The organism is Pseudomonas sp. GM18, from assembly GCF_000282195.1.
GTDB lineage: Bacteria > Pseudomonadota > Gammaproteobacteria > Pseudomonadales > Pseudomonadaceae > Aquipseudomonas.
Genome location: NZ_AKJT01000127.1, coordinates 56,993 through 108,025, shown reverse-complemented (window position 1 = coordinate 108,025; position 51,033 = coordinate 56,993). Strand labels below are relative to the sequence as shown.

Annotated in this window: 74 protein-coding genes and 1 tRNA gene (1 of these 75 running past the window's edge); 47 read left to right on the top strand and 28 right to left on the bottom strand. The window is 57.7% G+C overall.

From position 1 onward, the window contains the following. Together PMI21_RS01285 and PMI21_RS01290 are read right to left on the bottom strand one after the other, a co-directional pair. On the bottom strand, positions 1-734 hold the 5' portion of the coding sequence (locus tag PMI21_RS01285) for a tyrosine-type recombinase/integrase (protein ID WP_007941895.1). It extends 316 nt beyond the left edge of the window; only the first 734 of its 1,050 coding nucleotides appear in the window; the start codon lies at positions 732-734; its stop codon lies beyond the left edge, outside the window. A gap of 1 nt (position 735) precedes the next feature. After that, on the bottom strand, positions 736-978 hold the full coding sequence (locus PMI21_RS01290) for a DUF4224 domain-containing protein (protein WP_007941894.1): 243 nt from the start codon (positions 976-978) through the stop codon (positions 736-738). Between the two features lie 74 nt (positions 979-1,052). On the opposite strand from PMI21_RS01290, the gene PMI21_RS0128370 reads away from it, so the two are divergent. Continuing rightward, positions 1,053-1,142 (top strand) — tRNA-Ile (locus PMI21_RS0128370). 395 nt (positions 1,143-1,537) lie between these two features. On the opposite strand, the gene PMI21_RS29600 is transcribed toward PMI21_RS0128370, so the two are convergent. Genes PMI21_RS29600 through PMI21_RS01305 form a run of 3 tightly spaced genes read right to left on the bottom strand, consistent with a single transcriptional unit; the run spans position 1,538 to position 3,016 of the window. Further along, complete coding sequence (locus tag PMI21_RS29600; RefSeq protein ID WP_007941892.1) at positions 1,538-1,690, bottom strand: hypothetical protein; 153 nt, start codon at positions 1,688-1,690, stop codon at positions 1,538-1,540. Positions 1,691-1,739: 49 nt separating this feature from the next. Continuing rightward, positions 1,740-2,687 (bottom strand): hypothetical protein, encoded by a 948-nt coding sequence (locus tag PMI21_RS01300; protein WP_033064258.1) that lies wholly within the window; start codon positions 2,685-2,687, stop codon positions 1,740-1,742. Then, complete coding sequence (locus tag PMI21_RS01305) at positions 2,684-3,016, bottom strand: hypothetical protein (protein WP_007941890.1); 333 nt, start codon at positions 3,014-3,016, stop codon at positions 2,684-2,686. The genes PMI21_RS01300 and PMI21_RS01305 overlap by 4 nt, the downstream gene beginning before the upstream one ends. A gap of 105 nt (positions 3,017-3,121) precedes the next feature. Here PMI21_RS01305 and PMI21_RS01310 point away from each other — a divergent pair, with 105 nt between their 5' ends. Next, entirely contained in the window at positions 3,122-3,511 is a 390-nt protein-coding gene (locus PMI21_RS01310; protein ID WP_007941889.1) for a hypothetical protein, read from the top strand. Here PMI21_RS01310 and PMI21_RS01315 read toward each other — a convergent pair whose 3' ends face one another. The 4 genes from PMI21_RS01315 to PMI21_RS01330 form a co-directional block, all read right to left on the bottom strand. Further along, complete coding sequence (locus tag PMI21_RS01315; protein ID WP_007941887.1) at positions 3,512-4,129, bottom strand: hypothetical protein; 618 nt, start codon at positions 4,127-4,129, stop codon at positions 3,512-3,514. Positions 4,130-4,399: 270 nt separating this feature from the next. Beyond that, positions 4,400-6,313 (bottom strand): DNA cytosine methyltransferase, encoded by a 1,914-nt coding sequence (locus PMI21_RS01320; protein WP_007941884.1) that lies wholly within the window; start codon positions 6,311-6,313, stop codon positions 4,400-4,402. An 88-nt stretch (positions 6,314-6,401) separates the two neighbouring features. Beyond that, positions 6,402-6,749 (bottom strand): hypothetical protein, encoded by a 348-nt coding sequence (locus PMI21_RS29595; protein ID WP_007941883.1) that lies wholly within the window; start codon positions 6,747-6,749, stop codon positions 6,402-6,404. Beyond that, positions 6,746-7,063 carry a hypothetical protein gene (locus PMI21_RS01330; RefSeq protein WP_007941881.1) on the bottom strand — a complete coding sequence of 106 codons (318 nt, stop codon included), beginning with the start codon at positions 7,061-7,063 and terminating at the stop codon, positions 6,746-6,748. Before PMI21_RS01330 ends, PMI21_RS29595 begins: the two co-directional genes overlap by 4 nt. Positions 7,064-7,162: 99 nt before the next feature. Here PMI21_RS01330 and PMI21_RS01335 point away from each other — a divergent pair, with 99 nt between their 5' ends. Then, complete coding sequence (locus tag PMI21_RS01335; RefSeq protein WP_007941880.1) at positions 7,163-7,600, top strand: hypothetical protein; 438 nt, start codon at positions 7,163-7,165, stop codon at positions 7,598-7,600. Between the two features lie 10 nt (positions 7,601-7,610). Here the strand turns inward: PMI21_RS01335 and PMI21_RS01340 are convergent, their stop codons facing one another. Both PMI21_RS01340 and yejK read right to left on the bottom strand, forming a co-directional pair. Beyond that, positions 7,611-8,018 carry a hypothetical protein gene (locus PMI21_RS01340; protein WP_007941879.1) on the bottom strand — a complete coding sequence of 136 codons (408 nt, stop codon included), beginning with the start codon at positions 8,016-8,018 and terminating at the stop codon, positions 7,611-7,613. Positions 8,019-8,070: 52 nt separating this feature from the next. Further along, the gene (yejK, locus tag PMI21_RS01345) at positions 8,071-9,078 is read right to left on the bottom strand and encodes a nucleoid-associated protein YejK (protein ID WP_007941878.1); all 1,008 of its coding nucleotides are present in this window, start codon (positions 9,076-9,078) and stop codon (positions 8,071-8,073) included. A 130-nt stretch (positions 9,079-9,208) separates the two neighbouring features. On the opposite strand from yejK, the gene PMI21_RS01350 reads away from it, so the two are divergent. Beyond that, positions 9,209-9,718 carry a hypothetical protein gene (locus tag PMI21_RS01350; protein ID WP_007941877.1) on the top strand — a complete coding sequence of 170 codons (510 nt, stop codon included), beginning with the start codon at positions 9,209-9,211 and terminating at the stop codon, positions 9,716-9,718. Positions 9,719-9,850: 132 nt separating this feature from the next. Here the strand turns inward: PMI21_RS01350 and PMI21_RS01355 are convergent, their stop codons facing one another. The 15 genes from PMI21_RS01355 to PMI21_RS01415 form a co-directional block, all read right to left on the bottom strand. Then, positions 9,851-10,177 carry a hypothetical protein gene (locus PMI21_RS01355; protein WP_007941875.1) on the bottom strand — a complete coding sequence of 109 codons (327 nt, stop codon included), beginning with the start codon at positions 10,175-10,177 and terminating at the stop codon, positions 9,851-9,853. 75 nt (positions 10,178-10,252) lie between these two features. Then, complete coding sequence (locus tag PMI21_RS01360) at positions 10,253-10,714, bottom strand: hypothetical protein (RefSeq protein ID WP_007941874.1); 462 nt, start codon at positions 10,712-10,714, stop codon at positions 10,253-10,255. Next, positions 10,711-10,953, bottom strand: a complete 243-nt coding sequence (locus tag PMI21_RS01365) for a hypothetical protein (RefSeq protein ID WP_007941872.1) — start codon at positions 10,951-10,953, stop codon at positions 10,711-10,713. Before PMI21_RS01365 ends, PMI21_RS01360 begins: the two co-directional genes overlap by 4 nt. A 7-nt stretch (positions 10,954-10,960) precedes the next feature. Then, a complete protein-coding gene (locus tag PMI21_RS01370; protein WP_007941871.1) occupies positions 10,961-11,524 on the bottom strand; it encodes a siphovirus Gp157 family protein in 564 nt (187 codons plus the stop codon). Beyond that, complete coding sequence (locus PMI21_RS01375) at positions 11,521-12,258, bottom strand: hypothetical protein (protein WP_007941870.1); 738 nt, start codon at positions 12,256-12,258, stop codon at positions 11,521-11,523. Before PMI21_RS01375 ends, PMI21_RS01370 begins: the two co-directional genes overlap by 4 nt. Positions 12,259-12,413: 155 nt before the next feature. Continuing rightward, positions 12,414-12,590, bottom strand: coding sequence for a hypothetical protein (locus tag PMI21_RS29760; RefSeq protein WP_007941868.1), 177 nt, complete (start codon positions 12,588-12,590; stop codon positions 12,414-12,416). Then, the gene (locus PMI21_RS01380; RefSeq protein WP_007941866.1) at positions 12,587-12,787 is read right to left on the bottom strand and encodes a hypothetical protein; all 201 of its coding nucleotides are present in this window, start codon (positions 12,785-12,787) and stop codon (positions 12,587-12,589) included. The genes PMI21_RS29760 and PMI21_RS01380 overlap by 4 nt, the downstream gene beginning before the upstream one ends. Continuing rightward, positions 12,787-12,975 carry a hypothetical protein gene (locus tag PMI21_RS01385; RefSeq protein ID WP_007941864.1) on the bottom strand — a complete coding sequence of 63 codons (189 nt, stop codon included), beginning with the start codon at positions 12,973-12,975 and terminating at the stop codon, positions 12,787-12,789. The genes PMI21_RS01380 and PMI21_RS01385 overlap by 1 nt, the downstream gene beginning before the upstream one ends. Next, a complete protein-coding gene (locus PMI21_RS01390) occupies positions 12,972-13,448 on the bottom strand; it encodes a hypothetical protein (protein ID WP_238541248.1) in 477 nt (158 codons plus the stop codon). Before PMI21_RS01390 ends, PMI21_RS01385 begins: the two co-directional genes overlap by 4 nt. A 486-nt stretch (positions 13,449-13,934) precedes the next feature. Beyond that, entirely contained in the window at positions 13,935-14,690 is a 756-nt protein-coding gene (locus PMI21_RS01395; RefSeq protein WP_007941858.1) for a hypothetical protein, read from the bottom strand. Between the two features lie 722 nt (positions 14,691-15,412). Next, entirely contained in the window at positions 15,413-15,664 is a 252-nt protein-coding gene (locus tag PMI21_RS01400; protein WP_007941856.1) for a DUF1654 domain-containing protein, read from the bottom strand. 174 nt (positions 15,665-15,838) lie between these two features. Continuing rightward, positions 15,839-16,057, bottom strand: coding sequence for a hypothetical protein (locus PMI21_RS01405; RefSeq protein ID WP_007941855.1), 219 nt, complete (start codon positions 16,055-16,057; stop codon positions 15,839-15,841). 80 nt (positions 16,058-16,137) lie between these two features. After that, on the bottom strand, positions 16,138-17,121 hold the full coding sequence (locus PMI21_RS01410; RefSeq protein ID WP_007941851.1) for a hypothetical protein: 984 nt from the start codon (positions 17,119-17,121) through the stop codon (positions 16,138-16,140). Beyond that, positions 17,115-17,672 carry a DUF6932 family protein gene (locus PMI21_RS29590; protein WP_007941850.1) on the bottom strand — a complete coding sequence of 186 codons (558 nt, stop codon included), beginning with the start codon at positions 17,670-17,672 and terminating at the stop codon, positions 17,115-17,117. Before PMI21_RS29590 ends, PMI21_RS01410 begins: the two co-directional genes overlap by 7 nt. A 52-nt stretch (positions 17,673-17,724) precedes the next feature. After that, complete coding sequence (locus PMI21_RS01415; protein ID WP_007941848.1) at positions 17,725-18,447, bottom strand: LexA family transcriptional regulator; 723 nt, start codon at positions 18,445-18,447, stop codon at positions 17,725-17,727. Positions 18,448-18,551: 104 nt separating this feature from the next. Here PMI21_RS01415 and PMI21_RS01420 point away from each other — a divergent pair, with 104 nt between their 5' ends. The 10 genes from PMI21_RS01420 to PMI21_RS01465 all read left to right on the top strand — a co-directional run bounded on the left by PMI21_RS01420 (position 18,552) and on the right by PMI21_RS01465 (position 24,296). Then, positions 18,552-18,755, top strand: coding sequence for a Cro/CI family transcriptional regulator (locus tag PMI21_RS01420; protein WP_007941846.1), 204 nt, complete (start codon positions 18,552-18,554; stop codon positions 18,753-18,755). Between the two features lie 35 nt (positions 18,756-18,790). Next, positions 18,791-18,994, top strand: coding sequence for a hypothetical protein (locus tag PMI21_RS01425; RefSeq protein WP_007941844.1), 204 nt, complete (start codon positions 18,791-18,793; stop codon positions 18,992-18,994). A gap of 21 nt (positions 18,995-19,015) precedes the next feature. Further along, positions 19,016-19,210, top strand: a complete 195-nt coding sequence (locus PMI21_RS01430) for a hypothetical protein (RefSeq protein ID WP_007941843.1) — start codon at positions 19,016-19,018, stop codon at positions 19,208-19,210. A gap of 187 nt (positions 19,211-19,397) precedes the next feature. Then, positions 19,398-19,820 (top strand): phage regulatory CII family protein, encoded by a 423-nt coding sequence (locus tag PMI21_RS01435; protein ID WP_007941842.1) that lies wholly within the window; start codon positions 19,398-19,400, stop codon positions 19,818-19,820. Between the two features lie 65 nt (positions 19,821-19,885). Beyond that, the gene (locus tag PMI21_RS01440) at positions 19,886-20,692 is read left to right on the top strand and encodes a Rha family transcriptional regulator (RefSeq protein ID WP_007941841.1); all 807 of its coding nucleotides are present in this window, start codon (positions 19,886-19,888) and stop codon (positions 20,690-20,692) included. A 1-nt stretch (position 20,693) separates the two neighbouring features. Then, positions 20,694-21,674: a hypothetical protein gene (locus PMI21_RS01445; RefSeq protein ID WP_007941839.1), complete on the top strand. Its 981-nt coding sequence runs from the start codon at positions 20,694-20,696 to the stop codon at positions 21,672-21,674. Beyond that, complete coding sequence (locus tag PMI21_RS01450) at positions 21,661-22,461, top strand: hypothetical protein (protein WP_007941838.1); 801 nt, start codon at positions 21,661-21,663, stop codon at positions 22,459-22,461. Before PMI21_RS01445 ends, PMI21_RS01450 begins: the two co-directional genes overlap by 14 nt. After that, entirely contained in the window at positions 22,454-23,041 is a 588-nt protein-coding gene (locus PMI21_RS01455) for a DUF1367 family protein (RefSeq protein ID WP_007941837.1), read from the top strand. Before PMI21_RS01450 ends, PMI21_RS01455 begins: the two co-directional genes overlap by 8 nt. Next, the gene (locus PMI21_RS01460) at positions 23,038-23,622 is read left to right on the top strand and encodes a recombination protein NinG (RefSeq protein WP_007941836.1); all 585 of its coding nucleotides are present in this window, start codon (positions 23,038-23,040) and stop codon (positions 23,620-23,622) included. The genes PMI21_RS01455 and PMI21_RS01460 overlap by 4 nt, the downstream gene beginning before the upstream one ends. Continuing rightward, the gene (locus tag PMI21_RS01465) at positions 23,619-24,296 is read left to right on the top strand and encodes a hypothetical protein (protein ID WP_007941835.1); all 678 of its coding nucleotides are present in this window, start codon (positions 23,619-23,621) and stop codon (positions 24,294-24,296) included. Before PMI21_RS01460 ends, PMI21_RS01465 begins: the two co-directional genes overlap by 4 nt. Before the next feature lie 109 nt (positions 24,297-24,405). Here the strand turns inward: PMI21_RS01465 and PMI21_RS0128360 are convergent, their stop codons facing one another. Beyond that, a complete protein-coding gene (locus PMI21_RS0128360; RefSeq protein ID WP_033064256.1) occupies positions 24,406-24,660 on the bottom strand; it encodes a hypothetical protein in 255 nt (84 codons plus the stop codon). A gap of 240 nt (positions 24,661-24,900) precedes the next feature. Between PMI21_RS0128360 and PMI21_RS01470 the strand changes: the two genes are divergently transcribed. The 5 genes from PMI21_RS01470 to PMI21_RS01485 are packed head-to-tail and all read left to right on the top strand — an operon-like array spanning position 24,901 to position 26,133. Beyond that, positions 24,901-25,215 (top strand): phage holin, lambda family, encoded by a 315-nt coding sequence (locus PMI21_RS01470; RefSeq protein ID WP_238541247.1) that lies wholly within the window; start codon positions 24,901-24,903, stop codon positions 25,213-25,215. 59 nt (positions 25,216-25,274) lie between these two features. Further along, positions 25,275-25,505 (top strand): Acb2/Tad1 domain-containing protein, encoded by a 231-nt coding sequence (locus tag PMI21_RS01475; protein WP_007941832.1) that lies wholly within the window; start codon positions 25,275-25,277, stop codon positions 25,503-25,505. Beyond that, positions 25,505-25,693: a hypothetical protein gene (locus PMI21_RS01480; RefSeq protein ID WP_007941831.1), complete on the top strand. Its 189-nt coding sequence runs from the start codon at positions 25,505-25,507 to the stop codon at positions 25,691-25,693. The genes PMI21_RS01475 and PMI21_RS01480 overlap by 1 nt, the downstream gene beginning before the upstream one ends. Next, on the top strand, positions 25,694-25,882 hold the full coding sequence (locus PMI21_RS0128355; RefSeq protein WP_033064255.1) for a hypothetical protein: 189 nt from the start codon (positions 25,694-25,696) through the stop codon (positions 25,880-25,882). After that, entirely contained in the window at positions 25,879-26,133 is a 255-nt protein-coding gene (locus PMI21_RS01485) for a hypothetical protein (RefSeq protein WP_007941830.1), read from the top strand. The genes PMI21_RS0128355 and PMI21_RS01485 overlap by 4 nt, the downstream gene beginning before the upstream one ends. A 31-nt stretch (positions 26,134-26,164) precedes the next feature. Here PMI21_RS01485 and PMI21_RS01490 read toward each other — a convergent pair whose 3' ends face one another. After that, a complete protein-coding gene (locus PMI21_RS01490; protein WP_007941829.1) occupies positions 26,165-26,374 on the bottom strand; it encodes a hypothetical protein in 210 nt (69 codons plus the stop codon). Between the two features lie 73 nt (positions 26,375-26,447). On the opposite strand from PMI21_RS01490, the gene PMI21_RS01495 reads away from it, so the two are divergent. The 28 genes from PMI21_RS01495 to PMI21_RS01615 all read left to right on the top strand — a co-directional run bounded on the left by PMI21_RS01495 (position 26,448) and on the right by PMI21_RS01615 (position 50,042). After that, positions 26,448-27,071 (top strand): putative metallopeptidase, encoded by a 624-nt coding sequence (locus tag PMI21_RS01495; RefSeq protein WP_177318307.1) that lies wholly within the window; start codon positions 26,448-26,450, stop codon positions 27,069-27,071. A gap of 31 nt (positions 27,072-27,102) precedes the next feature. Continuing rightward, entirely contained in the window at positions 27,103-27,579 is a 477-nt protein-coding gene (locus tag PMI21_RS01500; RefSeq protein ID WP_007941827.1) for a DUF2280 domain-containing protein, read from the top strand. After that, positions 27,551-28,852: a terminase large subunit domain-containing protein gene (locus PMI21_RS01505; protein WP_007941825.1), complete on the top strand. Its 1,302-nt coding sequence runs from the start codon at positions 27,551-27,553 to the stop codon at positions 28,850-28,852. The genes PMI21_RS01500 and PMI21_RS01505 overlap by 29 nt, the downstream gene beginning before the upstream one ends. Beyond that, complete coding sequence (locus PMI21_RS01510; protein WP_007941824.1) at positions 28,849-30,309, top strand: DUF4055 domain-containing protein; 1,461 nt, start codon at positions 28,849-28,851, stop codon at positions 30,307-30,309. The genes PMI21_RS01505 and PMI21_RS01510 overlap by 4 nt, the downstream gene beginning before the upstream one ends. Then, positions 30,284-31,372, top strand: coding sequence for a minor capsid protein (locus PMI21_RS01515; RefSeq protein ID WP_007941823.1), 1,089 nt, complete (start codon positions 30,284-30,286; stop codon positions 31,370-31,372). Before PMI21_RS01510 ends, PMI21_RS01515 begins: the two co-directional genes overlap by 26 nt. Positions 31,373-31,433: 61 nt before the next feature. After that, positions 31,434-31,976 (top strand): hypothetical protein, encoded by a 543-nt coding sequence (locus PMI21_RS01520; protein ID WP_007941822.1) that lies wholly within the window; start codon positions 31,434-31,436, stop codon positions 31,974-31,976. A 90-nt stretch (positions 31,977-32,066) separates the two neighbouring features. After that, positions 32,067-32,774, top strand: a complete 708-nt coding sequence (locus PMI21_RS01525) for a hypothetical protein (protein ID WP_007941821.1) — start codon at positions 32,067-32,069, stop codon at positions 32,772-32,774. Between the two features lie 11 nt (positions 32,775-32,785). After that, complete coding sequence (locus tag PMI21_RS01530; protein WP_007941820.1) at positions 32,786-33,754, top strand: major capsid protein; 969 nt, start codon at positions 32,786-32,788, stop codon at positions 33,752-33,754. A gap of 53 nt (positions 33,755-33,807) precedes the next feature. After that, positions 33,808-34,122 (top strand): hypothetical protein, encoded by a 315-nt coding sequence (locus tag PMI21_RS01535; RefSeq protein WP_007941819.1) that lies wholly within the window; start codon positions 33,808-33,810, stop codon positions 34,120-34,122. Between the two features lie 3 nt (positions 34,123-34,125). After that, positions 34,126-34,626 carry a DnaT-like ssDNA-binding protein gene (locus tag PMI21_RS01540; RefSeq protein ID WP_007941818.1) on the top strand — a complete coding sequence of 167 codons (501 nt, stop codon included), beginning with the start codon at positions 34,126-34,128 and terminating at the stop codon, positions 34,624-34,626. Between the two features lie 40 nt (positions 34,627-34,666). Next, positions 34,667-34,891 (top strand): hypothetical protein, encoded by a 225-nt coding sequence (locus tag PMI21_RS01545; RefSeq protein ID WP_007941817.1) that lies wholly within the window; start codon positions 34,667-34,669, stop codon positions 34,889-34,891. Between the two features lie 48 nt (positions 34,892-34,939). Further along, the gene (locus PMI21_RS01550; RefSeq protein ID WP_007941816.1) at positions 34,940-35,308 is read left to right on the top strand and encodes a hypothetical protein; all 369 of its coding nucleotides are present in this window, start codon (positions 34,940-34,942) and stop codon (positions 35,306-35,308) included. Then, positions 35,305-35,958 carry a hypothetical protein gene (locus PMI21_RS01555; RefSeq protein WP_007941815.1) on the top strand — a complete coding sequence of 218 codons (654 nt, stop codon included), beginning with the start codon at positions 35,305-35,307 and terminating at the stop codon, positions 35,956-35,958. The genes PMI21_RS01550 and PMI21_RS01555 overlap by 4 nt, the downstream gene beginning before the upstream one ends. Then, on the top strand, positions 35,955-36,371 hold the full coding sequence (locus tag PMI21_RS01560) for a phage tail terminator-like protein (RefSeq protein WP_007941814.1): 417 nt from the start codon (positions 35,955-35,957) through the stop codon (positions 36,369-36,371). The genes PMI21_RS01555 and PMI21_RS01560 overlap by 4 nt, the downstream gene beginning before the upstream one ends. A 359-nt stretch (positions 36,372-36,730) precedes the next feature. Continuing rightward, a complete protein-coding gene (locus PMI21_RS01565) occupies positions 36,731-37,405 on the top strand; it encodes a phage tail protein (RefSeq protein WP_238541246.1) in 675 nt (224 codons plus the stop codon). A 9-nt stretch (positions 37,406-37,414) separates the two neighbouring features. Continuing rightward, positions 37,415-37,792: a phage tail assembly chaperone gene (locus PMI21_RS01570; RefSeq protein ID WP_007941812.1), complete on the top strand. Its 378-nt coding sequence runs from the start codon at positions 37,415-37,417 to the stop codon at positions 37,790-37,792. Then, positions 37,789-38,103, top strand: a complete 315-nt coding sequence (locus tag PMI21_RS29260) for a DUF1799 domain-containing protein (RefSeq protein ID WP_033064268.1) — start codon at positions 37,789-37,791, stop codon at positions 38,101-38,103. The genes PMI21_RS01570 and PMI21_RS29260 overlap by 4 nt, the downstream gene beginning before the upstream one ends. Beyond that, positions 38,100-41,297 (top strand): phage tail tape measure protein, encoded by a 3,198-nt coding sequence (locus PMI21_RS01575; protein ID WP_007941811.1) that lies wholly within the window; start codon positions 38,100-38,102, stop codon positions 41,295-41,297. The genes PMI21_RS29260 and PMI21_RS01575 overlap by 4 nt, the downstream gene beginning before the upstream one ends. A 9-nt stretch (positions 41,298-41,306) precedes the next feature. Beyond that, positions 41,307-41,636 carry a phage tail protein gene (locus tag PMI21_RS01580; protein ID WP_007941810.1) on the top strand — a complete coding sequence of 110 codons (330 nt, stop codon included), beginning with the start codon at positions 41,307-41,309 and terminating at the stop codon, positions 41,634-41,636. Beyond that, positions 41,633-42,325: a phage minor tail protein L gene (locus tag PMI21_RS01585; RefSeq protein ID WP_007941808.1), complete on the top strand. Its 693-nt coding sequence runs from the start codon at positions 41,633-41,635 to the stop codon at positions 42,323-42,325. Before PMI21_RS01580 ends, PMI21_RS01585 begins: the two co-directional genes overlap by 4 nt. Positions 42,326-42,327: 2 nt before the next feature. Continuing rightward, positions 42,328-43,035 carry a C40 family peptidase gene (locus PMI21_RS01590; protein ID WP_007941807.1) on the top strand — a complete coding sequence of 236 codons (708 nt, stop codon included), beginning with the start codon at positions 42,328-42,330 and terminating at the stop codon, positions 43,033-43,035. 58 nt (positions 43,036-43,093) lie between these two features. Then, on the top strand, positions 43,094-43,516 hold the full coding sequence (locus PMI21_RS01595) for a hypothetical protein (protein WP_007941806.1): 423 nt from the start codon (positions 43,094-43,096) through the stop codon (positions 43,514-43,516). Between the two features lie 82 nt (positions 43,517-43,598). Continuing rightward, a complete protein-coding gene (locus tag PMI21_RS01600) occupies positions 43,599-44,213 on the top strand; it encodes a tail assembly protein (RefSeq protein ID WP_007941805.1) in 615 nt (204 codons plus the stop codon). Then, on the top strand, positions 44,210-47,416 hold the full coding sequence (locus PMI21_RS01605) for a host specificity protein J (protein ID WP_007941804.1): 3,207 nt from the start codon (positions 44,210-44,212) through the stop codon (positions 47,414-47,416). The genes PMI21_RS01600 and PMI21_RS01605 overlap by 4 nt, the downstream gene beginning before the upstream one ends. A gap of 3 nt (positions 47,417-47,419) precedes the next feature. Beyond that, positions 47,420-48,640 carry a glycine-rich domain-containing protein gene (locus PMI21_RS30270; RefSeq protein ID WP_007941803.1) on the top strand — a complete coding sequence of 407 codons (1,221 nt, stop codon included), beginning with the start codon at positions 47,420-47,422 and terminating at the stop codon, positions 48,638-48,640. Between the two features lie 5 nt (positions 48,641-48,645). Beyond that, on the top strand, positions 48,646-49,053 hold the full coding sequence (locus PMI21_RS29255) for a tail fiber assembly protein (RefSeq protein ID WP_086776273.1): 408 nt from the start codon (positions 48,646-48,648) through the stop codon (positions 49,051-49,053). Between the two features lie 60 nt (positions 49,054-49,113). Next, positions 49,114-49,539, top strand: a complete 426-nt coding sequence (locus PMI21_RS01610) for a cell wall hydrolase (RefSeq protein WP_007941801.1) — start codon at positions 49,114-49,116, stop codon at positions 49,537-49,539. Then, positions 49,536-50,042, top strand: coding sequence for a lysis system i-spanin subunit Rz (locus PMI21_RS01615; protein ID WP_007941799.1), 507 nt, complete (start codon positions 49,536-49,538; stop codon positions 50,040-50,042). Before PMI21_RS01610 ends, PMI21_RS01615 begins: the two co-directional genes overlap by 4 nt. The last annotated feature ends 991 nt before the right edge of the window (positions 50,043-51,033 follow it).

The window sequence follows — 51,033 nt, the reverse complement described above, 5'->3', positions numbered from 1 at the left end:
GCGATCAGCAGCCCCAGGCTGTTTGCCTCGTCGCCGTCGACCATCTGGATCCGCAGCTTCTTGTGTGTCTTGTTCTGCTGCACACCCAAATATTTCCCCTCGACATCATCCTTCCTCATGACCAGAACATCTGCCGGCCTTTGCCCGGTCAGATAAGCTAGGTCCATCGCGTCTTTCAGCTCTTGAGCTGCCTTCTTGTAAACAGCATCCCAAACCACATCATTCGCGTAATAGTCCCGCGGCGTTTCCTTGTTTTTGCGCACGCCCTGGCAGGGGTTCTCCTTGGTCGTCAGCCCCCATTCCCGGGCGATATTGAAGATGTGGGAGAGGGTGGCGATCTCACGGTTAGCCCGCACCTTCGCTGTCCGTGCATCCCGGTACCCGGCAATCGTGGCCGGGGTGATCGAGTCGATGGGGGCGCTATCGAACATCGGTCGGAGCTGCTTGATCTCCGCCAGATTGTCTTTCTGGGTGCGCGGTGCTTTTTTGGAGACGATGTCGCGGATGTACCGGTCGAAGATGCCCTTCATCGTGCGTAGGTCGAGCGGCTTTTCCTTGGCTTCAAGTTCTGCCCATTTGATCCTGGCTTTGTCCAGGTCTTTGCCCAGTGGGATCGCCTTGCCGGTCAGGTCCAGGTAGTAATAGGCAATCCAGTCCTTTCCGCTTTTTCGTTTCCGCGTCCACTGATACATCCGGGGCGGCAAATTGCGTGTTTCGGCCTTGCGGGGTCGCATGTCAGTTCACTCGTGAGAAATCGGGCGTCCATGCCGGGGCCGCCGGCGGTGGGTTGGGGTCAGCGATGGTCGGGGAGATCACCCCTAACTTCATGCGGGCGTACATGCGGCCCACCAGTGGACGCTTACCGCGGCTTTCGACGAACACCCAATGACGATCAATCAGCCAGCGCCGCTGGTAGGCCCTGGCCTTGTAGCCGGTGAGCTCGGCCAGTTCCTCGTCGGAGAGGATTTCGGTTTCCATAAGGTATTGCTCCATGCCGCCTATGGCAGCAGAAGGTGGCTATTTGATATTTTATTTATGCTTGGATATGATTGGCGTGCGTTGGCCGAGTGGCTTAAGGCACCAGGCTGATACCCTGGCGTGTGAGTAATCGCACCACTGGTTCGAATCCAGTACGCCCCGCAAAGCCCCTTCCAGAAATGGAGGGGGCTTTTTTATGGTTTCTTAAAATTCCCCACCCAGACTCATGGTGTGGCCCGGAACATATCGCGGAATCACCAGCCTTTGATGATTTCGGGCATGAAAATTCCTCTCCCGCGGTACACCGGCAGGCTGTTGAGTTGGGGTAGGGATTAGGACAGAAGGTCTGGCGCTGGACGTTTAGCGCGGCGAAGCGGGATGCTGTGCTTGCGAAAAAAATCCTTACGAGCTGCGAGCCAAGCCTTATAGGCGTAACCGCTACGCGAACTGTAAGGATAGGACTCGTCGATGGCCTTGCTGATTGCCGGCGGATCGTAGCCGTCTCGCTTGGTCCGTCGGTACGTCGAGTCCATGCGCTGCCAGCTTTCGGCGTACCAGCTCATTGCGGGCGCCTCTGGAAGTCAGTACAGCGGACAATAACGGTCTGGCCGTCGACCTTGATCACCGGCATGGTGATGAACGGCAAGTGACTACAATTGCGGTGGGCGTGGGTGCAGGTGGCGCACATTCCGCCTTTGGGTTGATAGTTCATCGCCGCGGCCCCTTGCAGATCAGCCAGGCCATGTAGAGCGGTGCGAAGATCATGGCGTCACCCGCTTGAACTCGACGACCCAGACCCACGGGTTCGTGTCCCAGTCGCCACCAGTTGAATTCCAGAGATTGGCGAACGCCCAGCGCGGCGCGCCAAGACACTGCTCATGGGTGGTGGTCTTGTCCCACGCCCATCCGTTGCGCTGTGGATGGCTCGCATCCGGCGCTGGGCAGTCACCTACGTCCTTTACCCGACCGCCATCGTGGAAGCAGTTGCGCCCATAGTCAGTGAAGAAGCAGCCCTCGGCCTCGGCCTGCTCGTCGCTGATGTCCTGCAACCGCTCGGCGCGGACGTCGGTGATTTCCAGAAGGATGCGGGAAGCCCAGCGTGGCATGTGAATGCTGGGCCGCCACCGAATCAGTTCCTCTTCGCCTTCCCAGTTCGGCACCCCGTCGGCCCGATAAATGACCTCGCAATCGGTGCGCTCGTCTTCTGGAACGCCGACATCGCGGTAATCATTGATGAAGCAGGTCTCGCGCACCCACAGCCGGTCGCCACGGTTGCCGTATGGGCATCCACCGTACATCGCCAGTTCGGCGACGCACTCAGCCTCGGTTGCTCCGAAAGCGCCAAACCCCCACCGAGGATGGTTTTGAACGGTCGCCATCCATCTGTGCTCTTCGTCTTCGGAGCTGATTTGGTGCGGGATATGGTGCCCCTTGAGGGGGCGTCGGGTTACCGTTTTTCGGCCTTCAAGGATGGCGCGAACCATTGGTCCACTGAACAACATAGGGCGTTCCTTGTGGAGGCCGATGGTCGAGGCTGCTTTCGGTTTGGCCATCTGGGTGAGGCAGCGCTTGCAGGTGACCTGATCGCGCTGGCGGGTTCCGTTCCAGTCTGCATCCGAATTCTCGTCCAAATGACAGGCAGATGCCGAATGCCACTCTCCGTTCTGGTCGGATCCTGAGCTGATCGTCAGGTGCAATTTTTTGGTCATGGTTTCACCTGCCGGCCCCAGACGCATACAGGGCCGTCCTCGGCGTCGTTAATCGACAGGATGAACCAGCCCGGCTCAGTTGGTTGTTGAATCTCCCACGCAGAGCAATCGACCTGGCCGTCGTTCATGTAGGCATCGAACACATCGGCGTCGACGTCGCTCTCCATGTAGGTGATCTTCGTTTCCACCTGGTGGCGCTTGCACCAGTCATTGAACTGCTCTTCGGTAATTTCGTCGTCGAATTCCGAGAGGTAGTCAGGGTGCGACCACCAGCCGTCCGCATCGCGATGGACCGGAAGCGAATCAATCAAAACAGTTTCTTCAGGCATGACTGTTCCTTTGCCGCTATAGCGGCTGACTTAGAAGGGGGAGGGAGTAGCTGTGCTTTACTGATGCCTAAATGCCGCACGCCGCGAGCAAAAGGATGCCTAGCCGTGGTTAAATATTTTCCGTTTGTGCTAACGCTGTCGATGAGTGCGGCGTTTGCGTATGAGCCTGATCGAGCATTAAACAATCTTGCGCACGAGCTTGCTGAGTGCGCCGGGTTTTACGTGGTCTCAGCGAAAATTCTCGAGTCTCAGAACCCTGAACTAGCTGAGCGAAGTAACAAAGCCGCAGATACTGCGCTGGATTACTCCAAAGCTCTTACCAGTGCGAAGCTGACTCGCGCCAGAACCGAAATGGCGATTAAGTCGATGTTGAAAGATTTGGATAATGACGTCTCGAACTTTTCCATTCTGCTGAACAAATACGCTGACCAATGTGGCGAAACTGTTTCTGACCCGGTCAAGCGAATGGACTATTGGAAACAAAAGCAGGGCTGATCATCCTGCAATCTCCATCGATACCAGATCATGGGCATTCACTACCGTCTGCTGCGGCTGTTCTTGGCGCAACGCCTGCTGCACCGCATGGATAATGCGTTCGAGATAGGCGTAATCGGGGTTTGGCTCGGTTGTATCATTCGTCATGTGCCACCACTCGTCGCCGAACAGCCTGGTCATCAGTTCGCTGTGCGCGCCGTGGAGATGATCAATTGATGGTGAGTCACGAAGATCTTCAGCCGCGTCGAATAGTTCGCGCGCCTCATCTGATCCATAAAAAAACCGGCGCCGTTCTTTCAGCACCAGGCGCTGCGCTTCGTTTGCCAGGGCTTCACCGCTGAATTGCCGCGATCTCAGCGATTGGTCGAAGTAACCGATGATGTAGCTGGTGTTGAGCTCGCAGAAGAACTGCGCGACGGTGTGGCCGTCCCACATTCCACCCCAATAAGCCGTCCAGCTCTTGCCCCAGCAACTGACGGTGATTTTGCCACGGCATGGGGCCAAGCCCTCAAGGAACACGGTGATCGGATCGAGCCGTGGTTCGCCAGTGATCACCAGCTTCGTGACAGTCGAGCGCTCAACCAGCAGCGGCTCGGCCGGTTTGTTTTCTGTGGGCATGGGGCGTCCTATGCCGGGTCATGCCCGGGCGGTTATTTGAGGAGATTGGAAAAGCCAAAGATGAGTCGAGAGGCGGGCCGGCACTTTGAAGCCGGATGTATTGGTAAGAGAAGCTTCTTGCCCACCCCTACCGATTAACTGAGGGCTACCCAATGAGACACATCGCTGAAGAACTCGTCCGGCAGGTGCTGATCGATCAGGCGATCAATCAAATGTACCGCTTGATCGAATGGCTCAACACGGCGCCATGGCAGATATGGTTTGCGTGAGTCAGGCCGCAAGGCGCTGGTAAAGCTCGATGATGTCGGCGGCGTTGGCCGCGACCAGCGCCTCGGCCTCGTCTGGACAGACGCTGTTGCCGATCAGCCGCACCTGATCAGTCTTGTTGATGTCGCGCCACTCTTCGGCGCCGGTCACTGGGTCGACGAACAGCCCGCGGTCGATGATGTAGTCCTTGTCGAATCCCTGGGCTGCTTTCAGTTCTGGTGGCTGCAGCATGCGCAGGGTGATGTCCACCAGCACATAGCCACCGACCATCACCATTTCAGCCGGATCTTTGAAATGCTCCGGCAGGTATTCATGCATGAATGCCGCACAACGGCGGGAGCCTTCCATCTGCTCAGGCGTCAGTGTGTTCGGCACCTGAACGACCTCAACCAGTGCTACCCGGTCTTTCGTGGGTAGCGTGTGCATCGGCTCGGCCAGAGATATCCCGTCCTTCTCGTTGCCGTAGTACTTCACCAGGTAGGCGTTGACCAGCCGCTGATTGGCGCCGGACTGGCAGATGGTCGAGAGCGGCGAGTCGGCGGCGCGGCCATCACCGTCGTAGAACCCACCGTTCGCCTGTTCAAAGAACGCCGCCGATACCGCATGGTGCCCGGTGCTGGTAGCGACCACGCCAAGCGGGCTGGCAACGTCTGCCCCAACTGACCCTTTCCGAAGGGTGACCATGTTCGCCGAGACAAGCGCTTGCTCGCCGCGGTTGGCGCCAGTGACCGTGCGGAAGGGGTCATTAGGCGAGTAACCGCTTCGCTCACCGTGGTGAGTAAGGTGGGTCAGATGGCAAGCAGCCATGGCGAAGTGGCCGCCTTTGACCTGGGCGACCTGAGTACGCAGTGGTTCCTGCGCATCGAAGTTGCGTTGTGCAGAGCCGTTGGCGCACTCGGTGAGGAATGGCGCGACGACTGGCTGCACCAGGGCGTGGTGAGTGCCGCCGGCGCTGATGGTCGACAACGCTTCGTCCGTGCCGTGGGTGCTGGTGTGTGATTCCGAGGTGCCCCGCATCGGGACAATGAACGGCTTGGCGCTGGTCAGCACATGACGCCAGCAGCCTTTGGCAACGCGGCGCATAGTGTTCTCAGCCATAGGCTTCTCGCGGAAGATGGTGCGGCCAAGATTGCTCCAGTCGATGCACTCAGCAGCGGTTCGCCATGGCTGCTGTTTGGCGGTCGGCACCTTGTGGCGCTTCGGCGCTGGCCAAACGATCGGCTTGCCGTCACTTCGTGCCACCAGGTACAGGCGCTTGCGGATAGTTGGGGTGCCAGCGTTCGCCGCGATGCGTTCGCGCCATTCGACGTCGTAGCCCAGGCCGCGCACCAGCGCTTCCATCGGAACGAACTCGCCGATGGCGCCCATGATCTCCAGCATATCCGGGTGATCGGCGGGCAGCCCGACGCTGATAGCAGCAATGAACGCCTTGAAGGTGCGCCCGCGTTCGGCCTTGATCGGTTGGCCTTCATCGTCGATCGGTCCCCAGTCGCAGAACTCCTCAACGTTCTCGAGGAAGAGCAGCCGTGATTTTGTGATGAACAGCCAGCGGATCACCACCCATGCCAGCCCGCGAACGCCTCGGTCACGCGGCGCGCCACCCTTAGCTTTGCTGTGATGCCGGCAATCAGGGGATGCCCAGATAATCGCCACTGGCTGGCCGCCGGTTGCTTTGCGAGGGCACACTTCGTACACGTCGGCGACATAGTGCTCTGTCTGTGGGTGGTTGGCGCGGTGCACGGCCAGGGCGATTGGGTTGTGGTTTACCGCTACGTCCGGTTCCCGATACGCCCGGGCAATACCGGTGCTGGCGCCACCGCCGCCGGCGAACAGGTCCACCACCAGTTCCTTTTCGAACGGCAGGCCCATGGTTGGCTGACCATGGATGAACTGGGGAAACATCTGTTGTGCAGACATAAAGGATCCTCGCCGGCTGGCATGATTCGAAAGTTAGTGATTGAGAGGTGTCGGGTGTCAGGCAGCGTGAGACTTTGCTGGAACCCAGTCAGCGAACCCGACCTTTGGCGCGCCGGTTTTGGCATTCAAGATCGGCTTGCTCTTGGCGTCGACCAGCACCGCCTTCGTGCGAATCTTCAAGTCGCGACAAACGATGCTGACCCTGGCCATCTCCATGAACTGCTGCGCGTACTGGGGGGGCGTCGAACATCGGAGACAGGCGGACGCATTTCTTGCCGGCCATGATCCTTGCCACCTCGACCTCAACTGCCAGCTCCCACTCAGCGATGGTCCGCTCAACCATCTTTCCGTTTTCCATCTTGTAGGTGTTGGTGTGCTCTTTGGCCTCTTCGCGAGCCCAGTTCTCACTCATTCCGAATACGGCAAAGGTGCTCATGGCATCACTCCAGGCAGTCGAGCGCTTTTTTGCAGCAGCTCGTTAAGTGAAAGCTCCCGATCGTCTGGGTCCATTGCTCGCTTGATCCACTGGCAGGCCTCAGCGGCACCATCGCGAAGATTTTCGAGTTCGTCTTCGTCATCGCTCGCCTGGCTTTCGAGGCGGCGGATGTCTTCACGCAGCTCTTCACGCTCGGCGCTCGGGTCGATGCTCTGCGAGGTGAAGCGTCGGGTCAGTTCGGCGGCGGCCGCCGGATCAAGAGCGGCGTAGTGCAGGCACTCTTCGTCGCTCAAAGCATTTGCAGGAATGCTCATTGGTTACCTCCAGGCAAACGCCTGCCTCGCCGGCTGGCGTGATTCGTTGAAGTGGGGTATTTGTGTTCGGCCTGGCATGGGGCCGGAAACGGAGGAAAGATGAAGAGCACATATCGCGACGTGCTAAAACGAATCTATAAATCGAACTCGGTTCATGCGCTGGATGTGATCAGCAGCATTGAGCGCTCACACGGTGATCACCGGGACTTCTATCCGCTTGTCGCCCTTATAAACTCAGGACACATCGGCTACACCGGCGCAGCACCTGATCCGTCAGTTGATTTTGCTGACACCATGTTGACCCACACGTTTCAGTGCTATTCCCAAGGCCCGGGCAGGCAGCATTACAAAACAGCTACAGTGATTCGTGGTGCAGAAAGTGAAGACGTGTATTTCTTCATAGGCCCCAAAGGAATCGAATACTTCGAGACGAAAAGGTCAGACAACAAAAAGATTCTGATCTCCGCAGGTTTCAGTCTTTTGGCGGGTGTGACGGTTGCAGTTATTTCCTTCCTACTGAAACAATCAACGCAATAGTTCAGCGCGCTCAGGTGCGCCGAACCTTGAAAAAGCACATGGCCTTGCCGCTATCGAAACAATCTTCCAGGCGCTTGAATGCTTGATACTTTGCCTGGCTTCTGGTCGCCGCCCAGACGCGCTCAACGTAGCGTCTGGCATCTCCGATATCGTGCACTACGTCGAACCAGTCGTAGCACTTCGCGGTCATCACCTGCCATTCTTTTAGAGGCAGGGTCTTTGCCATCTCGCCATATTGCATTTCGTGGGTCGGGTGATAGTTGCTGATCCGCTTCTTGGGGTCCTCATCCAGTACCACGCCGATGTAATGACCGCGATCAGCCAGGATAACGCCAGGCTTTCCGTAGGCGATGACGCGGCGGCCGATTTCGGCGGGCACCTGATAGTGCTGCCGGACGTATGCGCAGTTGTGGCTCATGGTGATATTCCAGTCAGGTGCCGCCATCCGATCGGGGCGGCTTGCAGATTGTTCAGGCTGCCGCGCGCTTGAGCTGCTCGGTAAGTTGGGTCGGCAAACCGCGTAGAGTCAGCGTGCCACCGGCTTCGTCGAATTCGATCTTCGATCCGAGCAGATGCTGCTCGAAGCTGATCGACAGGCCCTCGGCGCGGCCAGTAAAACGCCGGAATTTGTTGAGGGTCTTCTTGTCCGGCGGCAGGGTGTCGGAAAGTCCATAGTCGGTGGCCTTGATGAAGTCCGCGAAAGCCTTTGGATGGTCCTCATCGATCAGCTCTGATAGCTCGTTGAGGGTGATTGGCTCGCCCATCTTGGCTTGGGCCATGGAGTAGCTGACGAGGGTCTGGGTCTTCTCGCGGGCGGACTCTTCGCCCAGATCCTCGCTTTCAACGAAGTCACTGAACGCCTTGAGCAAGGTGCGGGTTTCACCCGGCCCATCGATCCCTTCTTGGCAACCGATGAAGTCGCGGAAATACTCGCTGACCTTGCGACCCTGCTTGCCCTTGAGATACGAGATGTACTGGCGCGACTGTGGGTTGTTCTTCCACTCACTGAGGTTGATGCGCGTGGCCAGGCGGATATGGTCCAGGTCCAGACGCTTGACCGTCATCAGGTGCAGCTCCTCGGTCATGGTCACCGCTTCGGTTTCCTGCACCAAGGCAATGATCAGGTAATCGGTCAGGCCTTGCTGGTAGTGGCAGAAGAGGGCATGCCCGCCAGTGGTCAGGTTCGATTCTTCCATCAGCTTGGTCAGGTGCTCGACGGCAATGGTGCTGAACTCGAGGAAATCAGAGCCACCTGCCAGGTATTTGGCGAGCCATCCACTGAGTGGGTGAGCGCCTGACTCATGATGAAATAAGCCCCAGGCCTTACCGGCGGTGGCGTTGTAGCTCTCGTTGAACTGCTGGACAAGATCGTCGCGGGCCTGACTCTTGACCTGCTCGGCGCCGCCGAGGAACAGAGCAGTCGGGCTGCCGTCGGGCTTCTTGTCGATCTTATGAATCACGCTGTGGAGAACAGGCATTGCGGTTACCTCGGGTAGGCGCCGCCCTCCGTGACCGGATGCGACAGTGGAATTGGAGGGGGAGATATTGCTCCATCGACAACGGATGGCATTTTGATATAGTCGGGATCGAATCGAAGAAGGGCTCCCGATGTACCAACAACAGTATTGGGTTGAGTTACAGAACCTTAAGGCGCACGTCTACTACCTGGAGCTGTATCAGCTGGGATCTGAGTCTGTTGAACGATGGATCAGCATCATTCTGGCTATTGCATCGTCGGCGAGCATAGGTGGGTGGGTGATCTGGAAGGATTACGCTTTTGTTTGGGCGTTTTTTATTATGATCACCCAGGTTATATCGGTGGTTTATAAGTTCCTCCCTTTTAAGGCGCGAATAAAGCCGCTGGCTACCGCAGGAGTAGAGCTCTCTCTTTTAGCTGATGATGCTGAAAAAGGCTGGTTTGATGTAGCCCAAGGAAATCTGACTGAGCGTGAAATCAATGACAAACGTTTTGCGATACGGAAGAAAAAGTCTGCTGTAATGAAGTCAGCTTTTTCAGGAATGGTTTTTCCAGAAAATGAAAAGCTGATGGCCAAAGCAGAAGATCAAATGCGGAAATATTTCAAAAGCCATTATCAGGAGCTTCAAGATGAGCGATAACAAACCGTCTACCGGTCACAAGCGGCCATCGGGCCCAACCCAAGCAAATGACAGAGGTCTACCGCCGGTACAAAATACTTTGCCAATGCCTAAAGTACAGCCGCCCAAAAAAGATAAGTAACCACCCAAAATTCAAACGGGTGCGAAGCTCTCGTCGCCCGGGTCTTTGCGTAGCTCGCGCAAACTCTCATCCCGAAACATCCGCGCCACGTTTTCGCTTATCTGCACCTTGTGGCGCGGACTTTCCATCACTTGATAGGAGAGAGTCGGTCCGAGCGCATGAGCGTTCAGAATCAGGTTCTGCACCGCTTCGTTGATTTCCGTGACACCATTCCAGGCCATCAGCTCATCAAGCTTCTGCCGGGTGCCCAGCCTGACCCGATGCCGCAATTCCTTCTCGTCGTACTGGATTCGTTTCTCGGCAGCTTTGGCCGATCGTTCCTTTCCACTCTTGGCCATGCCCTGCCTCTTCAATTCCACTGGCCGGTAATGCCAGCCAGGTTTGTCGTTTGCGTTGTTGGGTGCGGAAACGTCTCACGCTGCTACCTTCACCTGATTCCACGCACCGACAGCTTCGAAGATGCGATAGGCGTGGGCTTCGTCGAGCGACACCGCTTCGGGAATCGCGATCCAGCCCGATGCAACCAGGTGCTGCGGGTTCGCGCTGTCGCGGATGTCCCGGTAGCAATGCTCGATCACTTCTTCAAGGTGGTCGGAGAGGTACATGCCGTCCGGTGCGATCTCCACCGACTTCAGGTAACGATTGCCGGCGTGATCAATGCACAGCGCACTGAGGAAGATCGTCCAGTGGTGGGCAATCTCGCACACAGCCTGACCAATTTTCCCGGGAGCGATGTTCTTGAGCGACTTGTAATTGATCATCCCCTGCCGGCCGCTCGGGTCGATGTTGACCACCGCGACGTGGTTGGTTCGCACCAGGGACCGGCACGACCGATCGATTCGCGCCTTGATGTTGTGCGGTTTGCGCTTGCTCATAGTGAGTCCGCCATCTTGCGAAGAGCCCTGCGCTCGGCCAGAGACAGCGGCTTGGGGCGCCGCTTGGGTACCGTTTCAGGGTCTATTTTCTGTGAGCGGGGCGGCGGCAGTGGATTGCGCGGCGGGCTTCTCAGTTGGGCGATCTGCCCGCCGGCAGCCAGATACTGGGCGACCTGATCAGATATCGCTTCGGCCTGTGGCCGGTGCTGTTCGACCAGATTTAGGTGGTTGCTGATCATGGCTGCCTCATTTGATCCGGATTGAGCTCTCGCCGCGCTCCAGGTGAGCCCAAACAGGCTCCTCCAACAGTTCGGCCTCGGCGTCTTCGCCGGCTTCAATGCGTTTGCGTACCGCGGCGTTGTGATCGCGGATTTCTTTGAGCTTCGCCGCAATCGTCTTTTTGTCCGGCGAGAACACGGTCTTCGTTTCGATGAAGTCGTCGGGGATCTCGTCCTCTTTGTCGACGATTACTTTTTCCGGTGCCAGAGCCAGGGTGATGGTGAACAGTGGGCGCTTGATCGACTTGATGTCGGCGGCCTCCATGTTACGGCGCAGGTAGTCGCTGATTTGGCTGACGCTATTCTTCTTCACACGTTTCAGCTCGTTGAGCCGCTCGACCTCTTTGTCGATGGCATCGATATCGCTTTCGATGTTTCGGCGCAGCATGACGATGTTATCGGCCTTCACTTCGAACTCACCCTGGATCGCGTCCATGGTGTCTTGCAGGGCCTCTTTCAGGCCCTCGTCGTCGGTGTCGGCCATGGCTTGAAGTTCGGCCATCTGGCCGGTGAGCTTGTAGAGCTGGGTCATGCTGCGTTCTCCCGTTCGGCGGCGTCAGTAATGCGTTTCCACTCCAGCGAAATGCGCTCGGCGCCTTTGGTGTCTTTGCGGAGAGTCAGCTTGCGCACAGCGGTGTCGTGGATCTTCTTGAGTTCTTGGGCAGACTGGGCGCCGGCCATGGTGTCGATAACCGACCTGATGAATTCCAGGCGCTCTTGCTGCTGGCGCTCGATCTCTTGCTGCTTGTCTTCTGCCTTGGCGATCGCCACTTCATCGCGAACGGTCTCGACATACGCTGCATCGTCGAACATGCCCATGTGGATGTCTGCTGCGAACCCGAGAGGTTGAAGGCACTTGCCGATGGCATCCGTGAGCGACTTTTTCGCTGCTTCCCAGTCGGTAATGATCTTGCCTTGCTGCAGCAATACGAACGGCGTGTGACCGTAGTGCTGAACAGTGCATTTCTGGCCCTCTTTGCCCAGATACCAAAGCTCAATCTTCACTGTGTGCAGCTTGGCGTTAATGAGTGGAGCTCCGGGCCATTCCTTGGTGGGGGCCTGGAGCGGTGCACCCTCGTCGAAGCGCTCTTCAAGGACAGTCCAGCCCCAGCCTTCACCGCACGGCCCGAATATCTCAGTAGCCTTGCGCATCAGGTAAGTCGGCTTGATGGCGGTGCCTTTGAAGCCGCCCATGCCGGTGAAATTCTTGGTGGCGCTTGGATCGGTGGTATCGACCAGATCCCAGATCCGCATATTCGTGGACATGAGTGTTCCTTGCCGCGATGCACGCAGCGTTGAAGGTGTGAGTTATTGAGTGAAGCGGCCAGCGAAAGCAGCGATAAGCAACGCTGCATTGCAGGCGGTGAGGGCGGTAAACGAGCTTCTCCAGAAGAAGATGCGGCGGTATCGCTGGCGCGTATTCACTGATGTTCCTCCAGCGACAGAAGCCTCTCGCCCAGCTTGATCTTGGCGGCGACCTGCTCGCGAGTGACGCCGGCGATCTGGGCAACCTCTGTCAGCGGCAGGCCCTCCCGTCGAAGCTTGGCGCAGCGTTTGGCCAGGTTCTGGCCGCGCAAATGTGCGCCGTGGCCACTCATTCTTTACGCTCCAGCTGAGCAACTCTGTAACGCAGTACCTGCAGGACACGACCGCCATAGCTTGGCTCAGCGTACTGCTCGACTGGCGCACCGAAGAAGCCGCGGCGTTCGGCCAGGCCGTAAGCCTCGCGCAAGTTGTGGGCGCTGATGTCCTCGAGCTGTTCGTCGATCAGCGTTTTGACTGGTGAGGTAGTCATCATGCCTCCTTGCGCTGCTGGCAAATGTTTCGCAGCCGCTTGCAGTAGTGGTTGAACTCGTCGATGGTGATTGCGCCGTCGGTGAAGAGGCGCGTTATCAGCTCCTGGACCAACAAGCTGATGTCTTCTTGGTCGGATGGTGCGGACACGCCCTCAAGGGCCTGATCGATCAGGATGTGCGGGCTCAAAATCCGCACCTCCGCTCAAGGCGGTCCTGCTCCTCCTGAAGCGCAACGGCCTTGGCCGCGTGAGGCTTCAGTAGCTCAAGCGCGATATCCTTCAGCGCCGACTTGGAGCCGAGCAGGTAGATGGCCATGTCCATCATCAGGCTGGATGTGCTGTAACCCAGGGCGGCGATCACCAGCTGGCCGAGAGCATCTTTCTTGTCTTCGCCGTCGATCTGGCGCTGGTTCACATGGTCCTGAACAGCCTTGTAAAGCTCGGCTTGGGTCACTTCACCGCGATCTGCGCGGATACCCCAGCTGACGACGAAGCCTCGCATCAGGTTTTCAGCGTTCGCTTCCAGCCATTGAATCTCCGCCAGGTCGTCTTCGCTCACCGGAGGCGGCAGAAGGTTGTCGTATTGAATCTGAGCCTTGCGTAGTGCTGACATGGTCGCCTCCAAAGTGGCGGGTGTTGATCCAACAAAACTCGGCTGCACTCATCCGTTCCGCTGGTTGCCGTTGGGCGCGGAGGGGAGTGCATGCGGGTGGTGTCGGAGGGGAGGGATGTATCGCTGCTATATTTCAGCGAGTCCTTCGGTGAAATCGAGGTCAAAATGAGCTGGGATGAGCGCAGGTACAAAGCGACCTGCAGCGATTGTGGGCATGAAGGTGTACAGATCTGGCGTTCAGATGAATGGGGTAGAACAGAGGAACGCTGGGAAGGCTTTAACACCGTCCCTGCAAACGACTACGAGCTTTATCGTAAACGCTCCGAAGCGATAATCCCTGTGTGCAAATGTGGAAGCAGGAACGTGGTCACGGACAGAACTCCGTTATCTTGAAGCCAAAGCTTGCCGGTTACGTCTCCGGCGCGAACTTCCACCGCCGTGTTGATTCCCTGGGTTGATGCAGGTGGGCGGTTATAGGCCGCAGTTTCGTCCGCATCCGTCTGCCCACTCGGTGAATGGACAGAGGTGATGCTGTCAGTCGTAAATGCCGTAGCTGAAATCGTCTTCTTCGCAATCCACCAGTATCTTGGAGGCGCCGAAGTAGAGAGCGGCAAGCAACTTCTCGAACTTCGATCTGAAGCGCAGGGTTTGGCCGATCTTTTCGTTGTCGATGCGGGCGGCGTAGACGGTGCCAACCTGCCGGCCTTGTTCGTCACGATCTTTGCCGCGCTTATCAAACGAGATGTGAATCGCGTTATCCAGGTTGTATTCGCTGCGTTCGCGGCTGCTGTAGGGCGATTCTTCTTTTGGCTTTTTGTCGAAGTAGATGTGCAGGCCGCCGTATTCCGATTCTTGAAAGCGTATGTCCGGTCGTTCCCAGCGTTCTTCTGCGGCGCTTTCCTTATGGTCGTCGACGAAGGCTTCGAGAAGGTCTTGCAGACTGACTACCTCGGGCATCTGGTCCTTGGTGAGAACGTCGTCGATGGCTTCCTGAGCGCGCCGCACCATGTCGGCCTCTACGCCGCTGGTTTCCCACTTTTCCTTCAACGCTTTGGCGATCATGTCGTTGTAGCGCGTCAACTCGAAAACCGTAGCCAGGTTGGCTGGTAGCGCCGCCTTGATGGACTCCTCAACCTGCTTGCCCATGTCGCCGTAACGACCAAAGCAGTTGTCGATGACTTTGGTGAACATGATCTTCACATGCTCATCGATGATTGCTGCCGGCTGGTCACCCACAGCAAATGCAGTGACTCGCTCAACCAGCAGCGTTTGAAGGGTTTGCTCGCTCATTTGGTACTCCGTGCTTGTCGGTTGTTTTCCCAATGCGCCCGTCACCAGGTGCATCAGTGAAACTTTCCGCCGTGACCCGCTACTGGCGTCGGTCACTGGCTTGAATCGAATGTGCCCGGCCTCGCTACTGGCGACAGGCCGGGATTGTTGCGTCAGCGATGTGCGCCGGTTACCCGCTGCTGATTGCAGGACTGGCTATCGTTTGGTGGGCGTCGAGCTTCCTCCCCGCGGCGTCAAACAGCATCTGTTCGCCATGGATCACAGGTCCTTACAACATGCACGCTACAGCTCTGAATGCCCGACTGATGGGGGCAGGGTGCATGAGGTCCAGCGCTCCTCGTAGCCGAGGCTCGGAGTGCTAATTCAATTCGTTGTCTCTCCCTTCTGCCGCTGGGATTCGCGGGGCGCATTGCTTGCCGGGTCATTCACACGGTTAAGACGTTTCACCATCGAGCAGCCGTCCAGGTTGTTCCTGTCGTGGGCAGGCTTTCGGGCCTGTCTGCTCGCCGGTCGCCGGTAGAGGCAATGCGGTCTGTTGTGTTTCGTTTGTTGCGCTGACTGTTAAAGAGCGGCGGGTCTCTTGAGGCCCTTCGCTGGCGGTCCCGATGTGGGGACTGGGTTGCGATGGAATAAACATTACTGGCGATAATATTATTAGTCAAGACCGCAGGTAATAAAATAATTCGCAGGTAATAAAAAGCCCGCTCAGCGGCGGGCTCATTTCAGGCTTCGCAGTACTCTCGCCACCCGATCCTTACCGCGCCGCTCTCAAGGCGCTCCAGGCTTACACCGCTGGTCTCTTCAATCTCCTGAAGGACTTGCTGCCATGCTTCAGCGGGTTCGGCTTCAAGCCTGGTGACGGTGATGGCCTGGACCTTTTGTACGTTGGGTGCGGCAATCAGGCGCTGGATGCGCCGACCAACCAATTCATATGACTCTCTGGCTTGTGATACGGGGGACGCTATTTCTGACATAGGAAAGCTCCTTGCTAAAGCTGTATGTATATACAGTATTGTTCCTGTCATATTTTGGCAAGAGACATGTTCTATCTGGTACGGGGGGAGGGGGCGCATTTTCTCCGGGCACAAAAAAGCCCGCGCTTGGCGGGCCCATACTCTGTTGCGCATATCGGGAGGAAGTCGCCTCGATCAGTCCGATCGTTGAGTCTTCAGTCTGGCTAAGCCCTGTTTGATATGCCCGGTGTTCTCGCGGATCGTATCCAGAGCGCCGCGGACGTTACCGCCGATCTCGATCGCGCCTTGGCTCTCAACCAGCAACGTCAGCTCCATAATGGCTGCCTCCAAGGCGAGCTGGTTTTCGCACATGCGTTCGAGGACGTCAGGGAGAGAGTATTCGTTGGCGGGCATGGTTTCGACTCCGTTCGAGGGAATGGAGAGCGTAGCAGGGCAGGCGGGAATGAAAAGCCCGGCGCTGGGCCGGGCTTCTTTCAATCGTTAGAAATCGTGATTGAATGCTGATCAGTTATCTCTTTGACATGCTTTATGTCGGACGCAAACATAAGTCTTGGTCTTCCCGAATCATCACACTCGTAATCGCCAGAAACGGAGATCAGATTCCCGAGAATCTTTTGTCCAAGCTCACTCGAAACCCCTGGCATTACGCATCGGAGAGTTCCTATACCTTTGATATTTCTCAAGTGGAATCGACCAGAGTCAAGGTCAACCTCTCGCACCTCACCCACGAACGATCCTTGCCGCTTTTTAAGAGTGATTGGTTTGCGTAATGCTTCCCGCAACACAACCCTCTCGCGGGTTGTGAGCTCTCCTTGCCCAGCGTCGGGAGAGGAGATATCCAATGTGTGTATGCCAGCCTTTCCGGTTGGAGACAATCTGAAGATAGCCTCCAAGCTGGCATCACGCATAGCAGGATCTGGAATTAACTCAGCGATACCGTAATTCAGTGTTTCGTCTTCGATAAAATCCGGAATTGTTGGTAGCTGTCGGATTGCAAATTTGAGCGCACTATAGATTGCTTCAGGCTCAGTGCTTCCCATAACAGAGGGAAGAGGCGACACGAAGAAACCAGCGTAGATACTTCCCGGAGCAAACCCTGAAAATCTTAAGTCTAGATTTTTGGAAAGGCGCTTAGCATCCATATCGGATAGATTGAAGATCGCTTTTGCTAGCAGCTTGATTTGTTTTTCGGCGGAGGTGCAAAGCCAATTAAATGCGTGCAGGCCTGGTGTATTTGTGGCTGTCGACGGCCCTTCAGCGTGGAAGACAAGGTCAGAGCTATCTCTAATCTGAGCAAGGGGCATTTCTTCCAGATACAGCTCTTCGAGCTTGTATTGGAATAGCTCAATCATGCCTGAGAGATTCACTCCGCTGGAAACCTCGGACATTCTTGCAGCCGCTATTTGATTCTGAAATGCCGATGCTCGTTTATGAACTTGCTCTACCCACGTCACCATGGTGTCACCTCAATGATTCCTCGGCGATCCTTCTCGTTTAGACCCTTTTTGCTAGCTGATTTGGGTCCGACATACTGAAAGAAATCGTAAAAATTTGGCTGCCCTGCCAGATCAAAGGTGACATAGAAATCTGCTCCATACTCCTTCTTGATACGAATGTGTTCGACCTTAGAGCCTATCGTGCAAAGGCCTGCTCGATGCGAGATCTGGTCGTTTGGAAGGTAGATGGATGACTCAATATCACCTGGGGTTACCTTATCAGATAAAAAGCTGCCGGCGATGATCAATGGAAGACCATTCCCCGCAACGCGCAGTTCCGCTTCAACAAAACGCTGAAAATTGCGCATTAGGCTTCTTCTATGCCCGCTGACGCAGAACATCTGCTTGACCTCGTCCCAAGTCGCAGAGTGGCAACCAGCAGGCAAAAAACCACGGTCATCGAGTGGTGGTAAAGGCAAATCGCATCTCCCTGCTCCAGTATCCTTTTTTCTGATCCGTGCGATGTGTGTTGCTTCCACAAAACGCAATCGATCGCGATTCAGCGAATACATCGCTCACCAGAACACGTGTCCGATGATCGCGATCTGTTGCTGGGCCATAGCCCTAAAACTTCTGCAACGCACGAACCACAACACCAACGATCCGACAGTCCTCATTGAACGGCTCGATCCGCCAGGCAGGATTCAGCGGCTTCAGGAATAGCTTCCCACCATCATTGACGAGCTTCTTGAATGTCGCCTCATTGCTGTCTGGCAGCTTGGCGATCACCAGCTTCCCAGGCGCTGCTTCTGCCTCGGTATCCACCAGAATCAGCGTGCCTTCCGTAATGCTTTGGCCGACAGGCGAGGTCATCGAGTCGCCCTTGACCTCAAGCCAGAACGCGGCCCCCTTGGAGTCGTACTCGGAAAACTCGTAGCGATCAGAGAAACCAGCCGGGTAGGGCTCCACGGCCTCTGCCCAAGCGCCGGCAGCGACCCAGCTGATTACTGGATAACGGTACGATTCGACAGGCTGGCGGGCTTCGCCCACGTTGGATTCGGACGAGTCTGAAATCCCTCTGATTTCCTTCGCCAGGCGCTCACTGAAGTCTGAAACCGGAACCTGAAGGTAACGGGCAAAAACTGCCGCCGCCTCAATATTAAGAGCATTTCGTCCAGTCAAATAATGGCTGGCCGCGCTTTGGCTATTCGCCTTCAGCCCCTCGATCGCGATTTTTTCCTGGCTGATCCCCAGGGCCTTCTTCTTTGCCTTGTAAATGGCATTTAGCGCTTCGCACTCAGCCTTTTCGATGTCGCTGAGCGAGCGTTTTTTGGTCGGTTTATTCATGCGCTGACTGTATTACTTCAGGTATTAACACGCTAAGACCGCCGATATTTACTTAATAAAGACCGCAGGTAATACTTGCGCATGCACCGCGCAGGAGAACCCGTATGCAACGCACACCACTGAAAGAATTTGTCGCGAAGGTTGGGCAGATCAAAGCCGCAGCAGCACTTCGCATGAGTCAAGGCGGAATCAGCAAGGCCTTGAGGGCGGATCGCGAGGTTTATGTAACCGAGCGTGCTGATGGCTCGATTGAGGCTCAGGAATTGAAGCCATTTCCTGCGCATCACAACAAACAGTCCGCCGCCTAACCCAGTCCAGTCACACCGAAAGCGGAAGTGAACCTATGGCCTACGACGATAAAACGCATCGGCACGAGCACCAAGTGAAGGTGCGCCTCGATGACGAAGTCTTCCAGGAGCTGAAGGACGTAGCCCGCGACATGAAGCTGCAACACAGCGTGCTTAGCCGAGAAATCATCGAGGCCGCGCTTGAGGTCAGGCGGACGCTCGGAGAGCTGCCGTTTGAACTGGAGAAAAGACGCGCCTGACAAGGCCGAAAAGGGGGACTCATGCCCAGTGCAGTAGTTGAACTCAGGAAGGGCGCAACAGAAGAACTGGCGCGATGGGCGTCGGAGATCGGAATCACCCCGGACGCCTTGGCCACTGAGCTTTTGCGACTGGCCATACCAGGACTCAAGAAAGCGATCTGCGACGGTGTCCCGCCCGATAGCAACAACGTGGTCGCCTTCACCCCCAAGCGTTGATTCACCGCCCTAATTAGGGACTGCCGGGATAGAAGGGCAGGCCGGTAACGCATTTCAAGATTGGCGCCGGTCCCTGGTTCGGGACTGGAAGAAAAGGCGGTCATGGATTCATCCCTGATCAGTTGATGAACGAATTATCGACTTGTTGGCGTATCGCCACCACGGAAACAGTACCGAGGTTTTACGAATGGAAGATTTTCTGCGGGCCTGCCAGAGCGCTGTTCTGGATAACGAGGCAAAAGCGCTGGCAACAAAAATGGGCATTCCGCACGTCGGTCTGCTTCAGCGCGCCAACCCGGACAACGATGCTCACCACCTGACCGTGGAGCATTTGTTCGGGATCTTGCTGCACACCGGCGACATGCGCCCATTAGTGGCGCTGGCGAATGAATTCGGTTTCGACTTGGTCGCTAAGTCCGCTCCCCAGCCCCAAGCGCTTACTAAATCCCTGATCAGTGTCGGTAAGGAAGTGGCCGATCTGACCATCGCTGTTCACCAAGCGCTCGACGATAACCATGTCAGCACTTTCGAGAAGTCCCTGATCCGCCAAGAAATCAACCATGTTCGCCAGAGCCTGGACGTGATGGATGCGTCGGTAAAGGTCGCCTGAATTTCAGACACAAAAAAGCCGACGTACGAGGTCGGCTGATTCGATAACACTTTGTGAGGCCGATTATGCAGAGCCAGCCCAATTCAAGCAATACCCCGAACCATGTCGCGACACGTTTTCATAATTCGCAAAACGTGTCGCGCACCACTATGTCCTCTCGCGAAATCGCAAATGTCACCGGCAAGCGCCACGACAACGTGAAGCGCGACATTGTGACAATGCTTAAAGACCTGAAAGTAGATGTACTCAGTTTTGAGGACATCTATCTGGATGGTCGCAACCGGGAGCAAGTCCAGTACTTGCTCGACCGCGATCACACCGACTGCTTGTTGACCGGCTACAGCGCTGCGATGCGCCTCAAGGTGATTCGCCGCTGGCGCGAACTTGAGCAGCAGGGCGGCGCTCGCCAGGCAGTAATTGCGAATGGAACCAAGGTCGTCGGTGAACTGGCGATCCTTGAGTGCTTCACACGTCTCCTGAAGCCGGCGCCATCCAGCCAGGTGCTGATGCTGGCCAAGATCGCCGCAAATAATGGCCTCGACGCACAGTTCCTCCCAGGATATGCCATCGATGCCGCACCAGATGCCACCGGCGGCAGTTCCATGCCGACCAAGGCCGTTACCGCGCTGATCAAGGATCATGGCATCGCCAGTACCGCAGCAGCCTTCAACCGTGCGCTGGCCGCAAAAGGTTTCCTCAAGCAGCTCCAGCGCAAGAACTCCAAGCAGGTGATGGTCGACTTCTGGTGCGTGACCGACAAGGGCATGACTTACGGTAAGAACCTCACCAACCCCCAATCCCCCCGCGAGACGCAACCTCACTGGTACGTCGATCGTTTCCTTGAACTGGCTTCATTGGTCGGGAAAGCCTGACATGCAATACACCGTCACGATCAACCAGGTGAAGGCGCTTGAGTGGGGGCTGAATTCTCAGCAGGCCCTGTTGTTTGCCTTCGTCTATGAGAGCCCGAGCTGGGCCAATCCAATCAAGACGGACACAGGGATCTATTTCGCGCTGAGCAAGAGCAAAATCATTGATGAGCTGCCGCTGTTGACCGATAAGCCGGACACTGCTTACCGCCTGCTGAAAGCCCTGCGAGACGCAGGTTTGATTGAGCTCTCCAGCACGTCGAGCATCACCTTGATCCGCCTGACCGAGAAAGCAAAAGAGTGGAATCGTAAATTGGATGGGTCGGAAAAATATCCGACCTCTGATGCGCTCGATGGTCGGAAAAAAATCCGATCTACCTCGGATAAATCTCCGAGCAAGGTCGGAAAAAAATCCGAGCCAGGGTCGGAAAAATCTCCGACAAATCAGGGTACCAATAATCAGGGTACCAATCAGGTAACCAGGAATCAGGAATTGCAGGACGGGACGGACAAGCCGCCCCGGTCCGGCGGTCTGGTACTGGTGGTTGATCGAACCGAAGCGCCACGGGTTGAAATCCCCGCTGACATGCCGGGCCCCAAGGACCATACCTGCAAGACGTTCAAAACCTGGGCGAACTACGCCATGGCTTACCGCAAGCGTTACGGCGCTTGGCCGGTGTGGAACGCCAAGGTCGGTGGTCAGCTCGGGCAGCTCGTCAGCCGCCTTGGTGCTGATGTCGCCCACCACGTCGCCGCGCACTTCCTGAAGACCAGCGATGCCGCCGTGCTGCGTAAGTGCCACAGCCTCAACGAACTGCTGGCCAACGCCGAGAGTTACCACACCCAGTGGGTGACCGGTCAGCGCATCAACGGCACAACCGCCCGCCAGATGGAGCGTACCGAGGCAAACGTCTCTGCAGCAGAGCAGGCCGCGCAAATGGTTTTGGCTAAGCGCCAGGCGGGAGAACGCAATGAATACCTCTGAAATGAACGACGCCCAGGTCGCTGGCCTGGCCTCCGCAATTATCGCCACGGCAGAGGCCATGGGGCAGGAAATGAATCCCGGCACCGCGGCGATCATGGCTGAGGATTTGTGCGCCTATCAGGTTCCGGTTGTCCGCGCCGCGTTGAAGGCTTGCCGGCTTGAGGTGAAAGGCCGGCTGTCGATGGCTGACATTCTGCAGCGCGTTCAGTCCTCCGACGGCCGCCCGGGCAAGGACGAAGCCTGGGCGATCGCCATGACCACGAACGACGAGTTCGAAACCGTGGTGCTGACCGACGAGATCCAGCTCGCCTTGGCTGCAGCGAAACCTGTCCTCGACGCCGGCGACAAGGTCGGTGCCCGTATGGCGTTCATCAGCGCTTACGAGCGGCTAATCGCCCAGGCCCGGGACGACGCGAAACCGGTGAACTGGCACGTCTCTGTGGGCTTCGACGCAAACCGGCGCACCGCGGCGATCACCAAGGCCGTACAGATGCAGCGCATCCCACAAGAGCGCGGACGGTTGTATCTGGCGGACCTGAGCGTGGCGCCGGTCACTGACGACGGCCGCGCCCTCGCGGGTTTGATTACCGGTGACGTGGTTCGGCCGACACCGGCGGTACGCGAAAAGCTCCAGGCGGTGAAGGCGTCGATGCTGGAAATGCGAGCGGCGACTGCCGAAAGGAAGGATGAAATGCGGATCGAAGCGGCCAATGAGCTGGCTGATCGCCGGGCTCTGCTGCTGAAACAGGTGGAAGATCTGGAATCGGGGAGAGCATCACATGGCTGAGCTCGCTCTTATCCGCACCGCCCAAGGCCTGGTGCCGGCCACCGAGGCCGACCGTGAAACCGTCCAGAAGTGGAAGGCTGGCCAGATCATTCACGGCAAGTTCACACGCATGCGCAACGGCAAGTTTCACGGCAAGTTTTTCTCGATGCTCGATCTGGCATGGGAATACTGGGAGCCGGTCGGCGGACTGATCCCGCGCCAGGAGATGCGCGGCATTCGAGGGCTGGCCAAGTTCTTCGAGGCGCAAAGCGGAAAGCCGGGGCAGCTCTCGCACGCGGTTGCGGCTTACATCACCGGCCTTGAGTTGGCGCGCGCTGAGCGTTTCCCTGCGGTAGACAAGAGCCGCGAAGCTTTCCGTGAGTGGGTGACGATTGAGGCTGGCCATTTCCACCTAGTGCACACGCCTGAGGGAATCCGCAAAGAGGCCAAGTCGATCAGTTGGGCAAACATGGATGACACCGCTTTCGAGCCACTTTACCGCGACGTCTTCAACGCCTGCTGGCGGTTGGTGTTGTCTGCGCACTTTGAGAATGAAGCTGACGCGCTTTCTGCTGCCGATCAGTTGGGGAGTTACGCATGAGAGTTGCCCTCAAGGAAGCAAAGGCGAAGAAGTGCAAGAACCCGGCCTGCGGTGTGAGCTTCAAACCGTCATTCTCCACGGCGCAAAAGGTGTGCAGCTGGACCTGCGGCCTGGCCATCAAGGACGTGAACCAGGAGAAGGCTCGCAAGTCACTGGCCCAGATCGAGCGCAAAGAGATCAAGGCCCGCAAAGAGAAGCTCAAGAGCCGGGCCGATCACATGCGGGAAACGCAGGTTGTATTCAACGAGTGGATTCGCCTGCGTGACGCCGCGCTGCCTTGCGTGAGCTGCGGCCGTCACCACGAAGGCCAATACCACGCCGGGCACTACCGCACTGTGGGAGCGAACCCTGAGCTGCGTTTCGAGTCGCTCAATGTTTGGAAGCAGTGCGCGCCGTGCAACAACCACAAATCCGGTGACATCGTGAACTACCGCATTGAGCTGGTGAAACGCATCGGCGCCGACAAGGTGGACTGGCTCGAAGGGCCGCATGAGCCTAAGCGCTACACCATCGAAGAACTGAAAACCATCAAGGCCGAATATCGGGCAAAGACCAGAGAATTGAAGAGGGAAGCAGCATGAAGCTGATCAACGCAAGACAGGTATGGACTGAGTCGCAACACGAATCGAACGCGTCGATCAGTGCTGTGGCGATCGACAAGGCTGAATCGGCGCCGGTGAAGACCGGCAACCGGATGCGCCGTCACGAGGCCGTGTTTGCCGCACTGGGCGAGGACAAGGAAGAGCGCATCCAGATCGTTCGGCAAAAGATCAGCATCAGCGAGACGCGCCGCACGCCGGTAGGTCGATCCACCGCACGCGCCGCGCACCTGGCCACCATCGGCAAGGTCTTGCGCGCGATCGACACGCTTCCGTTTCAGGTGCAGCAGTTCGGGCACTACCTCTATCACCCGGCAATGACCATGCGCCACGTAATGAATGCGGTACTGCTGATCACCGCCAAGGCGCAGTTGCCAGACCTTACTTCAGCCAAGCGCGTGAAGGCCCAGTACCTAGTGACCCTGGCCCTGCAATCGTACAAGGGGGAGGTGGTAGGGGCGGCAGAGTGGGGGCCGGCCCGGGTGGCCGCCGAGATGAAGGCCTTCTTCGGCGTGACGATTGATCCGAAGAACTGGACGCGTGATTGGCTGGACCTGTGGGAATCCCTGAAAAAAGTGATCGCAGAAGTGGATATTCAGGCACAGCAGCCGGTATGGCAGGTTATACACGCGGAAAATGATGAGGTGGCGGCATAAACATATTGACATGACGGGGATTTGCGCGTACTTTTCCCATGGTGCGCAATTTACGCAACACGCACTCAGATTGAAAAGCCCGGCCACTGAGTCGGGCTTTTTTTTCGGCTTATATCGGCGCCTTTTCGACGTGACCGCATTTTGGGCAATAGAGCGCCTGAGTTGATCTGTCCTTCATAACATCGATAGCTATTTTTACCCACTGCGCCGCTGCGGCGATGATTGCTGCTGCCGCTGCTGCCTCAGCCACAAGTGATGCCGTTTGTTTACCCCCTTGTTCTTTCTGTTCAATTATTGCGGCGAGATCTTTCTTGTGAACAAGAATGGCGGTTCTTTCCTTACATTGGCTGCATAAAAAAGTCATGGGCGTTTACTCTTAAAGGTGGTCGGATGCGCGTTCATTTTGATCCGATAGGAGCTTAGTGCTCTATCGCGTCATTGCACGGGGATATGCCTGACCATAGATTGAGCCCAGCCCTAGAGAACGGTTTTTTCGTTTCAGACAGACAGCGGGACAGACTGCGCACCTATCCAAGGCCTCAGCATTAGCTGGGGCTTTTTCGTTTATAGCTCCCTGATCGGGGAGGAACCTGAGATGCCACACATGCCAGAAAAAGACCCATCGTTCTGGGTGTTGGTCCTGACCGCCCTGAGAGAGAACGGCTTAGCCATGGGGCTGACCTTCGCCCTGACATGGCTTCGCATTCAGTACGACGGCAAAGAGACGAAGCCTTTGCGTCAATTGATCGAGGCGGCACTGGGTGCGCTGATCGTTATGGTGGTAGGCCTGACGGTGAAAGAGTTCGGCTTCAGCATTGCCTGGTCATTCGCAACGGCTGGCTTCATTGGCGTGCTCGGTGTTGAGCAGGCCCGTCAGCTTGGCAAGCGCTGGGCTGAAAGAAAGGCTGACGAAATTTAGTGCGCGACACGTTTCGCGAATATTCAAATCGTGTCGCGACATGCGACGAGGAAAGCACCATGGACAACCAGCACAAGAAGATCACCGGTTACCGCGACCTGAGTCAGTCCGAGATTGACGGTATGAACTCCATCAAGGCGCTTGAAGCTGACGCGGGTGAGCTATTCAAGCAGATCAGTCAGATTGAAGGCGTTGATCCTCGCCTGTTGGCTCTGGCCAAGACGAACCTGCAGCAAGGCTTCATGTGGTTCGTGCGCTCGATCGCCAAACCTGCTGATCCATTCAGCTGATGAGTAACGTCACCCGACTGCATCACGCATTGCCGTTGAGCCCTGAGATCGTGGAAGCGATCAACGAGATGGACGAAGGCCTGCGCAAGGCGATTGACACGGCCAAGGCTGCCGGTCTACCGCAAGGGTTGATCGTCGCGCTGTTGCATGGCCTGGCTCATTCACAGACTTCAATCATGGTGAGCTGAATGAGTGCAGAAATTCTCGACCTGGCCGACCATCGCCCACACCTGATGGTTGCAGCGAGTGATGGTGCCCATGTCATTCCGCATGCCCTGGTCCGCTCAGTGATCGCTGGCGACAAACCATCGGCAATCCTGACCGAGCCAGTAGTGCGGCGGATCATTGAAGAGTGGTTCCAGAAGGTGACGGCATGACTGCAAAGCTCGTTGAGTTCAAGCGCGAAGGGTGGCGAGACGCCGCCAAGACCCTGCGTAAGATTGCTGATGATCTTGATGCTGGTGAGCATCCAGAATGCACAGTTGGCGCCCTATCCATGATCGGCCCTAAGGGCGAGGTCACGGTATTCGGGTTGGGGCCCAAGTGCGACGACCTGCAGTGCTTGGGTGCCATGCGCCTGGGTGAGCAGAGGCTGATTGATGTGCTGCTAGATGGTGGGGAAGGGTAGGTGTGCCGCAGGTGAGCGCGGCACGGGTAGATCACTTGAGTTTCAGTGCTTCCTGGATCTGGTCGGCATAAACCGAGAGGCGTTCCATTTCCTCTTTCAGTGCCTCAGATTTATCTGGGGCGTTTCCAACTTTTGAGTTGATCAGCACCAGAGCTGCCGCGACTGCAGCCTCGCGAGTGCTTATGGGTGGGCCGACCCCAGACATACCGGATCTGTTTAGATTTTTGAACAGTTCGGACATGTTGCTCTCCTTGCGTTGAGTTGAATCCAATCAATACCGGCAACTGGCCGTTAATTCAAGTACCAGGGGGAACGTGGACAGACCAATGCCGCCAGCCTCAATCCTTGAGCTTTCGGAACTATCCGACTTCGGCATCCGACTCACGCCAGCGCCTGAGGTAAGGGAGTGGTTGAGCGCTGAGATCCTGGCTGATACCGGGAGCATCCACAACGAAGACCATGTCCACCTACTGGATGCAGATATTCGGGTCATGTGGGCATCATCGAGCTTCGAGAAACAAGGCCGCACAGTCCTCGGCCAGGCCGAGCAGGTAGCGTTCCGCGCAGGTGGTTGGCAGAAGGCTCGGATGGAACAACAGATGCGTGATTGGTTCGGCGAGGTGCCGGCCTTCATCATCACCCTGGCTGCCGACTACTGCTCCCAATGCTCTGATGCTGACTTTTGCGCCCTGATAGAACACGAGCTCTACCACATTGCCCAGGCGACCGATAAGTACGGCCAACCTGCCTTCACCGACGAAGGCGCTCCCAAGCTGAAGCTACGCGGACACGACGTCGAGGAGTTTGTCGGTGTAGTCCGCCGCTACGGTGCGAGCCCTGACGTTCAAGCGTTGGTGGATGCTGCAAACAATCCTGCCGAGGTAGGGAAAATGAACATTTCGAGGGCCTGCGGAACCTGTCTGCTCAAGTCGGCCTGATTCTGGACAGGCTCTGGACGGATGAGAATCTATGGCAGCCCTTCAAAACGACGTGAAGGCCTTTATCGTTCAGGCCCTGGCGTGCTTTGACACGCCCTCACAGGTTGTTGAAGCGGTCCAGAAAGAATACGGGATATCGGTGACCCGCCAGCAGGTGGAAACACACGACCCCACAAAGACATCAGGGAAAGGCCTGGCCAAGCGCTGGGTGACGATGTTCGAAGACACCCGAAAGAGATTCCGCGAAGAGACATCCGAGATCCCGATTGCAAACCGCGCGTTCCGACTCCGCGCCATGAACCGATTCGTGGAGAAGGCTGAGACGATGAAGAACATCGGCCTGGCCATGCAGATCCTGGAACAGGCTGCGAAGGAAGTCGGCGACGTCTACGTCAACAGGCAGAAGAAGAGCGATGACGAAGGCGAACCGGTTGTACCGACATCGGTGCAGGTTCATGTGATCAATGCGAGGAAGCCGGATGCCGAGCCTGAATATTCCGCAGGCTGAATTCCTCCAGCTTCAGCAAAAGTTTCGCGGGTTTGTTGCCGGTTTCGGCTCGGGCAAGACCTGGGTCGGATGCGCTGCACTGTGCAAGCACGTGTGGGAATGGCCGGGCATCAACTCGGGCTACTTCGCGCCGACCTATCCGCAGATCCGAGATATCTTCTTTCCCACAATCGAGGAAGTTGCCTACGACTGGGGCCTGAAGGTTAAGACCAAGGAAAGCGACAAAGAGGTCGACTTCTACAGCGGCCGGCAATACCGCAGCACGACGATCTGCCGTTCGATGGAGAAGCCGCAGACCATCGTCGGCTTCAAGATCGGCCATGCTCTGGTCGATGAGCTTGATGTGTTGCCGTCACTGAAGGCGCAACATGCGTGGCGCAAGATCATTGCCCGGATGCGCTACAACGTTCCCGGGCTGAAGAACGGGGTCGACGTGACCACGACCCCCGAGGGGTTCAAGTTCGTCTTCCAGCAGTTTGTGAAGCAGATCCGCGAGAAGCCGGCGCTCGCCGGTATGTACGGCCTGGTGCAGGCCAGCACGTTCGACAATGAGCTGAACCTACCGGACGACTACATTCCATCGCTGATGGAGTCGTATCCCGAGCAGCTGATCCGCGCTTATCTGAACGGCCAGTTCGTCAACCTGACGTCCGGGTCGATCTACCACGCGTACGACCGCAAGCTGAACCAGTGCTTCGACACCGTGCAGGCTGGTGAACCGTTGTTCATCGGCATGGACTTTAACGTCGGCAAGATGGCCGCGATCACCCACGTCAAACGTGACCAGGGTCTGCCGCGCGCCGTGGATGAGCTGATGGATGGCTACGACACGCCGGACATGATCCGTCGTATCAAAGAGCGCTACTGGGAGCACAACGGCAACGACTTCAAGAAAACCTGCGAGATCCGGATCTACCCGGACGCCTCTGGCGATTCGCGCAAGTCTGTCAATGCCAGCCTCACCGATATCGCCATGCTCAAACAGGCGGGCTTTTCAGTCATCGCGCCGGCGGCCAACCCTCCGGTGAAGGATCGGATCAACGCCATGAACGCCATGTTCTGCAATGCGCAGGGTGAGCGGCGTTACCTGGTCAATCCATTCACATGTCCTACCTATGCAGACGGCCTCGAACAACAGATTTGGGCGCCCAACGGCGAGCCGGACAAGAGCCAGGGCAACGACCACGCCAACGATGGCGGCGGTTATTTCATTCACCGCGAGTACCCGATCGTTAAACCGGTCACCACAATGAAAATGGGAGTCGCCCGATGACGGACGTCACTTTTACCCGTCCCGAGTACAAGGCGGCGCAGTACCGCTGGCGCTTGGTGCGCGACGTCTGCAAAGGGTCGGAAACCATCAAGGATGCCGGTGACCGATACCTGCCACGGCCGAATGCCTCTGACGAAAGCAGTGACAACAAGGCTCGCTACGACGCGTACAAGAAGCGCGCCGTGTTCTACAACGCCACCGGCCGGACGAAACACAGTCTGGTGGGGGCGGTATTCCGCACATGGCCAACGCTGACTGTTCCCGGCGCTCTCGACTACGTGTCGAAGGACATCGACGGGCAGGGTGTGAGCATTTACCAGCAGTCGCAGTCGGTCATCGGGCATCTGCTCGAAGTCGGTCGGCACGGCTTGCTGGTGGATTACGCCGCCGTCAAGGCTGGCACCGTGAGCAGGGCGGACGAACTGTCCGGCCGCGCCAGGGCGAATATCGCCAGCTACCCGACTGAGGCAATCATCAACTGGAAGACCCGCCAAGTTGGCGGTCAGCATCTGCTGAGCTTGGTCGTTCTACGCGAGACGGTCGACGTCGATACCGATGATGGGTTTGGCAGCGAACAGGTTGTTCAGTATCGGGTGCTGCGCCTGGATGCCGCCGGCGTCTATACGCAGGAAGTATGGGAAGAGGGCTCCAGCGAAACGGCAATGACCATCGCGCCCTTTACTCCGTTGAATGGCATCGGTCAGCCTTGGCGAGTCATCCCGTTTCAGTTCCTGGGCAGCGAGAACAACGACACAAGCATTGACGACTCGCCGCTGTACGACATGGCCGAGGTCAACATCGGCCATTACCGAAACAGTGCGGACTACGAAGAGGCAGCCTACCTGGTGGGCCAGCCTCAACCGTGGATGGCGGGCCTTGATGAGCAGTGGCGTGACCACATGGAGAAACAGGGGATATTCCTCGGCTCCCGCGCGCCTTGGCTACTTCCGGTTAATGGTTCGTGTGGCGTCTGGCAGGCTCAGCCGAACACTGTCGCCAAAGAGGCCATGGACAGCAAGAAAGAGGACATGGTGTCCCTCGGCGCCCGCTTGATCGAGCGGGGTAGCGCGGTGAAGACCGCAACCCAGGCCGACAACGACAGCGCCGCTGAACACAGCGTTCTGTCGCTGGTGGTGAGCAACGTCAGCGAGGCCTACAGCCAGTGTCTGGTCTGGATGGCTGAGTTCGTCAACGCTACTGGCGAGGCGCTGTACAAGCTCAACCAGGACTTCAGCCAGATCAGCCTGGACGCAACGATCCTCTCTGCACTGTTCAATGCGGTGCAGGGCGGGAAGCTGCCGGCGGGCGACTTCTGGCAGTACCTGCGCGATCGAGGGGTTATCGATCCCGAGAAGACTGACGACCAGATCCGCGACGAACTGGAGACCGAGAATCCCGGGCCTGACCTGGATGACACCGAGGTAATTCCAAATGGCGGCCAACCAGGCAATCCTTGATGCCACGATTCGGCATGCGGTCTTCCTCGAGCAACTGAAGTCGGGAGAAGTCGCCAAGTTCGGGCCGTTCCTCAAGGAGATTGACCGCTCGATCCGTGAGCGACTGACACGGGCCGACCTGACGGATTACACCGTCGCCCGGCTGGAGCGGTTGCTGAGTGAGGTCGATAGCCTGCTGCTGGGCATCTTCGACCGGTACAGCGAGAAGCTGAACCTCGACCTGATCGACATTGCCAACTACGAGGCCGAGTTTGAAGCCACAAGCCTGACCCGTGCGGCACCGGTGGGTGTCAGCTTCGACGCGGCGGTGCCTGGTGCTGCCGCCATCCGGGCGGCGATCCTAACCAATCCGCTCAGCGTGCGCGGCGCGGATGGCGGGAAGCTGCTCAAGTCGTTCATTGATGGCTTCACCGCCACCGAACGGCAACGCCTCACGGGCGCAATCCGGCAGGGATTCTTCGAAGGTCAGACGAACTTCCAGGTCATCAAGAACATTCGCGGGACCAAGGCCCTCAAGTACAACGACGGCATCCTGGCCACGACCAACCGCAACGCCGGCGCCATCGTGCGGACGGCTGTGCAGCACGTCGCCACCCAAGCGCGCATGGAGACGCTGAAAGAGAACTCCGATGTCGTGCAAGCGGTGGAGTGGGTCAGCACCCTGGACTCGAAGACGACCAGCCAGTGCCGATCGCTCGATAAGCAGCGCTTCAAACTGACCGAGGGGCCGCGTCCGCCGATCCACATCAACTGCCGCTCAACGGTGGTGGCGGTGACCCGCTTCAGCGCTCTATTCGCCAAGGACGCCACGCGGGCATCGATCGGTGACGGCGGCGCCCAGCAGGTGAGGGCAGACCTCAGCTATTACGACTGGCTCAAGCAGCAGCCGGCAGCATTTCAGGACAAGGCTATCGGCCCGGTTCGCGCAAAGCTGTTCCGTGATGGAGGCTTAAGTGTTGAGCGCTTCTCCGAGCTCCAGCTTGATCGCAACTTTTCACCTCTGACCCTTGTGCAGATGAAGGTTCTTGAACCTCTGGCGTTTGAGCGTGCTGGACTCGGTTAGCTGCCGGATGTGAGCTCGTGTACAGTTGCCGCCTTTGGGATTACGCGGACAAGGAACCGAGATGAGCTACTGGCCAGTGATTTGCCTGGTGTTATCGTCTACCGCTGCAATCCTAGGATTCGGCGCGGGTGCTGCTACAGGCTCCACGATGAATGGCGTGGACTTCAAGGACGTGTTTATCCCTATGTTCTCTGCATTGGGCGGGTGGGTTTCTGGGGCTGGGGCGCTGGCTGCAGTAGGAACAACTCTCTACCTGTACAGGAAACAGGAAGAAGAGAATGAGGAAGAGCTTGAAGTTGTTGTCTACGCCGAATATGGGGCGATTCGGGTAGACGTAACCTGCCTTTCAAGACATCCAGCTTTCGTGACGGACATATTCTTTGAGTTTGATGACGCGACATACTGGATGTCGAAGAGCGACGTCAAGCAGTTGAATTCACGCATTTCTTATAAAGAGATGAAGACCTTTGACTTAAATCTGTTTCAACACGAAATTCAAAGATTCGCCGGAGTTGACCTGATGGCTAACACGGATAAGTTGTCGGTTGAAACGACCTTCGGCGATTACGACCCCGACCGGAATTACCTGCTTCCGAAGACCTAAGCTCCGTTCACCTCCATCAACCCCAGCCAATGCTGGGGTTTTTTTATGCCCGCAGGCAGGGCCTGCATCCTCGTCTCTGGGAGACAACCAATGCTGAAATTTCAACTGGACAGCCTGGATGGTGTCGACGAAACCGTGCGTGCTCTTTACACCGAGAAGGACGGCAAGTTCGTACTCGGCATTGAAGGTCTGCCACAACCCGAAGACGTTTCGGGATTGAAAAGCCAGCTGCAAACACTCCTTGATGAAACCAAGGAGGCCAAGCGCTTGAAGCGTGAGGCGGAAGAGCAGGCGCAGCGTGAGCGTGAAGAAGCCGCTCGCAAGACCGGCAACGTCGAAGAGCTCGAACGTTCCTGGTCTGAAAAGTACACCCGCCGTGAAGCTGAGCTGAACGGCATGCTGGAGCAGGAGCGTGGAACGCTGAGCACTCAGATCCGGGATCTGACTGTCGGTCGTACTGCTACTGATATCGCGTCAGCCCTGGCAATCCCAGGCAGTGCCAAAGCCTTGTTGCCACATATCGAACGCCGTTTGAGCGTCGAGCAGCGTGACGGGAAGCCTGTTGTGGTCGTGCTCGACCAGCAGGGCAAGCTCTCGGCGGCAACGCTGGATGAGCTGAAAGCAGAATTCGCAAACGACGTGGCGTTCGCGCCATTGATCGCGGGTAGCAAGGCATCTGGCGGCGGGGCCGGCGGTGCTGGAGGTGGCGGCGGGGCCGCGAAAGGAAACATCGGCGGTACCAAAGCGGAGCGCACGGCGGCAATCGCGGCCCGGTTCTCTGATCTCCCCCTAAATTAAGGATTTGACCTATGTCCCTGTCTCAAATGCAGGTTTTCAACGATTACATCATGCCGGCGACTCTCGAGACGCTGGATCAAATGCTGGAAGCGTTCAACGCCGCCAGCAATGGCGCGATTGTGCTGTCGCCGAACGGCTTCACCGGCGACTTCTTGCAAGAGTCGTTCTTCCAGAACCTGGGTGCTGCTCAGCGTCGCGTGAACCGCTACGGTGCCAACGCCGCGGTGACGCCGGTTGACCTGACCGAACTGCAAGACACCACTGTGAAAGTGGCCGGTGGTTTCGGTCCGATTCGCTATGAGCCGTCGCAAATGACCTGGCTGCAGCGTCCAACTGCACAGGGCGTTGAAGTTGCGAGCCGCGCGTTCGCCGAAGTGCTGCTGAAAGATCAGCTCAATACGGCGATCGCTGCGCTGGTGGCGGCCATCACTGCACAAGCTGCTGCGGTCAACGATGTGTCGGCTACCGCCGGCATCACCCAGTCCGGCCTGAACAGCGCGCACGCAAAATTCGGTGACGCAAGCCAGAACCTGGTTGCTCAAGTCATGCAGGGCACCACCTGGCACAAACTGGTCGGCCAAGGCCTCGCCAACCCGAACAACCTGTTCCAGGCCGGCAACGTTCGCGTCGTCGACATCCTCGGCAAGACCTCGATCGTCACCGATGCGCCAGCTCTCGCTCAGGCCGGTACGCCGAACAAGGAAATCATCCTGGGTCTGGCAGCTGGTGCCGCTCTGGTGCACGACAACCGAGACATCATCTCGAACGTGCAGACCAACAACGGTAACGAGCGCATCACCACGACCATTCAGGTGGACTACACCTTTGGCCTCGGGATCAAGGGCTACACCTGGGATGTGGCGAACGGCGGCAAGTCTCCATCCAGCGCCGCGCTTGCGACTGGCACCAACTGGGACAAGACCGCAGCCAGCATCAAGGACACCGCCGGTGTGGCCCTGATCGGCGACGCCTCCAAGTAACCATTCAATGACTGAGCCGGGGCATAATGCCCTGGCCCAGCGGAGTGACAGTGATGACTGACAACAACATCTGGTATCTGCCGGGACCGTTCCACCGCTATGAAGATGACGTGAAGGCGATCGCCAAGAAGGCAGGTCTGATCATCATCGATGCCAACGTGACGGAAGACCGTGGCGGTGAAGTCGAGAAGCCGCCAAAGGCTAAACTGAAGGCCGAATATCGTGAGAAGGCAAACAGGCCAGAAGCGGACCCTCGCGACAAGTTCACTCTCGATCAGGTCAAAGGCGCATTGTCCGGGGCGAACGTTACGTTCGACGATAAAGCCGATCTGCCGACCCTGCTGAAACTGCTCAAAGAACAGGACTGACACATGCTTATCATCGAGGACGGCACCGGCAAGCCAAATGCCGAAAGCTACGCGAGTGCCGCAGACCTGGTCATGTACGCCGTGAAGTTCGGTGTGACCATCCCTGCGGACGAGCCAGCGCAAGAAGCACTGCTTCGCCGGTCCGCCTTGGCGATGGATGGCATGACTTGGAAGGGACGCAAGATGGACAGCGATCAGGCTTTGGCCTGGCCGCGCCGAGGGGTTGAGCTGGACTGCCAGATCAAGCCCGACAACTACCTGCCGGCCCGCATCCAGTACGGCCAGATGGCCTTGGCTGCCGAGATCCATACTGACGATATCGATCCGGTGGAGAAGCGCAAAGGGGCAATCACCCTGGAGCGTGTCGAAGGCGCGGTAACTCGCGAGTACGCGACGATTTCCAATACCAGCGGCCGGCTGTTGCCCGCGGCACCGGATCGCCCGAGCGCCACCCAGTTTGCCGACTACCTACAGAAACGTGGGTTGTTTGCTGTGCGGGCATAATCGAGCGTACGCTGGCTGCTCCATCAAAAAGGAGGTCGATATGGCAGAGCATCAGATAGTTAGAAAACACCCGACTCAGGATGAGAAAGACGCTTGGGATGCATACGCCAGCGCTGCTCTGTCCTCGCTTGTTGCCATAGGAAGCGAGCCAAATGCGCTGGCGGCTTCGAAGGCCGCAAAATTCGCAACCTTGCTACTCAACGAGCGGAGGGAGTTGTTCCCAGAGAAGAAAGCGACGGCTCGAAGCGTACCGCTCAAGCTGTAATTCAAACTGCCCAGCCATCGCGCTGGGCTTTTCACATCTGGAGCCACCATGGCCTTCTACGACGAAATGGCCGTGATGGCTCTGGAGATGATCACAGAGTTCGGCCAGCCGGTGATCATCCGCGCAACAACCGTCGGCGAATACGATCCCGATGCCGGTACCGCGCCGCCCGACAGCACCAAAGAGCAGATCGCCCAAGGCATCCTGCTCGACTTCACCGGCCAAGAGTTCCAGAACAACAGCCTCATCAAGCAGGGCGACAAGAAGCTCAAGATCGCCGCGCGGGGTCTGGCGTGGGTGCCTGACTTGCTGAACAAGGTCGTCGTTCAAGGCCGCACCTGGTCAATCGTTCCGCCGCTGAAAGAGATCAACCCGGCTGGAACGCCGATCCTGTACGAGCTGCAGGTTCGATCATGAGCAAGTATGCGGACCTCAACGGTAGCTTCGCCGAGAACATCCGCCAATTTGCTGAGCAGGCAAAGTCAGGGCTCGACGCCACGTTCCGCGAAATCGTGATCGAGATTGGCAGCAGCGTTATCCGCATGTCGCCGGTGGGCAATCCTGAAATCTGGACGGCCAACGTCGCCCATCGCCAGGCCAACACCGCAGCGGCTGATGCCTATGATTTCAAGGTGGCCGTGCGTAATACGGTCATCAATCTGACCGACAGCAATTTCACCAAGGCCGGCAAGCTGAAGCGCGGCGTGAAGTACGCCAAGCCCCTGACCAAAACTGAGCGCGACCAGAACTTCAACGTGAACGGTCTGGTCGCCGGCAAGGACTACGTCGGCGGGAGATTCCGCGGGAACTGGCAGTTCTCTATCGATACTCCGGCCGACGGCGTGCTTGATCAGATCGACCCATCGGGCAACGTGTCGGTTGCGGTGCTCATGACCCAGGTGCAGGCGCTGACCATCGGCCAGACCGCGTACATTGTGAACAATCTGCCGTATGCCGTGCCGCTCGAATACGGCTACTCCAAGCAAGCTCCCGGCGGAATGGTTCGAATCACCCTGGCCCGTTTTCAGCAGATAGTTAACGAAGCCATCAGGAACAACCAGGTATGAGCCATAACCTCATTGCCTCGATCTACGAGGCCAAGCTGATCAACTGGGCGAAAGCGTTGCCGGTACCGCTGAAGGTTGTCGTCGAGAACGAGGCTTACACGCCCGTGGACGGCATCACCTACCTGAAGGCCTTCACGCTGCCGGGCGACACCGCAAGCAACACGCTCGGCGGCGACCACAAGCTGTACACCGGCGTATTTCAGGTCAGCATCGTGACGTCCTCGGGCAAGTATCGCTGGGCGGCCGGTGCACTGGCTGACCAGATCGCCGCGTTGTTCCCGCTGTACGAACGGAACACGAAGGGCGCACTGACCGTGGTGACCATGACGCCAGTCGACCCAGGCCCCGGCATTCCAGACGATACGACCTTTACCGTGCCGGTTTCCTTCCAGTACCGAGCCGACACCAACTGATCTGTGGGGGAGTAATATTCCATCATCGAAGACAGAAGGGGCTCAAAGGTGGATGAGAGTAGGAAGCAGCGACTCCAGATATTGGGGGAGTGGGCAGAAAACCATAGTTGGGATAACCGTGAAGAGATAGCGACCAGCGAACGCTGTCTCTGTACCGCTTGCGGCCTGTGGCTGACGCCTTCTGAAATTCTGAAATGGCATCAGGAGAAGCATGCCTGCTGTCCGGGCTGTGGGCTGACCGGAGTAGTTGTCGGCTCTAAGTCAGGCCTTCCGCTTGATGAATTCCGGAGCAACATGGAAGTCGAGTAGTACGAAAATTCGCCCGTTGGGCAAACCCAGAACCCGCCATCGAGCGGGTTTTGTCATTTCTGAAAAGAGGAAACCCTATGAGCGTTTTTCTACCCAATGGCTCGACTGTCAGTATCGCGGCTTCGTATGACGCGCCGATCATTTTTACTGCGATCACCAACGCCTCTGAAGCCGTTGTGTCGTCGGCTGGCCACGATCTGGAGGCAGGCGACTTAGTTGAAGTCACTTCCGGCTGGGCTCGCCTGAACAACCGTGTTGTTCGCGTAAAGACCGCGACTGCTGATTCGTTCGTGCTTGAGTCGGTCAACACGCTCCATGCGGCACGCTTCATCGCTGGCGCGGGCGGCGGATCGGTTCGCAAGATTCTGGCCTGGGTGCCTATCAGCCAGGTCACGGAGTCGAGCAAGTCCGGTGGCGAGCAGCAAAACGTCACTTACTCGTTCCTCGAGGAGGACGATGAGCACCAGATTCCAACGTCGAAATCGGCGCTGTCGTTCACGCTGACCATGGCGGATGACCCGTCCCTTCCACACAAAAACGTGTTGCTGGAAGCCGACGACGACAAGCTGCCGCGAGCGGTCCGCGTGAACCTCGCCTCTGGGGGTGTCATCGCCTACAACGCGTTTGCTTCGTTCGACAATGTGCCGTCGCTGACCAAGAACAACATCATGGCAGTCACTGCCGTGTTTGCCGTGGTCGCAAAATTCATTCGCTACGCCGCGTAAGGGGGATTCATGGCCAAGTTCAAACTGATCCAAAACCCCACCTTCAAAGCTGACGTGATGCTTCCTACGGTCGGTGGCGAGCCTGTGAAGGTGCAGTTCGAGTTCAAGTATCGCGACCGCGCCGAACTGGCGACCCTTTATGCCGGGTGGGGAGAGCGGCATAAGGCCTTGGGGGAAAAATCCGAAGAGGTGGGGCTGGAGCAATTCACTGCCTTGCTGATTGATCTTCAGGTGGAACAGCTCAAGGCAATCGTCGCCGGCTGGGATGTCGACGAAGACTTCACCGACGAAAACCTACGCCTTCTGGTCAGCTCGATCAGTGCCACACCAAGCGCGGTGCTGGCGGCCTACTCCGAGGCATTCAACAAGGCGCGCCTGGGAAACTGACCAGCGCCGCATGCGTTCTCTATCAGCCGACCGTCAAGGGGCAAGATGCCTTCGGCTTTTCTGCCGAGGACTATGGCGATGAGGTCGAGATTTGGCCGGATAACTGGCTGGCGTTCCTTCTCTTCGAAGCGCTGAGCACCCAGTGGCGTACAGGCGCATGCGGCGCTACGGGTCTGGACTACACGTCAATTCGCGATGTCGCTGGCTTTCTCGGTTTAACCCGGGCCCAGGCCACGGATATTTTTCCGGATATCCGCATCATGGAAGCCGAAGCCCTGCGGGTGATGGCGGAACAGAGGGACAGTAAATGAGCACCAACTTCGCGTCCCTAGGCATCGAGGTCAACTCGTCGCAAGCGGTCAAGGCTGCTGACGATTTGGACAAGCTGGTCGATTCGGCCGTTGATGCCGAAAAGGCGATCGACGATCTCGGAAAAACTGGCTCCGAACTGGCCGATACTGGCAAGAAGATCGTTCAGGCAGAGCGTGAAGTCGCTCAGGAGATCGACAAATCGACGGGCTCCACGCAGCGTCAGTCCGAGGCAAGACGAAAGTCAGGCGCAAGCGCTACCAGCGAAATCGCCATCATCAGGCAGCTCGACAAGGCGATGTCCGGCAACATCGGCAGCATTGAGCAACTGACCCAGGCGGAAGTACTACTTGAACGCGCCCGCAAGGGTGGCCTGGTCACGATTGAGCAGCAGGAGGCCTATCAGGATCGACTCGGCAAGGCTTACGACAAGATCGATAAAGCTGAGGCGAAGGAAGTCGCGCAGAAGCAGCGCCTGATCGATGCGGAAAACCGCCAGATCGAAGCACTGAAGCGCACGGTCAACGGTATCGATCCGGTGACGGCCAAGCTGGCCAAGCTGGAGGCGCAGGAAAAGGCACTTGAGGCTGCTCACAAGGCAGGCGTGGTCGATGCAAATCGATACACCGAGGCGTTGGCCAAGATTGGCAAGGACCGGGCAGGGCTCACCGCGACAGAGACGGCATTCGACAAACTGAAGCTCGGCACCCGCCAGGCGCAGGAAAACGTCGTTCAGCTTGGTAATGCACTGTCTTCTGGCGACTGGGGTAGCGGTGTGCGCGCCGTGGCTCAGTTGGGGGCTGGTGCCGGTAGTGCTGCAATCGGATTCGCGGCAATCGCCGGGCCTATTGCCTTGGCCGGGGGCGCACTCGCCTTGCTTACCAATGCCTATTACCAAGGTAGTAAGGAGGCCGAGGAGTACAACAAGTCCTTAATCCTTACTGGTAACTACGCCGGCACCAATGCTGGTCAGCTCGCCGAAATGGCGCGGCAGATCAGCGCAACAGTGGGTACCACCGGTGCTGCAGCAGAAGTCCTGGCGACTCTGGCGGGCAACGGAAAGATGGCAAGCGGTAGTTTTGTTGAGATTTCCCAAGCTGCCCTAGCAATGGAGAAGGCCACCGGAAAGTCTGTCGACGCGACGGTAGCGGAGTTCGTCAAGATTGCCGATGACCCGGTGGCTGCTGCGAAGTTGCTGAACGATCAGTACCACTTCCTGACCGCTTCGGTGTATGCGCAGATCGTAGCCCTGAAAGATCAGGGTAATGAGATCGGCGCCACCAAGCTGCTGACCGACAGTTATGCAGATGCAGTGAAGGGACGAGCTGGCGAGATCATTCAGAACCTTGGGCTTGTTGAAAGAGCATGGCTCGCGATTCGAGGTGAAACGGCCAAGACGCTGGACGCACTGAAAAATGTCGGTCGTGATCAGGATGATCTGCTACGAATCACCGAGATCACCCAGAAGCTGGCCTACCTGCAATCAACCTTGGGAACAGGATATGAGGATGGTGATGCGAAGCAGCGAATGGAGGCCCTGCAGGATGAGTTGAACCTGCTGCAAGACAAGCAGATGGCCCAGAAGGACAACGCGAAGTTTGACAGCGATCAGGCTCGCATTCAGCAGGAAGGGATTGAGGCTGAGCGGAAGCTGAAGGTCATCAGCGATTCAAACCTCACCAATGCCGAGAAGCGCAACAAACTCATCAAGGAGTATCAGCGGTCTGTCGACGATCTACGCAAGGCAAACCCGGATAGCCCGCTCGTTAAGCCAGATTACGTGGCCAAGACGATCCAAAACATCAAGGATAAGAACAAGGATCCCGCCGTAGCAGCAGGCAGCGTCGATCTAACCGGTTTCAACGATGCCAAAAACCAGCTCACGGCAATTGTTGCCGAGTACAGCAACGCTCAGAAAAAGCTGGATGCCGAACAGAAAGTCGGGCTCATCTCCCAGGCCGAGTATGCACAAAAGCGAGATGGCCTGATCGGCAACGAACGGGACGAGGTTACCGCGGCGTACGAGGCCGAGATCGCGGCACTGGAGGTTGTGAAGAACCAGTCCAGCACCACGGCAGCGCAGCGCATTCAGCTCGACCAGAAGATTTCTGACGCACGGACAGCCATGGTCAAGGCTCAGAAGGATGCCGACAGCCAACAGGAGGTACTGGCCACTGCCGAGAAAGGAAGACTCGACAAGCAGCGGTACGCGATTGATCAGTACGTTGCCGCGCTCGGTCAGCAACAGAAGGCTCTGGCCCTTGCAGGTCAGCGCGCGGTGAATGGCGTCGGTCAAGGCGATCGGCAGAACGCGCTGTCAGGCGAGCTGAACAGTCAGCAAGACCGATTCGCGCAACAGTCCCTGGAACTGGAAAACCAGCGCTCCGATCCATCCAGAAACATGGACCCGGAAGAGTTCAAGCAGAAGTCACAAGCCCTCGCAGACGCGAACAAGGCGGCGACCGACCAGATCCGGCAGAACTATGCCGATGTCGAAGCAGCGCAGGGTGACTGGACCAAGGGCGCGACATCGGCCTGGGCCAATTACCTGGATTCGGCGCGAGACATTGCCGGCCAAACTCGAAATCTGTTTACCAACGCCTTCAGCTCGATGGAAGACTCGATCGTCAACTTCGCCATGACCGGGAAGCTATCGTTCTCCGACTTTGCCAAGTCAGTCTTGGCCGACATGGCTCGAATTGCGGCAAGGCAGGCAAGCTCTTCAGCGCTCAGCGGACTATTCGGCTTGGCAGCCACCGCCGCAAGCTCGTACTTCGGCGGCGGTACGACGTCGGCCGGCTCGACGCAGGCCGGGTACACCGGCACTGACTTCTCGAATTGGGCTGCTGCCCAAGCCAATGGCGGAGCATGGTCTGGCGGCGTGCAGATGTTCGCCAATGGCGGCGCCTTCACCAATAACATCGTCAGTACGCCGACTGCTTTTGGCATGGCCAACGGCAAGACCGGTGTGATGGGTGAGGCTGGGCCCGAGGCGATTGTGCCGTTGGCGCGCGACTCGCAAGGTCGACTGGGTGTGCGTGGCGGAAGCTCGAGCCAGATCAATATCAGCGTCACTGTCGACGCCACTGACGGAGGAGGCGCTATGCCGGACCCGGCGCGCCTGGCTGAGGCTATCAAGGTGGTAACGAGGCAGGAAATCGCACTTGCTCGCCGTAACGGCGGACAACTCACCTAAGGAGTATTCATGCAGATATTCACCTGGAAGGCCGCCTATGATGCCTCGAAGGCTGTCGCTCCGGTCGTCAAGGTCATCAAGTTCGGTGACGGCTACGAGCAGCGGCAGGCTTCCGGCATCAACCGGCTGCCGCGCAAGTTCTCGCTGACGTTCAAGCGTGAGACGGCAGGCATCGATGAGATTGATGCCTTCCTTTCCGCCAGAGGCGCCGTCGAAGCCTTCAACTACACGCACCCCGGTCAAGCGATCGGGGTTTTTGTTTGCCGTGAGTGGACACGCACCAACATTGCACTTGGCGTTGATGGCCTGGCCGCGACCTTTGAGGAGGTGTTCGAATGAGCGCCCTTCAAGGTCAACTCGCGCTCGCCAACGGCATGTCGATCTGGGAGGGTTTCGAGCTGGTGCTGCCTGACCAGACGATTCGCTTTCACGCTGGAACCAACCAGTTGCTGGCCTCAGTGGTATGGCAAGATAACGTCTATACGCCCTGGCCGATCAATGCCACTGAATTTGCTACGCCCAGTCAGGGATCGCCGGCCCGACCAAAGCTTCAGGTCGGCAACTTCGGCGGCACCATATCAGCCCTGTGCCGGGAGTACGAAGACCTGCTTTCGGTGAAACTCAAGCGCCGCCGCACGCTGGTCAAATACCTGGATGCGGTGAACTTCACCGACGGCAACCCTACGGCCAATCCGGCTGAGGAATATCCGGTTGAAACGTGGATCATCACGCGAAAGGCCAATGAAACCCCGGCAGCTATCGAGTTTGAACTTGGCTCGCCGCTTGACCTTCAGGGCGTCAAGCTTCCGCGCCGCCAGGTGGTGGCCGGCACTTGCTTGTGGGCCTACCGGTCTGGCGAATGCGGTTATGCGGGTGGCCCGGTCGCCGATTACGCCAACAACCCCACCGGCGATCCAGCCAAAGACCAGTGCAGCCGCACGCTACGGGGATGCAAGTTGCGCTTTGGCGAGAATGGCGAGCTTCCCTTTGGCGGCTTCCCGGGCATTGCCCGCGTTCCGAGACTTTGATCATGAGCGAGCTGTTCAATAAATGTCGGGCGGATGCCGAGGCGCATGCTCGCGCTGAATACCCGCGTGAAGCTGTGGGCCTCGTCATCAGCGTGCGCGGCAAGTCGTCGTATGTACCGTGCCGCAACCAGTCGGAAGAGGCAGACCGCTTTATCCTGCACCCGGAAGACTACGTCGTGGCAGAGGACATGGGCGATATCATCGTTGTTGTGCATTCGCACCCTGACGCCGGGCCCGAACCCAGCCTGCACGACATTGCCAGTCACGCGGCCAGCCGCATGGCATGGTGGATTGTCGGACTGAAGGACGGTGCTGCGACTTGGCACGAAATGCCGGCCACCGGCGAGATGCCGCTGGAAGGGCGAGTGTTCGTTCACGGCGTGATCGACTGCTACACCCTGGTTCGGGACTACTACCGTCAGGAACTGGGCATTGTATTGCCCGACTTCCACCGCAAGGACGACTGGTGGCACAACGGGGAGAACCTGTATGTCGACAACTTCGCCAGGACAGGTTTCGTTCCTGTCGATTCACCGCAGCAAGGCGACTTGATTGTCATGGCGATTGGCAGCCCGACACCTTGCCACGGCGCGATCTGGCTCGAGGGTGACGTCGTACTTCATCACCTCTACGGTCGGCTGAGTTGCCGCGAGGTGTACGGCCGCGCGTACCGGGAGTGCACAACGCACATCATGCGCTACACACGATAGCCCCTGTATCTGTGTGCAATTTCCTTGGTAGAGTCGCCAAAACACATGGAGACTCACTATGCGCACAGTTCTCACCATTCTCGCCGTGGTTGCACTGGCAGGATGTGCAACTTCGCCAGTTCCGTCGGCGCAAGCTATAAAAGCACCGGCCGATCGAGTGCTGGCTTATCAAGTTGCATTGGAGGGCTCTGGGGCGCTGACAGTGATCCGAGATAGCGGCTTTATGGGCAGCGGCTGCTACGCCACCATCTTCCTCAATGGTGAGCGAGCGGCGAAACTTGCCCCGGAGGAAAAGGCGACTTTCATACTTCCTCCAGGGGAGTGGGTTGTAGGCGCCGCGCTAGAGGGAGCGGGCCTGTGTGGGCCATTGAATGAAAAACGTACCGAAACAGAGACGATTTTGAAGCAAGGCCAAGAGAAATACTTCCGCGTTTTCTCGGCCCCCGAAGCGGGGCTTGACGTCAGGCCGACCAGCCTATAACCGAGTCACTTAATCACTGCCTGCAACAAGGGCAGAACAAACCAACCGCCTCCGGGCGGTTTTTTTATGCCCGGAGAAAAGTATGAATGCCCCAAACGACAAAGCTATGACACGCATTCTGCTCTCCGGCTGCCTGGCACAGGCCTTCGGGCGCGAGCATTTTCGCTTACTCGAAACCGGAACTACCCGCGAAGCATTCAGTGCACTGCAGCACACAATCGATGGGTTCGCCGATTTCATCCGCGACTCGGCCCGGCGCGGTCTGCGTTACGCGATTTTCCGCAACCGCGAGAACGTCGCCGAAGACAGATTCACGCTGAGCGGGACGACGGAGATTCGCATTGTTCCTGTCATCTCCGGCAGCAAACGAGGCGGGCTATTCCAGACCATCGTTGGCGTTGTTCTGATTGTTGCTGGCGCGGTAGCCTCCGCTTTCGGTCAGGGATGGATAGGCGTACCAATGATCCAAATGGGCATCGCTATGACGATCGGCGGTGTTATTCAGATGCTGTCTCCAACGCCAAAAGCTGGCAATCAAGAAGACCAAGCCGGCACTGAAAACAAGCCCAGCTACCTCTTCAACGGCGCCTTCAACTCAACGCAGCAGGGCCTTCCTGTGCCTGTCATCTACGGAAAGATGCTGGTCGGTTCCAGCGTTGTAGCAATCGGCACCTGGGCGGAGACGATACCCGCATGAGCGAATTGATTACCGGTAGCGGCGGTGGTGGCGGGAAAGGTGGTGGCGGTGGATCTGCGCGTTCCGCCGTTGAGGCCCCGGATAGCCTTCGCTCGCGTCAGCATGTGCGAGTGCTGCACGCAATTTGCGAAGGGGAGATCCTGGGCTATCTCGGTGGGCTACAGGGCATCTTCTTTGATGACGTCCCGTTGCAAAACGCTGACGGCAGTTACAACTTTTCCGACGTCAGTGTTGATTCCCGTATCGGCACCCAGTGGCAGTCCTATCTGCCCATTACCGGGCTTGAGGCTGAGCAGTCGGTTGGCGTTGAGATGAAGTTCAACGTCGCGCTGGAGAGAGCGATTACGGATACAGATGTCGATGCGGTGCGGATCACTGTCAGCGTTCCGCAACTTTCAGAACAGAACATTCAGAACGGCGATACCAACGGTTCCAGCGCGGCGTTCCGCGTCGAGGGCAAGCTCGGTGCAGGCGCCTGGTTTGGGATGTGCGACGACATCACCATCAGCGGCAAGACGATGAGCCGCACGCAGTGCTCATATTATCTGCGCTTGCCGCCATCTGGCGGTCTGCCGCGGTACATCCGACTTACCCGGCTGACTATCGACGCCACCAGCGCAGCCATCCAGAATCGCACTTTTTTCGACAGCTTCACCCTGCTCTGGGACGAAAGGCTGCGTTACCCGAATACTGCTCTCGTCGGCGTTTCGATTGATGCTCAGCAGTTTTCCAGCATTCCGCGCATGGCTTTCATGGTCGGTGGAATGAAAGTGCTGATCCCGAGCAACTACGATCCCAACACCCGTATTTACACGGGATCGTGGGATGGATCGTTCCAACGCGCGTGGACGGACAATCCGGCGTGGGTTTGGTACGACATGCTCACCAACACCCGCTATGGGCTTGGCGGGCTGCTTGATTCCACGCTCATCGACAAATACGCGCTCTATGCCATCGCACAGTATTGTGATGCATTGGTGCCCGACGGGTACGGCGGCCTTGAGCCACGGTTTAGCTGCAACATAGCGCTGACTGTCCAGCAGGATGCCTGGAAGCTGGTCAACGACATGGTGTCGGTCTTCCGGTCCATTTGTTTCTGGGCTGGCGGAACGCTGACTGCGGTACAGGATGCCCCGCGCTCAAGCCGATATCTGTTCAACAACTCGAACGTGGTCGGCGGTGAGTTCAGCTACCAGTCTGTTGCCTCTGACCAGCGCTACAACGTCGCGGCCGTCACCTGGAATGATCCGCTGCAGCAGTACAAGCAGTCAGTCGAGATTGTTGAACGCCCCGACCTGATCGCGAAGTGGTCGCGCATCCAGCAAAGCGACGTAGTGGCCATCGGCTGCACATCTCGTGGCCAGGCTCGTCGCTTGGGCCGCTGGCTGCTGTATGCCGAAAGCGAGGCGGTCACGTTTGCCGTCGGTGCCGATGGTGCGATCCCGCTGCCGGGCGACATCATCGACATCGCGGATGCCAACAGAGCCGGCGCCCGTAACGGTGGCCGGCTTCTGGCTGGCAGCACCGCTTCGTTGTTGCTGCTTGACGCACCCATCGGCCTGGCCGGGGCGGGCTTGGTCGGCGTTGTGATGCCCAACGGTACGTATGCGAGTGCTGCCGTCACCGTGGGGGCCGGTGCGACATCGATCACTGTATCGCCGCCGCTGGCTTCCGCTCCACTGGCTTCCGCTCCATGGATCTTTTCGACTCCGTCACTGGAGACACAGAAGTTTCGTGTCATCGGCATCAGTGAAGGCGACGACGGGACCTATGCAATCAGCGCCGTGGCTTTCGATCCGGACAAATTCGACGAGATTGAATTCGGCACGCCGGATGTTGATAACCCGACGAGCATCGTCAACCTCGGCAAGCCTGAAGCGGTTGGTCAACTGACGTTTGCGGAGTCGCTGTACGACACTGGTACCGGGCTGGCGGCCGCCAGATTGACGGTCAGCTGGACGCCGCCGGCGCGCGCCATGCGCTATCAGGTCGAAGTCATGAAGCCTGGTGGCAACTGGGAGTACGTGGCAGAGATCGCGACACCAACTATTGATTTTGATTCGGCGTCTTCTGGTCTGTGGTCGGTTCGCGTTACGCCCAAGTCGGTACTTGGGCTATCCGGTAAAGCCTCTCTTCAGACCTACTCTGCGCAGGCGCTACTGGCGCCACCCTCTGCACTGATTGGGTTGCGGCTGGACGTGATCAACAGCGTCGCCACGCTGGCTTGGGAGCCTGCTCCTGAGTTGGATGTGAAGCTGGGCGGCAGTATCAACATCAGGCACTCGCGCAACACCTCGTCGAACTGGGATGCGGCCTTGCCGCTGACCGAAGTGGCGGGGCGCTCGACTTCATCCGTGGTCTCGTTGCTGCCAGGGAAGTACCTCGCCCGCGCGGTGGACTCCTCTGGAGTCGGTGGTCCGGTGACAGAGGTCTGGTCGGATGCTCAGGTGCCGTTGCCAACCAACGTGGTTGTGGTCATTGCCGAGTCGCCTGCGTTCACTGGTGTCACGTTCAATGCAGCGGCTGCCGGTGGTGTGCTGAAGATGACCGGCGCTGGCCTTGTCGATGATGTAACAAACATCGATGCATTGCTCGGCGAGTTCGACAAGTTCGGCGGGTCGACGCTGTCGTCGACTTACAGCTTTATCGCACCAACTGACCTCGGCTATGTCTATGACTGCCGCCTGACGGCGGACGTCGAGGCGGCGCTGTATGACGACGGCACCTACATAGACACAGTCGTGGACTTCGATTCGTTGATTGGCATTGATGGCGATCCACCAAACGGTGCTTCGCTATCGCTGTGGGTGCGGACATCGGACGTATCGCCTGCAGTGTGGTCGGCTTGGAAGCCCTTCGTGGTCGGCGACTATCGCGCCCGGCAGTTCGACTTTCAGCTGCGCGGATCTGTGCAGTTGACCACGAACTGGATCGACGTCACCAAGCTGGAAGTGGTGATCGACATGCCTGATCGCATTGAGAGCGGGAATGACATTCCGGTTCCAGCTGGCGGCCTGACCATCACATACACGCCGCCATTCAATGCATCTCCAGCCGTCAGCCTGACCGCTCAAAGCCTGTTACCAGGTGACTACTTCGATGTGTCCGCCAAGACCGCAACGGGCTTCACGGTGTTCATCCGCAATTCCAGTGGGGTCGCCCAGTCAGGCCGCTCGATTGACTACATCTCAAAGGGATACTGACTTATGTCGCAACATGATATGACGCTGGATAATGCGTCGGGGCTGGTGTTCCGAAACGATGCGAATGCTGCATTGCAGGCACTTGCATCGCAGAGCAGCGGAGCGTCGGCGCCAAGCCCGACCTTTCCGTGCCAGGTATGGGGGGATACAGGTACTGGTCGGCTTAAACAGCGAAACAGTGCCAACTCCGCATGGCTCGACATGGGGCCGCTGGATGCCCCCCTGCGGGATGCAGCAAGCCAGGGCGAATACGCGACAGATACGGGGGCTGCTGGTGCCTACGTCTGCAATTTCACGCCAGCCATAACCGTTCGTAACGAAAGCACGCCAATCCGCTTCAAGGCCGCCAATGCGAACCCCGGGGCTTGCACCATCAACGATGGTCTCGGCACGGTGGCGCTCGTCGGCGGCGCTCATTCTGCGCTTCAGGGCAATGAAATCATCGCCAACGGAATTGCCTGGATCCAGTGGAATGCCTCGGTCGGTGGCGGCTCCTATGTGCTGCTGTTCTGCACAGGGGCACCTCAGCAAGTGGCCCCAGCTACCAAGAGCCAGCAGGCTGTTCAATTTGGACAGCTTTTCGGCGGGCTTAAGGGGCTTTCTCGCTTCACGTCGAGCGGGTCGTTCACTGTACCGGCTGGCGTCACTCAGATTTACGTGAGCGGGTGCGCAGGAGGCGGGGGTGGTGGCGGCACTTTTAACATTGGTGCAACAGGTAACATTTCGGCTGGTGGCGGTGGCGGCGGAGCGGGTCAATCAATCATCCGACAGGCATACGCCGTAACACCAGGACAAGTTATCGCCATCACAATCGGTAGTGGCGGCACAGGCGCTGCAATTGCGGGAAGTGGTGGGGCCGGTGGCGCTACGTTAGTTGGGGCGCTGGTGACGCTTACAGGCGGTGGCGGGGGGGCGGCCGGCGGAGCTGGTCCATTCAGCTCTTCTTACGCCGGTGGGGCTGGAGGATCCGGTTATCCGCAAGGGTCAGACGGACCAGATTGCACAACCGCAATCACATCCACCAGTGGAATGGGCGCTTCGTGCCCATTTGGCGGCGGCGGGGCTGGAAGACGTGGGTTGCCAAACAACAGCTTGGCTGGCGTCGCTGGTGGTGGGTATGGCTCAGGTGGGTCTGGCGCGTCCGGCGCATATGCAGGATCCGCAACCTCATCCGGTAATGTTGGCGGTGCCGGCGCTCCAGGCCTGGTAGTTATTGAATGGTGATCAGCATGAACGATTATGCAGTTATCAATGTGGGAACCTGGATTGTAGAGAACACGATCCTCTGGAGTGGTGACGAGAACTCAGGCTGGAGTCCTCCAGATGGCTACATGGCAGTCGAGTTGGGCGGGGCAAGCATTGGCTGGACCTATGCCGATGGCGTATTTACTCAGCCAGAACCTGAGCCGGTTCCGGCTCCCTCGCCGGCCGAGATTCTTGCGACGAACACCTCGATCAAAAACTACCTGCTCGCTCAAGCTGCTCTAAGCATTGCTCCGCTGCAGGATGCTGTCGATCTTGGTAGCGCAACGTCAAATGAAACCGCCCAGCTTCAAAGCTGGAAGCAATACCGAGTAGCGGTGAATCGCATGGATCTCACGCTGAATTCACCAACTTGGCCGTCCACTCCGGCCTGATTCTCATTGTGTAACGCCGGCCCGCCAATGAGCGGGCATTTTTTTGCCTGGAGAAAAGTGATGACTGCAATCGAAAAAGACCGCGACATCCTCGCCCGAACCCTCTGGGGTGAGGCGCGAAGCGAAAGCCTGACCGGTCAGATCGCCGTGGCCTGGACCATTCGCAACCGTGTAAACGATGGCAAGGCGAAGTCGTGGTGGGGGGAAGGCTATGCCGGTGTGTGCCTGAAGCCTTACCAGTTCAGCTGCTGGAACTCGAACGACCCGAACTTTGCCTTCCTCAGCGGCGCGAAGCCGATCCCGGCCGGGCAGCTCGCCCAAGCGCAGAAAGCTGCTGACCTGGTCATGTCCGGTACCGAGCTAGATCCAACCGGAGGCGCCACGCACTACTACGCGACCACTATGCCGAAAGCTCCAGCCTGGGCTGTGGGAGCGAAACAGACGCTGATGCTTGGTCATCACGTCTTCTTCAAGGATGTGCCATGAGTACCGCAGTGTGGAAGTTGGTCGGGGTGCTGGTGCTACTGCTGATCACCGCCGGTGGCGTATGGCAGGTCCAGGACTGGCGCTACGGAAAGCAACTCGCCGAACAGTCTGGGCTGCACAAGGACGATCTAACCGCTATCAGCAATGCTGCTGCCGCCCAAGTCCGGGCCGATCAGGACAAGCGTCTTGCGCTCGAGCAGCGACTTTCCGCCAGTGATCAAACCCACCATGAGGCTTTGACCAATGCACAAAAAGACCAGGCTCGTTTACGCGATCGCCTTGCCACTTCTGATTTGCGGCTGTCAGTCCTCCTTGCCGAGGATTCAGCCGGTGGCTGCTCAGTGTCAGCCGGTACCGAAGCCGGCGGCATGGTTCATGGAAGAGCGCGTGCCCGACTTGACCCGGCGCATGCTCAACGAATTATCGGAATCACCGACGCCGGCGACCAAGGATTGATTGCCCTGGCCGCCTGTCAAGCATACGTCCGGGTTATTACACAGTGACCGCTTTTCGCGAAATTGATCCCCAGTTACGTCCGAGGTCGACCGCGCTCCACTTCGAGGATGCCCTTGTCTCGATACTATGTCGCTCTGCATCCGTGCCAAGCATCAAACGAGTTTTTTGGAGATTCTGAGTGCTAGGTCCTCGGGGACTGGAAACGGTTTGATCCCAGTAAATCCAGCTATCAAAAAACGGGCGATCCCGATCTTCAACAATGTCAGGCCTGAGTCTGATGATCTCGGATGGAGCTGGGTGGTTCCGCAGATCTGCATGTGTCGGTATGGCTTTGTTGAGTTGATCCAAGAATGGTTTCGGTGATAAAGGCTGCCCACTCGTGCCGTTTACTCTCAATACTTCGAGAAGTGGGCCATACATCTCTCCCAGGTAGTCCTTGATCCGATATCCAGGCAGGACATCAAATCTGAAGAATTTTGGGGCGTTGCCCCTGGAGGTTAGCGTAAGAACGAAGGGAGCGTCTCGGGTGGAAAAGAGGCAATCAAAGCTCGCCGCCCCCATAGCGATTTGGAACTGTTGCATATCGGTACGAATTGCAATCATGTTGCGATGCAATTCCTGAAGTGAAGTCATGTGCATACGTAAGATGTCTCTTTATTTAGGGTAAAACCGCCCCCCCCTGGAGGAGGGCGGCCCGCAATTAACGGTTAGGCATACTGCGGCAGTGTTTGCACACGTACTCAAGCTGGCCGCGGCGCATACGGGTGTAGGCGCAGACATGCACAGGACGAACGATCGGACATGTAAAAGACATGGCGTCGACTCCAATAAAGTCGGCGAGCGGTTATAGACTCGTATCCCAGCCTCTGCTATCGTCTTTTCGCTAGCGTTGACATCAGATTCATGGATTTACGAGGCAAGCACGTCGCTAACCGTCACGTGCTCACTTCAGCAAAGTCAGTGGCTTAAGGGTTGCACCCCCATCTGCCTATGCTTTACTGATGTAGATTTTGAAAGGTTTACCTTTTGCTCTGATAA

Excerpts from the sequence above, each read along its gene's own strand:
- PMI21_RS01290 (WP_007941894.1), bottom strand. The coding sequence starts at position 978 with ATGGAAACCGAAATCCTCTCCGACGAGGAACTGGCCGAGCTCACCGGC.
- PMI21_RS29600 (WP_007941892.1), bottom strand. The coding sequence starts at position 1,690 with ATGAACTATCAACCCAAAGGCGGAATGTGCGCCACCTGCACCCACGCC.
- PMI21_RS01300 (WP_033064258.1), bottom strand. The coding sequence starts at position 2,687 with ATGACCAAAAAATTGCACCTGACGATCAGCTCAGGATCCGACCAGAAC.
- PMI21_RS01305 (WP_007941890.1), bottom strand. The coding sequence starts at position 3,016 with ATGCCTGAAGAAACTGTTTTGATTGATTCGCTTCCGGTCCATCGCGAT.
- PMI21_RS01315 (WP_007941887.1), bottom strand. The coding sequence starts at position 4,129 with ATGCCCACAGAAAACAAACCGGCCGAGCCGCTGCTGGTTGAGCGCTCG.
- PMI21_RS01320 (WP_007941884.1), bottom strand. The coding sequence starts at position 6,313 with ATGTCTGCACAACAGATGTTTCCCCAGTTCATCCATGGTCAGCCAACC.
- PMI21_RS29595 (WP_007941883.1), bottom strand. The coding sequence starts at position 6,749 with ATGAGCACCTTTGCCGTATTCGGAATGAGTGAGAACTGGGCTCGCGAA.
- PMI21_RS01330 (WP_007941881.1), bottom strand. The coding sequence starts at position 7,063 with ATGAGCATTCCTGCAAATGCTTTGAGCGACGAAGAGTGCCTGCACTAC.
- PMI21_RS01335 (WP_007941880.1), top strand. The coding sequence starts at position 7,163 with ATGAAGAGCACATATCGCGACGTGCTAAAACGAATCTATAAATCGAAC.
- PMI21_RS01340 (WP_007941879.1), bottom strand. The coding sequence starts at position 8,018 with ATGAGCCACAACTGCGCATACGTCCGGCAGCACTATCAGGTGCCCGCC.
- yejK (WP_007941878.1), bottom strand. The coding sequence starts at position 9,078 with ATGCCTGTTCTCCACAGCGTGATTCATAAGATCGACAAGAAGCCCGAC.
- PMI21_RS01350 (WP_007941877.1), top strand. The coding sequence starts at position 9,209 with ATGTACCAACAACAGTATTGGGTTGAGTTACAGAACCTTAAGGCGCAC.
- PMI21_RS01355 (WP_007941875.1), bottom strand. The coding sequence starts at position 10,177 with ATGGCCAAGAGTGGAAAGGAACGATCGGCCAAAGCTGCCGAGAAACGA.
- PMI21_RS01360 (WP_007941874.1), bottom strand. The coding sequence starts at position 10,714 with ATGAGCAAGCGCAAACCGCACAACATCAAGGCGCGAATCGATCGGTCG.
- PMI21_RS01365 (WP_007941872.1), bottom strand. The coding sequence starts at position 10,953 with ATGATCAGCAACCACCTAAATCTGGTCGAACAGCACCGGCCACAGGCC.
- PMI21_RS01370 (WP_007941871.1), bottom strand. The coding sequence starts at position 11,524 with ATGACCCAGCTCTACAAGCTCACCGGCCAGATGGCCGAACTTCAAGCC.
- PMI21_RS01375 (WP_007941870.1), bottom strand. The coding sequence starts at position 12,258 with ATGTCCACGAATATGCGGATCTGGGATCTGGTCGATACCACCGATCCA.
- PMI21_RS29760 (WP_007941868.1), bottom strand. The coding sequence starts at position 12,590 with ATGAGTGGCCACGGCGCACATTTGCGCGGCCAGAACCTGGCCAAACGC.
- PMI21_RS01380 (WP_007941866.1), bottom strand. The coding sequence starts at position 12,787 with ATGACTACCTCACCAGTCAAAACGCTGATCGACGAACAGCTCGAGGAC.
- PMI21_RS01395 (WP_007941858.1), bottom strand. The coding sequence starts at position 14,690 with ATGAGCGAGCAAACCCTTCAAACGCTGCTGGTTGAGCGAGTCACTGCA.
- PMI21_RS01400 (WP_007941856.1), bottom strand. The coding sequence starts at position 15,664 with ATGTCAGAAATAGCGTCCCCCGTATCACAAGCCAGAGAGTCATATGAA.
- PMI21_RS01405 (WP_007941855.1), bottom strand. The coding sequence starts at position 16,057 with ATGCCCGCCAACGAATACTCTCTCCCTGACGTCCTCGAACGCATGTGC.
- PMI21_RS01410 (WP_007941851.1), bottom strand. The coding sequence starts at position 17,121 with ATGGTGACGTGGGTAGAGCAAGTTCATAAACGAGCATCGGCATTTCAG.
- PMI21_RS29590 (WP_007941850.1), bottom strand. The coding sequence starts at position 17,672 with ATGTATTCGCTGAATCGCGATCGATTGCGTTTTGTGGAAGCAACACAC.
- PMI21_RS01415 (WP_007941848.1), bottom strand. The coding sequence starts at position 18,447 with ATGAATAAACCGACCAAAAAACGCTCGCTCAGCGACATCGAAAAGGCT.
- PMI21_RS01420 (WP_007941846.1), top strand. The coding sequence starts at position 18,552 with ATGCAACGCACACCACTGAAAGAATTTGTCGCGAAGGTTGGGCAGATC.
- PMI21_RS01425 (WP_007941844.1), top strand. The coding sequence starts at position 18,791 with ATGGCCTACGACGATAAAACGCATCGGCACGAGCACCAAGTGAAGGTG.
- PMI21_RS01430 (WP_007941843.1), top strand. The coding sequence starts at position 19,016 with ATGCCCAGTGCAGTAGTTGAACTCAGGAAGGGCGCAACAGAAGAACTG.
- PMI21_RS01435 (WP_007941842.1), top strand. The coding sequence starts at position 19,398 with ATGGAAGATTTTCTGCGGGCCTGCCAGAGCGCTGTTCTGGATAACGAG.
- PMI21_RS01440 (WP_007941841.1), top strand. The coding sequence starts at position 19,886 with ATGCAGAGCCAGCCCAATTCAAGCAATACCCCGAACCATGTCGCGACA.
- PMI21_RS01445 (WP_007941839.1), top strand. The coding sequence starts at position 20,694 with ATGCAATACACCGTCACGATCAACCAGGTGAAGGCGCTTGAGTGGGGG.
- PMI21_RS01450 (WP_007941838.1), top strand. The coding sequence starts at position 21,661 with ATGAATACCTCTGAAATGAACGACGCCCAGGTCGCTGGCCTGGCCTCC.
- PMI21_RS01455 (WP_007941837.1), top strand. The coding sequence starts at position 22,454 with ATGGCTGAGCTCGCTCTTATCCGCACCGCCCAAGGCCTGGTGCCGGCC.
- PMI21_RS01460 (WP_007941836.1), top strand. The coding sequence starts at position 23,038 with ATGAGAGTTGCCCTCAAGGAAGCAAAGGCGAAGAAGTGCAAGAACCCG.
- PMI21_RS01465 (WP_007941835.1), top strand. The coding sequence starts at position 23,619 with ATGAAGCTGATCAACGCAAGACAGGTATGGACTGAGTCGCAACACGAA.
- PMI21_RS0128360 (WP_033064256.1), bottom strand. The coding sequence starts at position 24,660 with ATGACTTTTTTATGCAGCCAATGTAAGGAAAGAACCGCCATTCTTGTT.
- PMI21_RS01470 (WP_238541247.1), top strand. The coding sequence starts at position 24,901 with ATGCCAGAAAAAGACCCATCGTTCTGGGTGTTGGTCCTGACCGCCCTG.
- PMI21_RS01475 (WP_007941832.1), top strand. The coding sequence starts at position 25,275 with ATGGACAACCAGCACAAGAAGATCACCGGTTACCGCGACCTGAGTCAG.
- PMI21_RS01480 (WP_007941831.1), top strand. The coding sequence starts at position 25,505 with ATGAGTAACGTCACCCGACTGCATCACGCATTGCCGTTGAGCCCTGAG.
- PMI21_RS0128355 (WP_033064255.1), top strand. The coding sequence starts at position 25,694 with ATGAGTGCAGAAATTCTCGACCTGGCCGACCATCGCCCACACCTGATG.
- PMI21_RS01485 (WP_007941830.1), top strand. The coding sequence starts at position 25,879 with ATGACTGCAAAGCTCGTTGAGTTCAAGCGCGAAGGGTGGCGAGACGCC.
- PMI21_RS01490 (WP_007941829.1), bottom strand. The coding sequence starts at position 26,374 with ATGTCCGAACTGTTCAAAAATCTAAACAGATCCGGTATGTCTGGGGTC.
- PMI21_RS01500 (WP_007941827.1), top strand. The coding sequence starts at position 27,103 with ATGGCAGCCCTTCAAAACGACGTGAAGGCCTTTATCGTTCAGGCCCTG.
- PMI21_RS01505 (WP_007941825.1), top strand. The coding sequence starts at position 27,551 with ATGCCGAGCCTGAATATTCCGCAGGCTGAATTCCTCCAGCTTCAGCAA.
- PMI21_RS01510 (WP_007941824.1), top strand. The coding sequence starts at position 28,849 with ATGACGGACGTCACTTTTACCCGTCCCGAGTACAAGGCGGCGCAGTAC.
- PMI21_RS01515 (WP_007941823.1), top strand. The coding sequence starts at position 30,284 with ATGGCGGCCAACCAGGCAATCCTTGATGCCACGATTCGGCATGCGGTC.
- PMI21_RS01520 (WP_007941822.1), top strand. The coding sequence starts at position 31,434 with ATGAGCTACTGGCCAGTGATTTGCCTGGTGTTATCGTCTACCGCTGCA.
- PMI21_RS01525 (WP_007941821.1), top strand. The coding sequence starts at position 32,067 with ATGCTGAAATTTCAACTGGACAGCCTGGATGGTGTCGACGAAACCGTG.
- PMI21_RS01530 (WP_007941820.1), top strand. The coding sequence starts at position 32,786 with ATGTCCCTGTCTCAAATGCAGGTTTTCAACGATTACATCATGCCGGCG.
- PMI21_RS01535 (WP_007941819.1), top strand. The coding sequence starts at position 33,808 with ATGACTGACAACAACATCTGGTATCTGCCGGGACCGTTCCACCGCTAT.
- PMI21_RS01540 (WP_007941818.1), top strand. The coding sequence starts at position 34,126 with ATGCTTATCATCGAGGACGGCACCGGCAAGCCAAATGCCGAAAGCTAC.
- PMI21_RS01545 (WP_007941817.1), top strand. The coding sequence starts at position 34,667 with ATGGCAGAGCATCAGATAGTTAGAAAACACCCGACTCAGGATGAGAAA.
- PMI21_RS01550 (WP_007941816.1), top strand. The coding sequence starts at position 34,940 with ATGGCCTTCTACGACGAAATGGCCGTGATGGCTCTGGAGATGATCACA.
- PMI21_RS01555 (WP_007941815.1), top strand. The coding sequence starts at position 35,305 with ATGAGCAAGTATGCGGACCTCAACGGTAGCTTCGCCGAGAACATCCGC.
- PMI21_RS01560 (WP_007941814.1), top strand. The coding sequence starts at position 35,955 with ATGAGCCATAACCTCATTGCCTCGATCTACGAGGCCAAGCTGATCAAC.
- PMI21_RS01570 (WP_007941812.1), top strand. The coding sequence starts at position 37,415 with ATGGCCAAGTTCAAACTGATCCAAAACCCCACCTTCAAAGCTGACGTG.
- PMI21_RS01575 (WP_007941811.1), top strand. The coding sequence starts at position 38,100 with ATGAGCACCAACTTCGCGTCCCTAGGCATCGAGGTCAACTCGTCGCAA.
- PMI21_RS01580 (WP_007941810.1), top strand. The coding sequence starts at position 41,307 with ATGCAGATATTCACCTGGAAGGCCGCCTATGATGCCTCGAAGGCTGTC.
- PMI21_RS01585 (WP_007941808.1), top strand. The coding sequence starts at position 41,633 with ATGAGCGCCCTTCAAGGTCAACTCGCGCTCGCCAACGGCATGTCGATC.
- PMI21_RS01590 (WP_007941807.1), top strand. The coding sequence starts at position 42,328 with ATGAGCGAGCTGTTCAATAAATGTCGGGCGGATGCCGAGGCGCATGCT.
- PMI21_RS01595 (WP_007941806.1), top strand. The coding sequence starts at position 43,094 with ATGCGCACAGTTCTCACCATTCTCGCCGTGGTTGCACTGGCAGGATGT.
- PMI21_RS01600 (WP_007941805.1), top strand. The coding sequence starts at position 43,599 with ATGAATGCCCCAAACGACAAAGCTATGACACGCATTCTGCTCTCCGGC.
- PMI21_RS01605 (WP_007941804.1), top strand. The coding sequence starts at position 44,210 with ATGAGCGAATTGATTACCGGTAGCGGCGGTGGTGGCGGGAAAGGTGGT.
- PMI21_RS30270 (WP_007941803.1), top strand. The coding sequence starts at position 47,420 with ATGTCGCAACATGATATGACGCTGGATAATGCGTCGGGGCTGGTGTTC.
- PMI21_RS29255 (WP_086776273.1), top strand. The coding sequence starts at position 48,646 with ATGAACGATTATGCAGTTATCAATGTGGGAACCTGGATTGTAGAGAAC.
- PMI21_RS01610 (WP_007941801.1), top strand. The coding sequence starts at position 49,114 with ATGACTGCAATCGAAAAAGACCGCGACATCCTCGCCCGAACCCTCTGG.
- PMI21_RS01615 (WP_007941799.1), top strand. The coding sequence starts at position 49,536 with ATGAGTACCGCAGTGTGGAAGTTGGTCGGGGTGCTGGTGCTACTGCTG.